Below are 53,853 nucleotides of genomic sequence, written 5' to 3'. Positions count from 1 at the left end.
GGGTCGCGGGGTCGGTCGCGTGCACGGCGACGAGCGCATTCGTGACGTGCCGAGGAGACGTGCCGGAGCGATCGAGAAGATGCCGACGCACGAGGAGGCGCCGGCGCTGCGCGCTGGAGACGTGCACTGGTCTCATCCGACGTCCTCACCCTGTGGCAGTGATCGAGATGTCCGCGTCACGCCGGGCCGGCTCGGTGGACCCAGGGGCTCGGAGCGATCGCGGGAGGGTCAGTCGCAGCCGATGATCCAGGTCGTGCCGAACATGTCGGTAAGCATGCCGTACAGGGGAGCGAACGGGCTCGGTCCCAAGTCGGTCAGCACGGTTCCCCCGTCGGCGAGGCGCCGCCACTGCTCGCTGATCTCGGCCTGATCGTCGCCGTGCAGGGTGAGGTAGAAGGGGTTCCGGCCGGCGTCGTACGGCTTCGCCGTCTGGACGTCGTAGGCCATGATGCTGAAGCCGTTGGGCGCGGTGAGCCGACCGAACGAGACAGCGTCGGCCTGAGCGGGGTCGTCGACCTGATGCGTGTCCGCATACGTGGCGAGTGCGACGTCGCCTCCGAAGACCGATCGGTAGAAGGCGAGCGCCTCCCGGGCCTGACCGCGGAAGTTCAGGTGCGGGGTGACGGAAACGGTCATGGTGGGGCTCCTGGGGGATGTCGGGGTGGGAATCACCGACGTCCGCGCAGCGCGGGGACGACGACGTGGTCGATGAGGTCGGCGACGAATTCGCGGGTGACCGGTGTGCGCTGGACGGCGGTGCGGTGCACGCACAGCGTGGGGATGACCATCGCCAGCGTGTCGATGTCGCCAGGGGGGAACTCCCCGCGGTCGATGGCACGGCGCAGGAGCGATCGACTCACCTCGACCCAGGGATCAGCGCTGGCCGACGCGGTCAGGCTCGCCAGAGCAGGGTCCGTGCGGCCGGCGTCCGCGAGGGTGCTCATCACATCGATGCGGAGCTGCTGTTCCGCCTCGGACATCGTCACGGTCGTGGCCAGGAGGTCGTCGCGGAGGCTCCCGAGATCCGGCAGGTCGGTGCTCCCGGCATCAGCCGCGGTGAGGTGAGCGACAGCCGCTGCAGCGAGGGCCGTCTTCGTCGGCCAGCGACGGTAGACGGTCGCGCGAGCCGCACCAGCACGAGCCGCAACGGCATCCACTGTCGCCGCCTCGTACCCGACCTCGGCCATGACGGCGAGTGCCGCGTCCAGGATCACGCCGTCCCGAGAGCGGTCGAGCTTTCGACCGGGTTGGCGACGCGGGGAGGAGGTCATGAGTGAAAACGATACCGCGACGTATCGATATACACAAGACTCGAAAATGATTCGATGAAGCTCCGCTGGTTCGTCCCTGAGGGGGACGGGTGAGCGGGACGCTTGCGAGCCGGGGAAGGCATCAGTGTCACACCGTCGTCGCCTCCCGAGCGAGCAGCTGCTGGATGACCGGTCCGACCGTGGCGACGATCCGGTCGAGATCTGCGGCGAGCAGGGCCGGCACGCCGACGACGCGGCGGCCGACGACGACGCCGATCAGCATCGAGGCGGCGAGGCCGGCGCGGAGCGTCGCGTCCTCGCCCCGGCCGGCCGTGCCGTGGGTGAGCCGGGACTGGATGAAGTCCCGCAGGGTCTCGCTCGCCTGCGCGTTCGTGACGGCGCCGCGGAGCATCGCCATCAGCGGCTCCGACTCCGCGTCGTCGCCCTCGAAGGCTTCGAGGTAGGCGCGGACGACCCGCTCGCCGAGGTGCTCGTCGGCGCCGTCGAAGGCGGTGTCGAAGCGGTGCAGCGCGGAGGCGGGGACCGCCATCACCGCGGCGAACAGCTCGTCCTTCGAGCCGAAGAACTGCATGACCTGGGACGGGTCGACTCCGGCATCCGTCGCGATCCGGCGGATGGTCGTTCCGGCGTAGCCGTCGGCGGCGAAGCTCGCCCGAGCCGCCGTCAGCACGGCGCCCCTCGTGGTGGCGGAGCCGGGGCGTCGACCGGGGCGTGCCGACCGCGGAGTCTCGTTCATGCTCCGACGCTACCTCGCCGTGCCCAGAGTCTCAACGCTTGTTGAGTTCGTGACCGATCGGACGTACGCTCGGCCCGACGCGAGCCCACGGAGGACTCACCGCACGATCGCCAGAACCTGGAGCACGCCATGACCGAGAAGATCTACACCGCCTCCCACCCGCTGCCCGCCGTGCGCAGCGGAGTGCTCACCGCGTTCGAGCCCGGTGCCCGCGTCCTGGAGGCAGGCTTCCGCCTCGCCCCGCCGTTCCGGGAGCTGCCGGTCGACGTCGTGCTCGAGAAGGACGTCGCTGTGACGCTGCGCGATGGAGTGACGATCCACGTCGACGTGTTCCGCCCGGTCGGCTCGGAGCCGGTCCCGGTGATCGTCGCGTGGAGTCCCTACGGGAAGGGTCAGGGCAGCTCGCCCAGCGTGATGGGAGTCTTCGGGCTGGTCGGCCTCGACGACGGCGTCGTCTCCGGGCTGGAGAAGTTCGAGGGCCCGGACCCGGCGTACTGGTGCGCCCGCGGCTATGCGATCTGCAACCCGGACGTGCGCGGCGTGGTCGACTCCGAGGGCGACAGCGTGCTCTGGGATCGACAGGAGGCCCGCGACTGCCACGACCTGATCGAGTGGCTCGCCGAGCAGGAGTGGTGCACGGGCAAGGTCGGCATGTCCGGCACGTCCTACCTCGCGGTCTCGCAGTGGTTCACCGCGGCCGAGCAGCCGCCGCACCTGGCGGCGATCAACCCGTGGGAGGGCGTCAGCGACGTCTACCGCGACCTCGTCTTCCGCGGCGGAATGCCCGACACCGGCTTCGCGCGGCAGCTGCAGGACGGCAGCTTCTTCGGCAGGAACCGCAAGGAGGACGTCCTGGCCGAGGCGGAGGCGCACCCCCTCGTCGACGAGCTGTGGGAGCAGAAGATCCCCGCATTCGAGAGGGTCACCGTCCCCGCCTACGTCGTCGCCAGCTACTCCAACACCCTGCACACCGCCGGCACCTTCCGCGCCTGGCGCCGGATCGCGTCCGAGGAGAAGTGGCTGCGCATCCACAACACGCAGGAGTGGCCCGACTACTACGACGAGGCCAACGTCGTGGATCTGCGCCGCTTCTTCGACCACTACCTCCGCGGCGAGGACTCGGGCTGGGAGCACACGCCCCGGGTCCGCTACTCCCTCCTCGACCTCGAGGGCGGCGACCGTGTCGGCCTCGAGGCGGAGTCGTTCCCGCCCGCGGACGTCGTGCCGACGCGGTACTACCTCGACGGCGCAGCCCGCGTGCTGACGGCGACCGCGCCACCTGCTCCGGTCGAGGCCGCGTACACGGTCGACGCGAACCCCAGCGCCGTATCGTTCCTGACCCGGTTCGACGAGGAGACGGTGCTCGTCGGCTACCCGAAGGCGCACCTGTTCGTCGAGGCGCGCGGTTCCGACGACCTCGACCTCTTCGTCCTCGTGCAGAAGCTCGACGCGCACGGCACCCCGCTGCAGGCGTTCACCGTGGCGAACCGCACCGCCCGGGCGCACGACCTCACCGACCACGGTGCCACGATCCTCCGCTACAAGGGCTCCGACGGACGCCTGCGCGTCTCGGCCCGCCACCTGGACCCGGCGCTCACGACCGACGACGTCCCCGCGCACGCCTTCGACCGCGTCGAGAAGCTCGCCGACGGCGAGATCGCCGAGGTCGAGATCGATCTGCTGCCGCTCGGCCTGCTCTTCCACCCGGGGGAGCAGCTGCGCTTCGTCATCAGCTCGCGCAACCTGATGGGCACCCTCATGCCCGGCATCCGCGAGTACGTCGGTGCAAACGCCGGGCAGCACATCGTCCACACCGGCGGCGAGCACGCCTCCTCCCTCCAGCTGCCCGTCCAGAGCCGCTGACCGTCCTCGAATCGAAGGAGCACCCCTCATGACCGTCACTCTCGTCGATGTCCGCCTCGCCGCTCTCGACCCCTCGCTTCCCGGGGGAGCGGTGGACGTCGAGTTCGACGGCATGGGGATCGTCTGGCGGGCGCTGATGGTCGCTAGTCGCGGACGAGGACGAGGACCCCGCCTCCGCCGAAGGCGAGGACGCTCACGAGCAGGCCGACCGTCTCGGGGAAGTCGTAGTGGTGAATCGTCTGCGGGCCGATGTCGTCGTGGTCGGCGTCGTACGTGCAGTCCACCCCCAAGGGTAGGAGCGTCGGATCGCCGGTGATGCGGACGGACTCGTCGGACAGATCGCCCGCCTCAGGGAACGTTCCTCGCGAGCACTGAACGCTGAAGGGATCGATCCCATCGAAGGTCCATCCGAGGGCGATCGAGGCCAGACCGAGCGGGATCGACAGGAGCACGAGCGCCCAGCCGGGCAGTCGTCTCCTCAGTGGACGCATGTCCACAGGCTACGGGCGCGTCCCGGAGAAGGATGGTCGTCTGGACGCCGCGATCATCCGACGTCGAACTCGCCTACGAGGGTGGTGCCGTCCGAGTCGTAGACGGGAATGGCGTGGGTGATGCCTGCGTTCTGCTTCTGCCATTCGAGGGCGTCCTCGGGTGTGGTGAAGGAGCGTTGAGCGGTGGTGCCGTCGGCGTCTTCGAGGTCGCCGCGATGCACGTAGCCCTGCGCGCCGTTGTTCGCGACGACGGCGATGAGGTCCGGATCACCGTTCTCGTTGGTGACTCCGTAGCTCTGGCCGGCGGCGTTCTCCGCCCACGCGGTCGTCTCGGACGTGGCGTACGCGACGATCGCCCGCCATCCACTGCCTGCGGAGGCAGTGACGGTGAGCGCTCCATCGGGGGCGTCGGTGAGGGGAGTGAAGAAGGAGTCGAAGCCCGGCACCTGCTCTGGTCGAAGGAAGTCGTTGGCGGAGCAGGTGAGACTCGATCCTCCGGTGAGCGTGAAGGTGCCCGGGGTGAGGCAGTTCAGCGAGACGGTCAGCCCTGTCGCGCCGTCGGGAGCGGGTCCGAGCTGGAGGGTCGCGGTGCCGGTGTAGGTGCCGACTGCGGACGCGCTCACCGGTGTGACGACCGCGGCGCCTGGCAGAGGGAGCAGGCCCGTGGCGGCCGCTGTGGCGGTGCCGGCGAATATCGCGACCGCGCCGATTCCGCCTCCCAGCAGCCATCGGTGTCGGCGGGAGCGGGAGGGGGTCTCGACGTGCTGGATCAGCGCGCGCCGGAAGGCGGTGGTGAATTTGTCGCTCATCTGCGGGGCGGTCATGACGGATCTCCTAGCGTCGACTGGATGTAGAGGCTGAGGGTCGGGTGCCCGAGCTTGTCGCGCAGCGCCGCGCGGGCCCGATGCAGCCTGGTCCGGGTGGCGCCGGCGCTGAGCCCGAGGAGGGGCGCGGCGTCGGTGGGGCTGTAGCCCTCGATCATCACGAGCGTCACGAGGTGCAGGTCCGCCGGCGAGAGGCGTCCGAGCGCTTCAGCGAGGCGCTGGTCTTCGATGACGTCGCGCAGTGCCACGTCTTCCGCGGAGGACGGGTGTTCGCCGTGGGGGAGCGCGGCCAGGAGGGTTCGGTACCGGCCGCGGCCGCGGCTGAGGTTGCGGGCGGCGTTGGTGACGGTCACGAGTAGCCAGGGGAGGACTGAGCCGTTGACGAGCGCGACGCTGCGGCGGCGGTGCCACAGTTCGAGGAACGCGATCGCTGTTGCGTCCTCGGCATCGGTCGTATCGACAAGGAGTCGGTACGCGTGCCGGAATACCCGAGCGCGGTGCTCGTCGAAGATCGACGCGAACGCCGCACCGTCACCGGAGGACGCACGCGCCCAGGCGGCGGCTTCGTCCGTCCTGATGATCCCCACATCTACTAGTGTCCGCAGGTCCTCGCAGCGTTACACCGATCCCGACCGGAGGCGCGTCCCGTATGGGGATCGATCAGTGAGACGAGCGTGGGTTGTGTTGTCCCTGCCGCTCTCAGAGGCTGACGGTGAGGTCATAGGGGTCGGCGCGCCAGCCGCATCCCGGGCCATTTGGTTCGTCGACGAGGTTCCAGTCGATGTCGTGGTCCTGTTCGTCGAGGGCGCGGCCTGCGTTGTCGAGGAGTGTGAGGTGCACTGTGTCGGGGTGGTGGTCACCGAAAACATATATCCACAGACCGGAGGTGTTGTGGACGACCCAGTAGGAGCGTCCGGTTGCGGGGGCTGCATCGACGGAGGGATAGGCGCAGATCTCATCCGCACACAGCCGGATGTCGGCGACATCAACGGATCGCGCACCTGCCGCCGTCACGCGAAGCTCGTTGGTGTAGCCGATTTCATGGCAGCCGTACCCGCAAGACGTCAGCGAGAGGGCGGCGACGACGCCGACCGCGCCGGATGCTACTGCGAGGAGATGGCGGTCGAGCCTCGTTCGACTGGTCACGGTCAGCTCGCACAAGATGTGCGCCGAAGGCGCTGCTTCGCGGCCCTCTCGGTGAGAACGGATAGGTAGTCGCGCACGGGCCTGTCAAGGAGTTCGCGCAGCTCCTCGCGAACGACATGGTCGACATCGGGGACAGTAGTCATGCCGCTAGCGTGCAGGACAAAGGCTAACGACTCCGCGAAATACGTTCTCTATTCGCTTCCCTGGACGGCGGGACCTGCGGCTCGCCAACACGCTGGCGGAATGTTTTGTGTGGGATCGCCAACCGGTTCGGCCGTTGGCCCTCGTCCGAGCGTCGGCCTGTCGTGAGCCATGAGTGGCCGGGAACCGAGTGCGCCGCGAGGGTGCTAGCTGCTGGTCGCTCGAAGCGTCTTCACGAGCTCCTGCAGTTCGGTCGCGTGGTCTTGCTTCCACTCGCGGATCGCAGAGGTCGCGAGCGGGTCCGTGTCCTCGGACACGGTGTCGTACTGCACCACGGCCACGTCGAGAACAGTGGCGAACACGTCATCGTTCGGCTCCATGGAAGTGCCGGCGACACCGACAGTCGCAGTGTGATCGATGCCTACTCCGGAGAGGGCGATCGTCCACATCTGGATCGGACCGTCGGGTGTCGGAGTCGCGTCACCGATTCTCGCGTGCGTGACCTCGATGACGACTCCGCCTACTGAGCGCTGCATGGCCCGATCGTACTCAGCTGCTCTCTGCGCAGCCGAGTGTTCCGTATGGGGATCCGCTAGCGGCCGTGGTCGGCCGTAGTAGTGCCCGCGGTCGGGAGCCGGCGCTGTGAACCCGAGGTGAATGGGGACGGGCTGGCAGTGAGTTCTCGACTAATCGTCGTGACAGTGGGTGGCGTCGTCGCTCCCTCCTTCACGAGAGCACCTCTATTTCTCAGTCCTAGCGGTAGCTCTGCTCTGATCGGGTGATCGGCCAGGAGTCGCCCTCGGGGCTCAGGTGCTGGTTCGCTACGACCTCGAGGGCCCGGACGAGGGCGTTCTGATCACCCTTCGGACCGACACGGATCTCGCTGATCAGATCGAAGGGCAGTGGGTTGAGCGGCTGTCCGTTCGGGCCCCGTGGCGAGAGAAGCAACTCGATGTAGGGGGAGAGGCCCACCTCCCCTTCCCGGAACTGCACTCGGGCCGCCTCGCGGCCTCCATCGTGCGAGTGCACGAGGCCAACGAACCTGTACTCCTTCTCGTCGGACCAGTGGGCGCTCTTATGGCTTGCCGTCAGGATCGCCACCTCGTAGGGGCCTGCGGGGTCGGTGCTGTCGGGTGCCAGGAGCGTGCTGAGCCGTTCTTCGAGGTCGATCTCCTCGTAGCTTGTCTGTGCGAAGCGGGCACCGACGTCGCGGTTCAGCTCCTCGACCGTCGCGACCAGCCGCTCGGTATTGAAGACGATCTCGATTCGAGAGTTGTATGGGCGCCACATCCCGAGGTGGTCCTGTGCGGCGCTGAGTGAACTGACGAACAGGTCATCCCTGTCTCGCACCTTGTATGTCTGCACGTACAGCTGCTCGTCGATCGCATGTACCTTCTCCAGCACGCCGACGGCCGTCTGATTCTCGTTCGGGTCGTTCAGCTGCGTGATATGAGTGGCCCAGAGCGCTGACGACTTCATGATCCCGATCGGCCCGGCGATGCTCGTGTAGTGCGAGACGTGCTCAGGCAGAGGCAGATCGTGGGTCACATCCCGATAGTAGGTCGACCGGCGCGACCTCCTGTTCCGACCGTCCGATAGCGGATGGTTGAGAGAGGGTCAGCGCCGACTCTTCGCGTTCCGTCCTCGGCTGAACTCGCGTCCGACGACGACGAGGACGAGGACAGCAAGAGTGGCTCCGCTGAGTGCGGCCAGGTTCATCGATCCGAAGCCGACGACGGCCGGCCAGACGGGTTGCGGGCCGTCGAGGCTGCTCCATTCCTGGCCGAAGCTTCGTCCTACCGACACGTAGGCGATCACCAGGAGTAGTGCGGCGATGCTCAGCCCGAGAAGGCTCGCAGCAATGACGATGGCGCGCTTCATCAGGTCCCCCTTGGTTGACTGCACCATGAGGCTACGCGACGGCAAGAAGCCGCGGTCTGACCTCAAGGCAGGACGACGGGTTCAACCCGAAGTCCGTCCCATAAGCGGATGGTCATCCGGACGCGTGGTCAGTCGTTCGCGGACGTGGCGAGTGCTGCGGCGACGTCGGCCTACGGACTGTCGAGTTCGGCAAGTCGACGGGCATAGCGGGCCAGCTCGTTCCGCATCTGCTCGATCGACCTCGGCATGAAGCGCCTCACCTGCATGTCGAGAATCGCATCGGCCACCACGTCGCTGACCTCGAATGCCGCGGCGACGGCCGCCCTCTCGTCGTCGCGACCTCCCGAGACGTTCGCGCACACCCGAAACAGCTTCTCGGGGTTCTCGACAGCTCTGATGCAGGCGTTGAGGATCTCGATACTCGTCACAAGGCTCTGACGTTCGGTGTCGTCGTCCATGCGGTCACCGTACCGGCCCGATGCGATGTGGACCCAAGTACTCACCGCATCATCTACTCATGTGAGTTCGGACAGCATGCGTCCCGTCAGCGGATCGATCAGTGAGACGAGTGTGGGTCGGGTTGCCCTCGCCGCTTCGCCGGCGCGACGGCGAGTGCGAGCCCGCCGAGTGTCAGGCCCAGAGCCGCAAGCGTGCGTGGCCAGCGCCCGGAGTAAGTCGTGACGGTCCCTTCACCATCGGCGCGCGCCCACGCGCACGCGCGACCGAGCGGCCACAGCGCCGCGGAACCCACCACGATGCCGGAACGTTCCGAGACCTCCGCGTCCGGCGAGAAAGGCCCATCCACCATGCACTTGTAGGTCGCTCCCTGGTACTGGCTCACCCAGATCTGTCCTGCGCCGAAGAGCAGCCCCACCACGAGAAGAAACGACCCCCACACGATCCGCTGCGCACGCAGATGAACAGGGGAACTCATCGCGTGATCCCAATCGGTAGTTCGACGTAGATCGGGTCACTGCTCTGTGTGCGCAGGGCAAGCACGGCAGGGCCGGTAGGGAGATCGGCGGGGAGGTCGAAGGACGCGTCGACCGTCGACCGTTCGCCCTGAGGGATCGGTCGACCGAGCAGTATCTCCTCGCCGCTCGCGGAGGGGGTGATGGTGACAGTGACATCTGAAGCGGCGCGGCTCGTGCCTCCGGTGTCCTCGCAGGTCTCCCAGATGAAGTCGGCGCTGAGGTGGACGACTCCGCCGGGGTGGAGGGACGACTCCTGGAGTTCGATCACCTTGACGGCACAGGATCCGGCCGAGCTCGACGTGATGCCGGTGCAGCCGCCGGCGCTGAGCGCGATGGCGGCAACGACGAGAATGGATGTCATTCGTCTTCGCCGTCCCTGCATCATGCGGGTCAGTGAACCACTGCTCGCCGCCGCCTGCATCGTGAGTACCGCGAACGTCATCAGATCGTTGATACTCGCGGCCGATGACGTGCAATTCGCGCTCGGGCAAGCTGATCGGAGTGTCGACCGATCGTCGTCCCGTATGGGGATGGTGCTCCGGGTGCTTCGCGGCTTGATTGCCGGAACCGATAGAGGCGGGGTCGTCGCAGTGCAGGTCTGCGCGCTGTGCAGCCCTGTAGTCCTTTCCGCTTCGACCTAGGCTGATCGGTGTTGGGTGCCGCGCAGAGGAGGAACGATGAAGGCCGCTGTGCTGCGTTGTGCTGGCCTGCTCCTGGTCACGAGTGCGATGGCAGGGTGCGCTCCCGTCTTCGTGTCGGAGTTCAATGAACCGGCCTGCCTGGACTGGAGGTCGTACGACTCTCTGGAGGAGGCCGCTGGCTCACACGACTTCATAGTGCGAGCCGAGCTCGAGCCGACTGAGACGACAGTGACGATGTACGGCGAAGAGGCGTCGCTTCACCGCGCGACCGTCACCGAGGTCTTCGGCGGTGAGGCGGAGGTGGGTGACGTCCTCGACGTCGTGTCGACGCCAGCGAGCTGCACCAGCGGAGCGCCCTACCCGAACGGAGATCCAATGCTGCGCGACGAGGCGACCCTTGTTCTGATCCCCGGAGATCCGGCGTGGGGAAGCGCAGAGTTCATGAAGACGATCACGCCCTACGACGGTGTCTGGGACGAACGACCCGCAAACTGATCGGCGTCAATCGGACCCGTCTCCTTCGTCCCGTATGGGGATCGGTGACCGGACGCGTCGAGTCGGTCACGCTCGGTCTGTGATTTCGGTCCCTTACAGGCCGTGCGCGACTGGCGCGGCTCGAGGGTGAGTGGAGGCCTCTCGCTCCGCAATGCTGACTTCAAGAGGGAAAGCTGGCCGCGGCTTACCTCGCGACGAGGCGAATGTACATGTCTCCGGTGACGAAAACGGTGTCGCTGGCTACCTTGCCGCCTTCGCACGTGGCTCCCACGTCGTACTCCCGGAATCCGAAGACTCGAAACGGCCATGGGAACGTGCCGTCCCGGCGGGTGAACATACCCGACTCCTCTCCCGTCAAGGAATCGAGGAGGCATCGACCCATCGGATCACCGGCCTCATTCACGACGACGCCCGAAACGGAGAACTGAGGCGGCGGCGATGACCGGGGGAACCATGTCGCAGCAGCGCAGACGAGTGCGGTCACCGCGACCCCCGTCACCAACAGCCAACGATCCCTCATCCCCTGACGATACGAGCAGACCGTCATCTGCGGGCGTGCGGGGAAGATGACGGTCGAGCAACCCCGTCCCAAGAGGGGATCGGTCAGCGGTGCGCTATCAGTGACGTCGGCCAGACATCGCCGATCCGTCGGCATCAGGCGCCTGCTCCGCGGCGTCGCCTTCTGCGGACGGGTAGCCGAAGAAGTACCCGCGCAGATGCTCGAAACCGCTCGCGGGTCGCCCCTGTCGCTTCCGGCGAGACGCGAACCCGAATATCTCGTTGAGTCGGTGACCGAGGCTTACTGCGAAGCAGAGGAGCAGCAGCACCCACCACGTCGCCTTGAAGATCGGCTCGTCGTAGCCGAGCGCGATGGGGATGAGGCCGATCACGGCGGCGACGCTGCCCAGCACGTACAGCACGATGAGCGCGAGCCAGAGGTTCTGACGCTTCGTCCGTTGCATGGGGTGCCCCTCAGTCAGTCCTCTCGCGCGAGCGAGGCCGGCGGTGGTCGTGTCGGTCATGTGCGCTCCCTCTGCCTCAGGCGCCGGCGCCGCCGTCGACGGGCACGATGGCGCCCGTCACGGCTGAGGCGCGGTCGCTGAGGAGGAAACCGGCGACTTCGGCGACTTCGAGGGCGGTCGCCATGCGGCCGAGGGGGCTGGCTGCGTTGTTCGCGTCGATGATGCCCGGCGTCTTCGTCTCCCACTCGTCCATCATCTCCGTTGCGGTTCCGCCTGGCGTGATGCCGTTGACGCGAATGCCTTGCCCGGCCCAGGTCACCGCCGCGGTCTCGGTGATGCTGTTCAGTGCTCGCTTCATCGCCCCGTAGGCGGGCAGGGGTGGAACGGCGCGGCGGCTGCCGATGCTGGAGGTATTGACGATCGCACCGCCTCCGGACTTCCTCATGAGGGCTGCTTCGGCGAGCATCGCGACCCAGTGAGCACGGAAGTTCACCGCGAACTGCTCGTCGATGTCGTCGTCGGAAGTGGTGTCGAGGGGACCGGCGTTCTGCTGGTTCACGCCGCCGTTGTTGAAGGCGCCGTCGAGGCGTCCGTGGAGCTCCTCGACGTGGTCCACGGCGGCACGGATACTCGCCCGGTCAGCGAGGTCCATGGCAACGGCATCAGCCGTGCCGCCCTGACCGCGGATCTCGTCGACGATCGAGCCGAGCGCTTTCATGTTGCGGGCCGCCAGCACGACAGCGGCACCTTCGCCGGCGAAGAGGCGAGCCGCTGCGGCGCCGATGCCACGGCTGGCTCCGGTGATGAAGACGACTTTGCCGGTCAGCAGGCCGACCGGTGTGGATTCGTTGGTGTGTGTCATACGACCACCGTCGCCGCCCGCAAGATCCGCATCCAGGCACGAACGGTACGAGGATCCATCGCCGGCTCGGGCGCACACTGGGGAGCATGGACAAGGGTGAGCTCGCAGCGTTCCTCCGAAGTCGCCGCGAGCGTCTTCGGCCGGAGGACGTCGGACTGCCGTCGGGACCACGCCGCAGAACACCGGGACTGCGCCGGGAGGAGATCGCCGTTCTCGCGCACATCTCCACCGAGTACTACGCCCGACTCGAACAGGGCCGCGCTCCTCGACCCTCGGACGTCGTCCTCGGTGGTATCGCAGGTGCTCTCCGTCTCACGTCCGAGGAGTCCGACCACCTGCACCGGCTCGCCGGCACCGCTCCGACCCCGTCGGGCTTGCACCGTCGCGACGTTCGACCGAGCGTTCTCGCGCTCCTCGAACGACTCCCGCACACCGCCGGCATCGTCCTGTCCGCCACCTTCGAGGTGCTCGCGTGGAACGAGCTCGCAGCAGCCCTCATGGAGGACTTCTCGCTGCTGCCGCCGCGCGACCGCAACCTCGCGAGGAAGACCTTCCTCGCCGCAGAGCAGCCACCGGAAGCGATCTACGGAATCTCGGACGAGATCGCATTCCAAGAGGGCGTCGTCACGCAGCTCCGCAACGCTCACGCCACGTACCCCTCGGACCCCGTCGTCGCGGAACTGATCGACGACCTCCGGACCGGCAGCGCCGAGTTCGCACGGCTCTGGAAACGGCACGACGTCCAGACGCCGCCACCCCTGCGGAAGACGTTCCGCCGCACACCGGTGGGGGCGATCACCGTCGACTGCGACTCCCTCGCCATCACCGAACGCGACCAGCACCTCGTGCTCTACACCGCACAGGCAGGCTCACGCGACGCCGAGAACCTCGCCTTGCTGGAGGTCATCGGCTCCGAGCCACTCACCGCCCGGCGAGACCTCTGACCAGCGAGCTCCGGGCCGCGCGTCTGTCGAGTCGAGCGGTGGGCGAAGCGAGTCCGATGAGAACTTGTCACCCCGGTCCAAGCCGGCGCGCTTGTCCCGTGAGGGGATTCCTCATCGGGACGGCGAGGAGTCCTGCGCGAGCCGCTCGAGCACCTGCATCAGGGTCGCGCGATCGATGCCGTCAGTGCGATCGACGAGGTGCCTGCGGACAGCGGCGGCGTGGATCGGCCGGGCAGCGCGGACGACATCCCGCCCCTCATCGGTGATCTGCACGTGAACGCCGGCGTCCACGCTCCGACGACCGAGCAGACCGCGCTGCTCCATGCGGGTCAGTTGGTGCGAGAGCCGGCTGCGGTGCCACTGCATCGAGGTGGCGAGGTCGCTCTGGCGGAGCTCCCCGCCGCCGAGCTCGACCAGGCGCGTCAGGATGCCGAAGTCCGGGTCGGAGAGACCCGTGCCGGTCTTGATCTCCTCGGCGACGCGCTGCCGGACCTGGTCCGCTGCGATCTTCCACGCATGCCAGAGAAGTTGGTCCTGCTCGCTCAGCGGTGCGGTCATCCGCCCAGCCTACGGTGCAGGTGTTGACACGACAACGGCCGGATCGCAGAGTGTTGACATGACAACACTTAGAAATTCTGCGACGAAGCTCGCCCTCGTCACCGGTGGCAACAAGGGCATCGGCCTGGCCATCGCGCGCGGCCTCGCACGGCAGGGGTTCACCGTCCTGCTCGGAGCGAGGAGCGTCGACGCCGGCCGGGACGCGGCGGGGACCCTCGACGGCGACGTCCGGCCCGTCCTTCTCGACGTCACCCGGCAGGACCATGTCGATGCCCTCGCGGCGCGCGTCGCGGAGGAGTTCGGGCATCTCGACGTGCTGGTGAACAATGCCGGCGTCAACACGCTCACCTTCCACCCGATGGATCACCTGCCGACGCCGACCGAGGAGACGGTCGACGACATCAGGAGCGTGTACGAGGTCAACGTCTTCGCCGTCGTGCGGATGATGACGGCGTTCCTGCCGCTCCTCACCCGAGTGAAGGATGCGCGGGTGGTGAACGTCACGAGCAAGCGCGGCTCGCTCGGCGAGGAGGGCGCCTGGGTGGGGCAGCCCTCCATGGCCTACTCCAGCTCGAAGACCGCCCTCAACGCGCTGACCGTGCACTACGCCCGCGAGTTCGCCGCCACGACGCTGAAGATCAACGGCGCGGCCCCGGGACACGTCGCCACTGACTTCAACGACTTCCGCGGCAGCAGGACGCCGGACGAAGGCGCGGCGGTCGCCGTCCGCCTGGCCACCCTGCCCGCCGACGGCCCGACCGGCGCGGTCTTCGAGGACGACCACCGGCTCGCCTGGTGAGCGACCGGCAGGCCATGGCTCAGTGCGTCGCCGTTCGGTTCTCTCGGCGCGATGCTTTCGAGCGGGCCGTCCAGTGGTGCGGGAGATCTTCGGACGGGGGACTGTCGGCGACCACGGCCAGTCCCTGGAGGTAGAGGTGGCCGGTCCGGACCAGGGTGACGGTTCGGGGTCTGTAGCCCCGCGGTGCGGGGTCCCATACGGCGTTCGCATCGACCTCCCAGAGGTAGAACCAGTTGCGTGTGAGCTCATTCGGTACGCCGACCCACATCGCGTGCTTCTTCCTGCGTTCGATGGAGAGAAGGACGCCCGGCTCGAGGAAGGTCGCCAGCATGCCCGACGTGGTGTCCAGATCGATTGCAGACCTGCCGGCGGGTGGTCGCGGCGGCCATTCGGGCAGTGTTTGGAAGAAGCGGTGCTCCCAGGAGTCGTAGGGTCGCGCGCGGGTGATGTCGGTCAGGCGGATCGTGGCGTAGCCGTCGAAGAAGCCCCCTGTCGTCGTTGTTGCGATGAGCGTCCATTTGCGACCGACTCCTACGACGAACCCTTCGATCGTTTCGGCCCGCTTCCAGCCTCGCTGGATCCTGACGGCCGAGTCTTCCGCGCGCGCGGTGAGCAGTACTTTCCGGATCTTCTTCTGCTTCGACACCGGCCTGTTCTCGCGGAGACGAAGACACTCGGTGCGTCCCGTAGGGGGATCGTTGGCCGGTCGCTAATTTCGCGGCCGCGCCTCGTTCGCCAGCCAACCACCGAGCATGATCGCGGCGAACAGCAGCAGCAAGCCTACAAACCTGACCCAGTCACGCGCCGGCTCTCCGAGCGCAAACCCGATCAGCGGGCACGCGACCGCGGCGCAGCTCAATGCCAAGACGGTCCACCAAGACCGCCACGTCCGCCGCTTATCCGACGGCTGGTACTTGTTCGCGTCGTCTTGACCGGTCCCGAGCTCAGGTGCCATGACCGCAGCTTGGCATACCCAGCGCCTGGGCCTCCGTTGCTCAGCGGTAAGGTGCGGTCGTCTCGTATAGGGCTGGTCCAGCGGGCGTCCGGTAGGGGATCGTTCATCGGGTCGCAAAGTCGTCGGGCTGCTGCTCTCGGCCAGGGGCTGTGGTCAAGTGCGAGAGCGTTCCCGTCGTCAGCTCGCGCGGACCGACAGGTTCTTGCCTAGCTGGGTCCAGCCCTCGCCGGTTGCTTCATCCGGCACGGCGTCATCGGGGTGGATCTGCACCGTCCAGTCGTTCTGCTTCGACAGCTTCTCGCCGCAGCCGCTCGCCGGCTCGTCACCCTCATTGACGATGACGCAATGCCCCGCTCCCTCGCGAGGTAAGGCGAGGTAGAAGTCGTAGCCCTCGACCGAACCAGCGAACCGGATCGAGTCGGGATCGAGCTTGTCTCCGACGCTGCCAAGCGAGGGGAGCACGTCCTGCTCCTGCTGCGCCCTGTCGTAGTCCGAGTACACGGTCGGGTCGTCGTAGACGCTGGTGTCCTGCTGCGCGCACCCGGCGAGAAGAGGAAAGGCCATGAGCGCGACCGCGACCGCACTGATCCTGAATCTGTAGGTCGGTCGTTCGTGGCCCATCGCGTCCCCCGTTGCGTTTCGCTCACCCTACTTCGCCTGCTCATCGCCGGAGCGAAAAGCGCGAGCTCCCTCATTCCGAATGGGGATCGTGCACCGAACGGATTCGTTAGTGGTCCTCGCTCGCCGGTCCTTCTGTGTCTGCGAGGAAGGCGACGGCGAGTCGAGCGACCTTCTGGCGGTATCGGGTACCGGCTCCGATGCCTCGCGCGCCGAGCTGGTCATCGACCTCGACAAGCAACTGTGCAGCTGCCGGTCCGTCGTGCCCGATCCGGTCGTGCACCCAGGAGGAGAAGGCGCGGAGATCCCAGTCGCCGGTGAGGAAACGACGGCACGCGACGCGCAGCGCGAGAAGCGGGATCTCCTCACCGTCCCGATCCAATGGCCGCGCGCCCGCTTCGATGAGTGCCGCCGAGCTGAGGTCGAAGACATCGGCGGGAGTGGCGCTGGAGTAGAGGGACGCGAGAGCGACAAGGGACTCGCTGTCGCTCCCTGCTGCCACGAGATCCGCTGCCAGAGCGATCACGTCTCGGGGCTGGACCAGCCCGAAGAGGAGAGCGGCTGTCGTTTCGCGCAGGGTCGGGATCGAAGGGTCATCGCGGTCTTCTGCACCGTCTCGCATCCGACCTCCTCCGACCAGTCGCTCGTTGCCGCCCCGCGCTGTTGTCGCGGCGGCGGCGTCAGCGCGACTCAACACGTCGATCGGAACCGGTCGGTGACAGGTCGGCCCGTGGCTGAACCCGTGCTCGAGCTCGTAGACGCACTCCGAGCAGACGTGACCGCCGGCCGGTCCGGCATCCGCGAGGTGCTCCACCCAGGGGTGAGAGCACGCGCTACAGGCCTCAGCGAGTAGGGAGCGGAACCGAGCGCGGCGCGAACGGCGAGCGTCAGCTCGCGGGCGCCAACGCGAGAGGCCGAACATTCCGTGAGCGTAGCGAGCGCATGGCCAAGCCGTCGCGCGCTCCGCCTCACTCTCATCGCTTCTGGCGTCCCGTAGGGGGATCGTTCACCGGCACGGTTCCGCCAAGGATCCGTAGTGCTGAACGCGACAGCGGGGAGAGTGGGACCGCAAGGCACAGATCCGATCGACGTGGGCACAGAGGCGAGGTTGTTCAGCGCTGAGCTTCACTATCTCGCCATCGGGTCAGAAGTTCGTCCATCTGCGATCGCCTGCCCCTACTGTGTAGCGATGAGGCACCGTCCCGTCAGCGCAGTAGTTGGTCTTGTTCTCGTGGCGTCTCTCGCAGGCTGCGCCCCGATATCTGGGGAGGACCCTCGCATCACTCAGTGGCGTGCAGAGCGCCAAGCGGATGTGGAAACGGACCGTGACGTTGTTGCGATTCTCTCGCTGAACGCTAACGCCGACGATGATGGTGGCCACGTCGAAGCGACTCTCGCGCGACCCGCCCTGCCGACAGCGATCACCTTTGAATGTCTCGGCGACGGAGTGATCGATCTCGAGATCGGATCGCTGTCCACGGCAGGAGGCCCGACGACGAGGACGACGACGACCCTCGAGGCGATCGACTGTGCCGATGGCCCGCACGAGATCGACCCGGCGTCGCTCGGCGAGAAGCCGATTTCGACTGTCGAGGCCACCGCGTCAAACGCGGACGGCGACACGGCCTGGTTCCTGACGATCCACGGAGACATCAACGCTTCCTGAGGTCGGCGTGACTTCTACACCGGCCACGCCGGCGGCTCGTCCCGTATGGGGATCGCCTACGGTCGGTTGAGTTCGGCTAGTCGACGGTTGTAGTCGGCCAGTTCGTTCCGCATCTGCTCGATCGACCTCGGCGTGAAGCGCCTCACTTGCAAGTCAAGAATCGCATTGGCCACCACGTCGCTGACCTCGAATGCCGCGGCGACGGCTGCCCTCTCGTCGTCGCGACCTCCCGAGACGTTCGCGCACACCTGAAACAGCTTCTCGGGGTTCTCGATCGCTCTGATGTAGCCGTTGAGGATCTCGGTGAGTGCCACCAGGTTGTGACGTTCTTCGTCGTCGTTCAGGCGGTCACCGTACCGGCCATGGCCGCCGCTGCGGGCGTCCGATGAGGGGTCGTCGTCCGGCCGCCGAAGACGGCGTCTCGGCATATGTCGTTTTTCGTAGTCACCTGCACAACTTTCGCGATGCGACGGCAGTCGTGCAGACGACCGTGAACATCGAGATGCCCACGGTCGTCTGCACTATCGATTCACGAGGGGCGAGCCTGTCCCGCGCGGAGTCGTTGTTCGGCCGGCTACCGCGCCCGCCTCACATTTCACGCCGTCCTCGTCCCGGGCCGCGGCGCGGTCGCAACCGTCTGAGCCGTGTCGGGGCAGAGGAGTTCTCGGAGCCTGTTGCGTGCGCGTTGGTGTCGGCCGTGTGCAGTCGAGGTGCTGACCCCGAGAATCGCGGCGGCTTGGGGGAGGGCGAAGCCGTCCCAGAGGATCAGACGCACGAGCTCGCTCTGGTCGGGTGGCAGCTGGTCGAGTGCGTCCTGCACGTCGAGGGTTGCGGTATCGGTCGATTCGATGGGCTGGGTTTCGAGGTGCTGACGCAGCTTGAGGGTCAGGTCAGCGTGTCGGAGCGTTCCTCGGGCTGCGTTCGCGAGGAGTCGGCGGGCGACCCCGAACAGCCACATCCGCGCCTGCTCCGGATCGGAGGGCAGCTGGTCGATGCGCCGCCAGGCGACGACGAACGTCTCGCTGAGCAGATCGGCGGCGTCGGCCGCGACGCTGACGCGCCGGCCGAAGTAGCTGAGGAGGTCGGCTGCGTTGGCGTCGTGCAGGCCCTCGAGAGTCGTCTCCCGGTGATCGCGGCGCCTCCTGCCCATCACTCGGCACCGCTGGCGCCGCACTGGCCAGCCATCTCGAGAGACACCCCGCCGGCCAGGTGGCCCGCCTCCTCGAACACGCGGGACACCTCGTCGCTCATGAGCGTGCTCGCGACGATCCCACGATCTGCGTCGGGAACGTCTCCCGGGTTCCCGCCCTCGGCTGTGATGCGATCCTTCAACGCCTGCCGTTCGGCCTGTTCCTCGACCAGTCCGGCTTCGATGTCCTGGGCGGTGATCGCCGCCACGAGGGGAGACCAGTCGTAGTCGGCCAGGAACTCGCGCGCCTGCTCGGTGCGCTCGTTCACGTCAGCGTCCGAGAGTTGTCCGCCGTACTCGGGGACGACCCGCGCGACGACGGCGCAGAGACCGACGTTGCTTCCTGCGTTGAGTTCGAAGGTGCGTTGCACGGCAGCATCCGGAGCCCAGCCGACCCAGCTCAGCAGAGCCGGCCCGGCGACCGCGGCCGTCGTGCCGACGCCCACGAGCCCGATGCTGAGGATTGCAATCCCAAGACCGGACCGCAGCCGGAAACGGCGCGGACGGCGCTCGTCCGCGACGGCTCGCGCGATCGCACGCGCCTGCGCTGCGTTCCCCGGATCCGATCCCAACGCCGGCGGTGCAGCTCGACGCACCAGCTCATCGATGTCATCCATGTCGTTCCCCCTCAGTGATTGCCCTTCACTGTGGACATGTCCGGACAGCGCTCCGTCGTAATGCGAAGCCTCAGATAGTTTCGCGAACCAAGCGCAGACGATCAGCGAGCCATGATTCTCACGCGCAGCACTCGGCATTACATTCCGGGCATGACCCATCGCACGCTCGGCAACGCGTACACAGCCGTCCTCCTGACTGTGGGTGCGGCAATGATCCTCATCGGATCGCTCACCTCGGGGTCAGTGGGAGCCGCTGCCGCCGTCGCCTTCGGGGCAGCGGCGGTGGCGGCGGGGCTCGTACTCCTCGGCATCCGCTTGACCACACCCGGCCGCTAGCTACGCGAGGAGGCGAATCGTGCAGTCCGTGTCCGGAGTTTGCTCCGATCAACGAGACCTTCTCGGCTCGTTCAGCTGGTGATCAGGCCTTCGAGTCGCCCCGCGGCGGTGTTGATGGTCGAAACCGCCGCGAGGGTGAAGAGGCACGCGATGCCCGAGAACCAGGTGCGGCCGGGTGCTCCGGCGCTGCGCCGGTTGAACGCGAGCCACCAGGCTCCTACCACCGAGACGCATGCGGCGATGACCGAGCCCAGCGCCATCCGCACGTGCTCCTCCGGGCCGGGCGAGGACCACGAGGTCGTCGCGAGCACGATGAGCACCGGCACCACGATCCTGCCGAGAGCACCCAGCAGCACCGAGTGGAGGTAGCTGCGCGGAGCGGTACCGCGCGTCGACGTGTTGGTGGTCTGCGTTCTTGGAGTGGTCATGTCACTTCTCCCATCGTCGCGGGCTTGATCCGCGTTACTTACGGTCGCGATCGACACGCGCGACGATCGCTCGTAGCGCCTCGATCTCGATGCGGAGGGCGGCGGCACCCTGAGGGGTGAGTGCCACCCAGTTCTTCGCCCGGCGCCCGTCGTACCCCCGCCGCGTGGTGATGTAGCCGGCGCCGAGCAGGACTTCGAGGTGCCGCCCGAGGTTCCCGTCGGTCAGATCGAGGGTGGTGCGCAGGAAGCGGAAATCGGCTTCGCCGGCCTCGTGAAGGATGGTCAGAATCGCGAGACGTGTCCGCTGGTGAACCGCATCGTCCAGGGATGCGAACTCGTCGTCCGCCGACCCCTCAGCGCCTGGTATCGCGGACACGTGCTGTCTCCTGCCGAAAGACGAGGACACCCATCACGGTGAGGGCGAGGCCGATGGCCGCGAGTACGACGTCATCGACGGACAGAGGAGTGAAGCGGTAGGAGTCGACCGGGATCAAGCCGAATCCGTAGGCAGCGTTCTGCATGAAGCTGTAGCTGAGGAGAGGGGACGCTATCGCTATCGCGAGGCCGGCGATCCACTGAAGACGGTTCTCGAGTCGCCAACCGACCACGAACAGGAGCACTCCGACGAGGAAGGCTGGACCGGCGAACATCGTGATCAAGAGAGTCAGAACCGAGACCGCGGCGATGATCGCGGTGACAAGCCCGATCCGCTCCCGCCCCATCCCCACACCCGCACGACCGGCAGCCGCTTTCAACGCGGCCCAGAGAACGATGCTCGTGACGGCAGGAACCAGGAAGCTCACGAAGAACAGCCTCGGCCCGACGAGGGGCACCAGTCCGGCCGCGATGACCCCGACGCCGGAGATGATGAGCGGCAGCGAAGATACCCGTCGGGCAGCCCGGACTCGTTCTTCCAGGGGGGTGCGCGTCAATGACATGCTGCTCCGATCACTCTGCGATGTAGAGCAATCTACTCTGCGATGCAGAGTTCTCGCTACGCCGTCCCGTATGGCGATCGTTCATCGCGTCAGGTCCGTTGAGCGGCTGCCGGGTACGTGGACGCGAGGTGGTCAGCGGAGGCGGAGGGCCCTGGGGGCTCGGAAGAGAGCGATGAGTGAGAGGGCGAGCGCGAGCGCGTGACTGATGGCGAGCGGTCCGCTGATCAGGAAGACGATCCCGGCGCTCGGCACGTTCCATCCTCCGAGGAAGACGATTAGAGCGATTGTGAGGTAGCAGGCGTACAGCGTCGTGCAGGCGACCGAGGCCCTCCACCACGTCGTCCACCGAGCGAAGAGGGGCGGCAGTGCGAGAAGAGCCCAGAGCAGGATCCGCACCAGATCCGGGCCGGAGTCGCTGAAGGAGTCGACGGAGGAGTCTCGGGCGAGGAGGTCGATCACGGCGATCACTGCGAGCGGGCTTGCAAGGACGGCGGCGACGAGCTGCAGGAGCTTCGAGGGCATGAGTGGACTGGGTCGGCTTGGGTGTCGAGCGTTCGTGTCCTGCTGTTCCAGCGCGGTCCGAGCGATCATGACGGGATCGCCGAAGGAGCTGTCGATTCCGGGATGGTCGGCTGTGTCGGCTGTGTCGGCAGCGTGCTCGGAGGCCTCTTGGAGGAGGCTGCGGCGTGATCGCCGCGGCAGCACGGCCAGCTCGCGCCGCAACTGGGCCTGGTACGGGCGGCGGGTCTGAGGGGCCTGTGTGGTGGTCATCAGTGCGTCTCCAAGAGGGTGTCGACGGTGGTCCGGAACGGCGCCCAGGCCGAGCGGAACTCCTCGAGCCGGGCGCGACCCGCGGGAGCGAGGGAGTAGTAGCGCCTCTGTCGTCCCTGACTCGACTCGGTCAGCTCGGTCGACACGAAGCCCGTATCGCGGAGTCGTGAGAGAAGGGGATAGAGGGTGCCTTCGCCGGCGAGCATCCCTTGCTCGCTGAGCGTGTGCGCGAGATCCCGCCCGTACTTCGGCTCGCCGGAGATCGCCGCGAGGACGCAGAACTCCAGAACCCCCTTTCGGAGGTTCGTGAGGATCTTCTCGGTGTCGGTCGCCATGGACACACTATGCCTTGTGTCGCAAGGCCTGGCAATACCCAGTTCCTCTCAGTCCGCACATCCGGCTCATCGCACCCGTCCCGCAAGGAGATCCCCTACCGGACTCCGGCGCGGTCAGGTTGCGGGCCGAATCCAACCAGCCCCACCCAGCATTCGTCTCATCGGTGAGAATTGGCAGCTGGTCGGAATCAGGCGATCGTCATGAGCCCGGTGATGAGCAGCGTTGCTCCTCCGAGTCCTGCGATCGACAGGGTGACGGAACGGACCGCACGAGGGGGAACCCGAGTTGAGAAGAAAGAGGCGATGACGGTTCCGAGAACGAGCCCGGTCAGTGCCCATCCCAGTCCTGCGGCGTCGCTCGAGATCGGCCGTAGAAGCGCAAGAGTGACGACGTTGAGAGGGAGTGCGAAAGCCTGCAACGTCGCAGTGGCAACGATCGGAGGCCATCGACGTTGAGCAGCGAAGAGCGCAACGGGCGGCCCGCTGGCGGCTGCGAGGACGTTGAACACGCCGCTCGTTGCCCCGGCGATGACAGCTCCCCGCGTCCCCTCGAGCCAGGGGAGTGCGCGCCCCGCAACTATCAGGGCCGTCGCGAGGAGGATGACAGCCCCGGCCAAGGCGGAGAGAAAAGGTGTTCGGACAGTGTTCGCGAGAGTGATCGCCGGTACGACCAGCACCGCCGCGGGCAGCAGGAGGCGGAACGCGTCTCCGAGGCGCACCTGCCGAAACGACCGGAGCAGGATGACGATGTTGAGCAGGATCGACATCGCGAGAACGGTTCGCACGCCTTGATCGTGACCGACCGTGAGGACGAGGAAAGGGGTGCAGACCAGAGCAAAGCCGACACCGGAGAGCACCTGACAGGCGGCACCCGCCGCGACGACGAGCAGTACCAGCACATTCAGCAGCTCCACCGCGCACACCTCCCCAGCGGGACGTTCCTGCTGCTCGATCGCCACACACTACCGAGAGCGGCCAGTTCGGCCACGACAGGCCTCGACCAGTTCCGGACGGGGATCGTTGGCGAGACATCCAGTGGATCCGTCATCGGACGAGGGCGGCGATGACTCCGAATTCGATCAGGGCGTCGGGGACGCTCAGTTAGAGTGCGCGTCGAGTGACGTGAGGTACTCGGCGTTGCCTCGCATCGCCGGCTTGTACCGGTCGAGCTCGGTCGCGTCGACGTGGTCGGCCAGGAGGGTGAGCAGGCTGGCGAGCGCGGTGTTCACCTGGCCGGCGGCGTGGAGTGTCAGGGACTCGAACACTCCGAGGGAGACGGACTCCGGGAACTCGTCTCGCGCGCGTGCGAACAATGCTCGAGATTCCTCGATTTTGCCGAGATTGCGGAGGGTGCTGCCGTACTGGAGGTAGCAGCGGCGGCGGATGTCTCCGCTCAGCCCCAGTTCCATCGCCCGCTCATAGAAACCGAGAGCGGTCGCTTCCTCTCCCGCCGTGTCGTACGCGCCGCCGACCTCGTAGACGACTCGGGGATTCTCGGGGTGCTCGTCGTAGAGGGGGAGAAGAGCGTCGATCGTGGGACGCATGTCCTCCCGGTTCCGGGCGGCGAAGATCCTGTCCAGTCGCGCATCGAGAGTGTCTGTCATGGCCGGTCTCCCTAGGAAATCTCGCGTGAGCTGATTCGGACCGAGACAGTCTGACATTGGCCGCGTCAGGCTCACGCTGGTGTCCGATAGCCGGGCGCTCACTGCATCACTCCGGAAAGCGAGATGCACCCCGCATCGGCGCGGGCGGAAGCGTCCCGTAGGACCCGCCCGATGAATCGCCCGGTGACGGGGCGGTTTTCGGGACACTTCGACGGCGGATCAGAAGTCAAGGGCGCGCACCCGAGCTGAGGTGCTCGTCACCCCCGAGTCACAGATGCGTTCCGATCCCGACCTAGCGGGGGAGCGGATCGTCTGAACGCAGGACGCCGCCGTCAGCCGACCAGCTGTACCGTCCGCTCGAACGCGTGGTTCAGCTCGTCGTATCGAAATAGCGGATCGCCGGCCGCTGGTAGCAGTCCTCCGAATGTGCCCTGGCGGGCAGCGACCTGCTCGGTGGCCGATGGGTGCCCCGCGAGTACGCCAGCAGCGTCTCCGCGGGATCGGACGATCGGTCCCTGCCCCCGACGTCGATCGCCGTAGACCGGCTGCTGACGTCGTGCCCGCTGCGGCGTCCGCTCACGCCCGCGCCTCAGCGCCGCAGCGCCTGCACGGAGGCGAGCACGTCCCGGCCGAGCGCCGAGGTGTGCGGCCAGGAGTCCGAGATCCGACGGGCGAGAGGGCGAGCGGCGCGGCCTCGGACTCGCGGTCACCCCGGAGTCGTCCTCATCGCCGTCGTCGCATCCCTCGGAGGCTCAGCAGCCTGAGCCGTCCGCACCGAGCGCCGCCGCCGCGCCGAGCGCGATCAGCGACTGGTCGGTCGCGACGGCGACCCGCGGGAAGCCGAGCGCGCGCAGCTGCCGAGCGCGGTCCGGGTCGCCCGCGTAGGCACCGGCGCCCCTGCCCGCGTTCCTGGCGGCCGCGGCGATCCTCGGCAGCGGGTCCCCGGGTCCGTCCGCGGCGAGCAGGTCGGGCAGCTCCCGGCCGAGTCCGATCGCGAGGTCGAACGGGCCGACGAAGACGCCGGCGACCCCCGGCACCGCGAGGATCTCCTCGACCGCGTCGAGGCCGGACTGCGTCTCGATCATCAGCCAGAGCGCCGGCCGCGCCTCGGCGGCCGACGGGGGCGCGGCGCCCCAGAGGTCGGTCATCGGACCCCAGCTGCGCCGTCCGAGCGGCGGGTAGTGCGCGGCGCGGACCGCCGAGGCCGCGTCCTCGACCGACTCGATCATCGGGACGACGACGATGTCCGCTCCGGCATCGAGCGCCCGCCCGATCAGCGGGTCCGAGAGCCCGGCGACACGGACGGCGACGGGCGGACGCTCGCTCACGGTCGCCAGCGCGCGCATGGTCGCGAGGACCGCGGCGTCGTCGAAGGCGCCGTGCTGCGCGTCCAGGCAGAGCCAGGCGGGCCCGCCGCGCGCGATCTGCGCCACCGTCAGCGGCTCGCCGAGCCGGCACCACACCCCGTCCGCACGACCGCCTCCGAGTACCCGCTCAGCATCCACGGATCCGATCCTCGCGCATCGGGGGCGGCCACGAGCGAGGGCCTGTCGGTGCCGATGTCGGTGGGGTCGACCTACACTCGGACGTATTCGAACACATGTTCGATCCCGTGAGGAGGGCCGAGAATGAGCGTGACTGTGGTGGACCGCATCGCGACCCCGGCCCGGGACGCCGTGGCCGTCTCCCTCCTCGTCCCCGCCGACGCGGTGGCGGCGGGCTTCCCGTCGCCGGCGCAGGACTACTTCGACGGCTCCCTCGACCTCAACGACCACCTGATCCGGGACAAGACCTCGACGTTCATCGTCCGCGTCTCGGGCGAGAGCATGACCGGCGCCGGCATCAGCGACGGCGACGAGCTCGTGGTCGACCGCTCACTCACGCCGACGCACGGGAGCGTCGTGATCGCGATCCTCGACGGCGAGCTGACCGTGAAGCGGCTCGAGCTGAGCCCCGGGGGAGTGGTGCTGCGCGCGGAGAACCCGGACTACCCGCCGATCCTCGTCGCGGAGCTGAGCGACCTCCAGATCTGGGGCGTCGTCACCGTCTGCCTGCACCGGCTGCACCGTGCGCTCTGAGCGGCGGATCGGCCTGGTCGACGTGAACAGCTTCTACGTCTCCTGCGAGCGGCTGTTCGACCCGAAGCTGCAGGGGCGGCCGGTCGTCGTCCTCTCGAACAACGACGGCTGCGTGGTCGCCCGCTCGGACGAGGTGAAGAAGCTCGGCATCGAGAACGGGACGCCCTGGTTCAAGGTCCTGCCCCTGATCCGCTCGGGACGCCTCCCGGAGGTGATCGCCCGCTCCAGCAACTACGAGCTGTACGGCGAGCTGTCCGCGCGGGTGATGGAGCTGCTGGGCCGCTACTCGGCCTGGCAGGAGGTGTACTCGATCGACGAGAGCTTCCTCGGCGTCGACGGCGACGTGGCGGAGCGGGCGAGGATCGGCCGGGCGATGCGCGCCGCCGTCGCGAAGAACGTCGGCCTGCCCGTGTGCGTCGGGTTCGGGCCGAGCAAGACGCTCGCGAAGTTCGTCAACAAGGGCGGTGCGAAGAAGCACCCGCGCCTGGGAGGCGTCTGCGACACCGACTGGTACACCCCCGAGCAGCTCGACGCGCTGATGGCGTCGCAGCACGTCACCGAGCTGTGGGGAGTCGCGGGCCGTACCGGGAAGCGCCTCGCCGAGCTGTCCATCCACACGATCCGCGACCTGCGCGATGCGGACCCGGCGCTGATCCGGAAGAAGTTCTCCGTGGTGCTGCAGCGCTCCGTCTACGAGCTGCGCGGGGTCGACTGCATCCCGCTCGAGGCGGCCCGGACGGTGCGCGACCAGTTGATCTTCTCCCGCTCGTTCGCCACTCCGGTGACGACGATCGCGGACATGGAGCAGGTGCTCTCCGTCTACGCGCAGCGCGCGGCCCACCGGCTGCGCGCGCAGGGGTCGGTGACGAAGACGATGAGCGTCTTCGCGTCGACGTCGCCGTTCTCGGACGCGCCGTACGAGTCCGCGGGCGGCCTCGCCGGCTTCCCCGTGCCGACCGACGACCCGGTGGCGATCGTCAAGGCGGCGATCGGCACGCTGCGGCCGCGACTGCGCGAGGGCGCGCGTTACGTGCGGGCCGGCGTGATCCTGACGAACCTGTCGCCGCGCGACTCGCACGCCCTCCTCGAGGTGTTCGACACCGCGTTCGACAGCAAGGGCCTCGGCGCGACGATCGACGCCGTCACCAAGCGCCACGGCCGCTCCGCCGTCGGCCTCGGGCTCGCCGGGATCCGCAAGGGGCCGGTCTGGACGATGAAGCGCGGCGCGCTGTCGCTGCGCGCGACGACGCACTGGGGGGAGCTGGCGACGGCGCACGCGCGCTGATCCGCTTCGTCCGGCTCGAGCGGATGTCCGTGAAGGCGCGCGGGCAGGTGAGCGACGGCGGACGGCGACCTCCTCCCCGCCTGGCAGACCGTCGTCGAGGTCGCCTGCACCGGCATCGCGGAGAACCTCAGCGTCGGCGCGCTGCGGCGCCGGCCCGGGCGCGGGCCGACTCCGATGCAGGCCATGGCGGGCTCATCGGGAGTGCATAGCGTCGTCGCCGATCCTGATCTCCCGGCGGGGACCCCGCGAAGGGTGACGCTCAGGGAAGGTCGATGCGATGAGCACGGTGCTGCGAACAGTTCGACCGGCGCCCGCAGCGTCGGACGGCCCGGGGGTGGACGTCTCTTCGGGTGAGCGCCGCCGCCGCGCCCTCCGGCGGCGGAGGCGCTCGGCCGATGCGCTGGTGACCGCGTGCGTCGTCTCGGTCGCCGTCGCGATCGCGCTGTTCCTCGCCTCCGGTGGTCCGGAGGCCGTGACCGACCTCCCGACGGCGCTGTCGGCGGCGGGGATCGTCGCCGGGCTGGTGGGGACCGATCTGCTCCTGCTGATGCTGGTGCTCGCCGCGCGCATCCCGTGTATCGATCGCACCTTCGGTCAGGACGTCGCGACGGCGCTGCACCGGCGGCTCGGCAAGCCCGCCCTCCTGCTGATCCTCGGTCACGGCCTGCTCCTCACGGTCGGCTACGCCATGACGGACGGGCTCGACCTCGTGCAGGAGAGCCTCGCCCTCTACTCCGGCAGCGACATGCTGCTCGCCCTGCTCGCGACCGCGCTGCTGCTGCTCGTCGTGGTCACCTCGCTGGTCGCGGTCCGCCGCCGGTTCGCCTACGAGGCGTGGCACGCGATCCACCTCCTCAGCTACGCGGCCGTGCTCGTCGCGGTGCCGCATCAGCTCTCCGCCGGTCAGGTCCTCGCCGAGGGGTCCGCGCAGCGCGCCTACTGGATCGCCCTCTACGTCGCGGCGTTCGGCTCCGTCGCGTGGTTCCGGTTCGCCGTGCCCGTCGTGCGCACCGTCCGCCACCGCATCCGGATCGAGGCGGTCGAGACGATCGCACCCGGGGTGTTCTCGCTGCACCTGACCGGGCGACGGATGCGCTCCCTCGGCGCCGTCGGCGGTCAGTACGCGATCTGGCGGTTCTGGAGCGCCGGCACCTGGTGGCACGCCCACCCCGTCTCCTTCTCCGCCGTCCCCACCGACCGCACCGCCCGGATCACCGTCCGCGTGCTGGGCGCCGGCACCGCACGCCTCGCTCGACTGCGGCCGGGCACGGCCGTGTCGATCGAGGGCCCCTACGGGATCTTCACCGACACGGCGCGCACCGCTCCACTCCTCGCCGTCGTCGCCGCGGGCATCGGCATCACCCCCGCGCGCGCACTCCTCGAGCACAGTGCCCTGCAGCCGGGCGAGGCCACCGTCCTCCTGCGCGGGGCGGATCACGCGCAGGACCGCCTCTGGGACGAGACGGGCGAGCTCGTGCGCCGCGGAGGCGGCACTCTCTACTGGATGCAGGGGCATCGCCCGTCCGGCAGCGACACCTGGCTGTCCGCCGAGGCTCTCTCGCGAGGCGTCACGCTGACCTCGGTGTTCCCGCGGCTGCTCGACTCCGACCTCTACGTCTGCGGACCGGACGCCTGGAGCGAGCTCGTCCTCCGCGACGCCCGCAGCGCGGGCCTCCCCGAGCACCGGATCCACATCGAGAGGTTCAGCTGGTGAGGACACGCGCCGCCCTCGCGAGCGTCCTCGCGTCCACGGCCGTCCTCGTCATCGGCTGGGACCTCGGCGCCGCGGGGAGCACTCCCGCCGGACCGGCGCCGGAGGCCGCAGCGCCGGCCGTCTCGACTCCGACTCCGACAGCGACGGCCTCGAGCGGCTCGAGCGGCTCCGGCACGTTCGAGGTTCCGACGCCGAGCTCCACCCCGTCGACGCCCTCGGCGCCCGCCGGCACCACCGGCACCGGCGGCACCGACAGCACCGGCGGAACGGACGGCACCTACACGGGGACCGCCGTCGCGACCCGCTACGGCGACGTGCAGGTCGCGATCACCGTCGCCGGTGGCGCGATCACGGACGTGACCGCTCTGCAGCTGACGGACAAGGAGAACCGCTCCGTCTCGATCTCGAACCGTGCCGCACCGATCCTGCGCAGCGAGGTCCTCGCCGCCCAGAGCGCCGACGTCGCCTCGGTCAGCGGCGCGACCTACACCAGCGACGCCTACCTCGACTCGCTGCAGTCCGCGATCGACCAGGCCGGCCTGTGATCTCGACCTTCCCCACGATGGGAACGGTCGCGAGCCTCCGGGCCGAGGCCGACGCGCCGCTGGCGGCGATCCGGGCGGTCTTCCGGTCCGCGGACGAGCGGTTCAGCCTGTACCGGCCGGAGTCGGAGGCGAGCAGGATCGCCGACGGCCGCCTCCGCCTCGCCGACGCGAGCGCGGAGATGCGCGACGCCTACGCCGAGGCCCTCGAGTGGCGGACCGCCACCGACGGCGCCTTCACCCCGCACCGCCCGGACGGCGTGCTCGACCTCGCCGGCACGGTCAAGGCCCGCGCGATCGCGGCGGCGGGGAGGCTGCTGGAGCGCGGCGGCGACGCGCCGTGGCTCCTGACCGTCGGGGGCGACGTCCTCGGATCCCGCGCCGTCGACGCCCACGCCGACTCCCACGCCCACGACGCACCGGTCCGGATCGGGATCGTCGATCCCGACGACCGCCGATCGCTCCTGTGCGCCGTCCCGCTCACCGGCGACCGGCGCGCCGTCGCGACGTCGGGCACCGCGGAGCGCGGAGAGCACGTCTGGCGGCGCCCGCACGACGCGGACGGGGTGCGCTTCCGCCAGGTCACCGTCCTCGCGGGCGACATCCTCACCGCCGACGTCCTCGCCACCGCGGTCCTCGCCGGCGGCGAGCCGACCCTCGACCGCGTCCTCTCCCGCTGGGACGTCGACGTCCTCGCCTGCGGCACCGGGGGAGACCTGCTGGTCTCCGAACGGCTCCGCGCGGCGATCAGCGCCCGCCCGACGATGCAGGCGAGCGTCATAGACGGGTCATAGGAAGCGCAAAGGACGCGGCGGCTGAATGGGGACACCTCGCTCGCCGACCTCGGGTCGGCCCGTCTTCAGGAGTTCTCGTGCTCGCATTCGCCACCGTCGCCATCGACCTCGTCGCCATCGCTCTGCTGACGTTCGGGATCTACTTCCCCCGCCACCGGCGTCGGGACCTCGTCGCCGCGTTCCTCGGCGTGAACGTCGGCGTCCTCGCCGTCTCGCTGGTCCTGGCCTCCAGCACGGTCGGAGCCGGTCTCGGGCTGGGCCTCTTCGGGGTCCTCTCGATCATCCGTCTGCGCTCGGACGAGATCGAGCAGCACGAGGTCGCCTACTACTTCTCCGCTCTGGCCATCGGCCTCATCAGCGGCCTGGGCACTGCGCCGTCCGCGCTGACGGTCGGTCTGATCGCGCTGATCATCGCGGTCCTGTTCATCGCCGACCACCCGCGGCTGTTCCCGCGCATCCGTCAGCAGACGATCACTCTGGACAGCGCCTTCACCGACGAGGGCGCCCTGACCGCTCACCTGGCCGCGCTGCTCGGCGGCCGCATCCGGTCGGTGCAGGTCCGTCAGCTCGATCTCGTCAACGACACCACGCAGGTCGACGTCCGCTTCGACGTCGCGGAGCGCCGCGCCCGCGGCGGGCAGCACGACGAGCTCGCCCCGGCCACCTCCGCCGTCGGCGTCCCGGTCTCGCGATGACCGCCGTGACGACGTCGCGTCTGCAGTCTTTCGAAGCGATCAGCCTCCCCGAGCTCGTCGGTCAGGCGTCGCTGCAGACCCGCATCGACCGCAAGTACCTGATTCCCGCCGGCAGCTTGGACGCCGTGCTCGCCCGGCTGGACGACAGCACCCGCGTGCTCGAGATCGGCGGGCGCCGCGACTGCGACTACGAGTCGATCTACTTCGACACCCCGCAGCTGGACAGCTACCACCTCGCCGTGCGCGGCCGCCGGCGGCGCTTCAAGATCCGCACCCGCACCTATCTCGACTCCGCGACGAGCTACCTCGAGGTGAAGACGCGCGGATCCCGCAGCAGCACCGTCAAGGAGCGGATCGACCACCCGGCCGGACGGCGCGACGAGCTCACCGCGGAGGGTCTCGCCTACATCGACGAGACCCTCGCGGCGACGGGAATCGCCCTGGACTCCCGAGAACTCGGCCCGGTGCTGTCCACCGAGTACGCCCGGACGACGCTCTTCCTCCCCGGATCCGCCACCCGCGCCACGATCGACACCCGCCTCGTCTGGCGGCTGCGCAGCGCACCCGCCCGAGTGCTGGATCGACCGGCCGTGGTCGTCGTCGAGACCAAGTCGGCCTCCCGCCCGTCCGAGGTCGACCGGGCGCTCTGGGCCGAAGGCCACCGCCCCGTCTCGCTCTCGAAGTACGGGACCGGGATGGCCGCGTTCCGCTCCGAGCTCCCCGCCAACAAGTGGACCCGCACCCTCGACCGACATTTCGACCGGGCCCCCGCCCGAGTCGTCTCTCCCCGATAGGACCACCATGCACAACCGCTCCCGCCCGCTGTCCGTCCTCGCCGTCCTGGGTCTCACCGGTGCTCTCCTCACCGGCTGCAGCGCCGCCGCGGTCGCCGGCTCCGCCTTCGGCACCGCGACCGACTCGAGCTCCACCGCCCCCACCGGCACGAGCACCGACGACACGGAGGCGGGCACCACCGTCGAGGCCGTCGGCACCTCCCTCGACTCCACCGCCACGCAGATCCTCGCGGCGAACACCGCCGTGCACGCCACCGACCAGGCCGCCGACGCCGCCTCGACGAGCATCACCCTCTCCGGCGACAGCGCCGCGGCCGACGGGGACGCCGTGCGCGTCGACGGCTCGACCGTCACCATCACCGACGCCGGCACCTACGTCCTCAGCGGCACCCTCACCGACGGCCAGGTCGTGGTGGACACCACCGCCGAAGGAACCGTGCGACTCGTGCTCGACGGCGTCGACATCACGAGCTCCACCGGTTCCGCGATCACGGTCACCGCCGCCTCCGACGTCGTCGTCGAACTCGCCACCGGATCGACGAACACCCTCAGCGACACCGCCTCCTACGCCGAGGACGCCGAGTCGAACGCCGCGCTCTACAGCGCCGCCGACCTCACCGTCACGGGCGAGGGCTCGCTCGAGGTGCAGGGCAACGGCAACGACGGCATCACCGGCAAGGACGGCCTCGTCATCCTCTCCGGCACCATCACCGTCGATGCGGTCGACGACGGCATCCGCGGCAAGGACTACCTCGTCGTCCGGGGCGGCACCCTCGCCGTCACCGCCGGCGGCGACGGACTCACCTCCGACAACGAGGACGACGCCACCGCGGGCTTCGTCTCGATCGCCGGCGGCGACATCACCGTCGACGCGCAGGGCGACGCCGTCGTCGCCGTCACGGACATCGTCGTCACCGGGGGCACCCTGAACCTCACCGCGGGAGGCGGGAGCGGCGCGCAGCTCGCGACCGACGCCTCCGCCAAGGGTCTCAAGGCCGGGATCATCGTCGACCTCGAGGGCGGCGACGTGACCATCGACTCCGCCGACGACGCCGTGCACTCCGACACGTGGGTGCACACCACCGCCGGAACCCTGACGCTCGCCACCGGCGACGACGGCGTCCACGCCGATTCGGCCCTGCTCCTCGATGGAGCCGACATCGCCGTGACCGACTCGGTCGAGGGGATCGAGAGCGCCGACATCCGGATCACCGACGGCGACGTCTCCGTGGTCTCCAGCGACGACGGCCTGAACGCCTCCGGCGGAACCGGCACGGACTCCGACGGGGCCGCGACCGGCACGACGGGCGGCCCCGGCGGAGGCATGGGCGGCGAGGGCGACGACGGCTCCGTGATCACCCTCAGCGGCGGCACGGTCACCATCGATGCCGAGGGCGACGGCTTCGACTCGAACGGCAGTGCGACGATCAGCGGCGGCAGCCTCGTCGTGAACGGCCCCGAGCAGAGCGGCAACGGCGCACTCGACGTCAACGGCACCCTCGTCGTCACCGGCGGAGAGGTGCTCGCCACCGGCAGCGCCGGGATGATGGTCTCGCCCGACGCGTCCTCGACCCAGGGCTGGATCTCCTCCGCCCTCAGCAGCACCCTCCCCGCGGGCACCGATGTGACGATCACCGACGCGGACGGCACCACCGTCACGACGTTCACGACGTCGAAGACGATCGCGGGCGTCGTCTACGCCGGCCCGGAGATCACCTCCGGCGAGAGCTACACCCTCACCGCCGACGGCACGACCCTCGCCACCGTCACCGCGGGCACGGCCGCCGCCGGAGGTGGCGGCATGCGCGGCGGCCGCTGACCCTCGAGGATCGACACCACAGAAGGGCCGGCCGGACTTTCTTCGCGACGGGTGTCGATCCGGGATCGCGCCGTTCGACCTCGAGGTGAGAAGGTCGCACGACGCTCCTTCCATCACTGAGAGACGGGAATCCCCTGATGCCGAAGTACATGCTGATCTGGCGCGCGACCGACGAGTCGCTGGCCGCGATGATGAACACCGATTTCAGCCAGATGCTGGAGTCGATGGGCCGCTTCAACGACGAGCTGATCCGGGCCGGCGTGCTGCTGGCGGCGGAGGGGCTGGACGACCCGAGCCAGGGGGTCGTCGTCGACTTCAGCGGCGAGACTCCGGTCGTCACGGACGGGCCCTACGGGGAGACGAAGGAGCTGTTCAACGGCTACTACGTCCTCGACGTCGCCTCGATCCAGGAGGCGGTCGAGTGGGCCAAGCGTGCGCCGATGACCGGCGGCGGCAAGGCCGAGATCCGCCGGATCCCCTCGATCGACGAGTTCCCGCAGGACAACGAGTACGTGCAGCGGGAGCGCGCCTGGCGTGAGCAGACCGGCCAGCTCTGACGCGAGGGCCGCCGTCGAGACGGTCTGGCGGATGGAGTCCGCCCGCATCGTCGGCGCCCTCGCCCGCTACACCGGCGACGTCGATCTCGCCGAGGATCTCGCCCAGGAGGCGGTCGCGGAAGCGCTCGTCTCCTGGGCGGTCGGCGGCGTACCGGCGGAGCCCGTCGGCTGGCTGCTGACCACGGGCCGGCGCCGCGCGATCGACGCGTTCCGCCGGCGCGGGGCGCGCGACGCACGGTACGCGCTGCTCGCCCGCGACCTCGACGAGGCGGGCCCGGGTCCGGATGCGCTCTTCGATCCCGACGCCATCGAGGACGACGTGCTCGCGCTGATGTTCACGGCCTGCCATCCGCTGCTGGCGAAGGAGGCCCGGATCGCGCTGACGCTGCGGCTGGTCGGCGGGCTCACCACGACCGAGATCGCGCAGGCGTTCCTCGTTCCGGTGGCGACGATCCAGGCCCGGATCACGAGGGCGAAGAAGACCCTCTCCGCCGCCCGGATCCCGTTCGCCGTCCCCGACGCGGAGGAGCGCCCCGCCCGCCTGGGCTCGGTGCTGCAGGTGGTCTACCTGATCTTCACGGAGGGCTCGTCCGCCACCGCCGGGGACGACTGGATGCGCACCGACCTCGCCGACGAGGCCAGGCGCCTCGCGCGGGGACTGGTCGCCCTCGCACCCGAGCCGGAGGTGCTCGGGCTCCTCGCCCTGCTCGAGCTCACCGCCGCCCGGTTCCCCGCCCGGCTCGGAGCGGACGGGCGCGCGATCCTGCTCGAGGACCAGGACCGGCGGCTCTGGGACCGGAGCGCGATCCGGCGCGGGCGCGCCGCTCTCGCGCAGGCGGTCTCGCCGCGCGGTCTCGGTGCCTTCGGTCTCCAGGCCTCGATCGCGGAGTGCCACGCCGTCGCCCCGTCGGTCGCGGAGACCGACTGGCGGCGGATCGTGGTCCTCTACGAGGCGCTCGGCCGGCTGACGCCCTCGCCGATCATCGAGCTCAACCGGGCGGTCGCCGTCGCGATGGCGACCGGACCCCGGGACGCGCTCGCCCTCGTCGACGCCCTCGAGGCCGGCGGCGGCCTGGCCGGCAGCCACCTCCTCCCCGCGGTCCGCGGAGAGCTGTTCGCCCGGCTCGGCCGCACCGCCGACGCACGCGCCGAGTGGAGGCGAGCGCTCGCACTCTGCAGCAACGCGGCGGAGCGCACCGTCCTCGAGGAGAAGATCGCCCGCTGAGTCACCGCCCGGGTCGCTCCTCCCCTTCGAGGCGCCGGCGGTCAGGCCGCCGAGCCGGCGAGCTCCGCGCGGACGATCCCCGCACCGGCGGTCAGCGCGCTCAGCTTCCCGAGCGCGACCCCGCGAGGCAGGGGAGCCAGGCCGCAGTTCGAGCTCGGCAGGAGATCCGCCGCGTCGACGAACTGCAGTGCCTTGCGGAGGGTGTCGGCGACCTCCTCCGGGGTCTCGACGGTCTCGCTCGCGACGTCGATCGCGCCGAGCATGACCTTCTTGCCGCGGAGGAGCTCGATGAGCTCCATCGGGACGCGGGAGTGGTGGCACTCCAGCGAGACGATGTCGATCGTGGAGCGCTGCAGCAGCGGGAACGACGTCTCGTACTGGCGCCACTCCGGTCCGAGGGTCTGCTTCCAGTCGGTGTTGGCCTTGATCCCGTAGCCGTAGCAGATGTGCACGGCCGTCTGGGCGCGCAGCCCCTCGGCCGCCCGCTCCAGGACCGCGACCCCCCAGTCCCGCACGTCGTCGTGGAAGACGTTGAAGGCCGGCTCGTCGAACTGGACGATGTCGACGCCGGCGGCCTCGAGCTCCCGCGCCTCCTGGTTGAGGATCGCCGCGAACTCCCACGCCAGCTCCTCCCGGCTCCCGTAGTGGCGGTCGGCGAGGGTGTCGATCATGGTCATCGGACCGGGGAGGGCCCACTTGATCGGCTGCGACGTGTGCCGGCGGAGGAACGCCGCGTCGTCGACGAACACGGGCCGCTCGCGGCTCACGGCGCCGACGACGGTCGGCACGCTCGCGTCGTACCGGTCCCGGATCCGCACGGTCTCGCGGTTCACGTGGTCCACTCCGGCGAGGTGCTCGATGAAGGTCGTGACGAAGTGCTGCCGGGTCTGCTCGCCGTCGCTGATGATGTCGATGCCGCGCCGGTGCTGCTCGTGGGCGGCGATGCGCAGGGCGTCCTGCTTGCCCTCGACCAGCTCGTCGCCCTCGAGCTTCCAGGGGGACCAGAGGGTCTCCGGCTCGGCGAGCCAGGAGGGCTTGGGCAGGCTGCCGGCGATGGAGGTGGGCAGGAGAGTGTTCACGGGTGGCGATCCTTCTCTGATCAGCGGGCGGGGGTCCGGTGCTTCGACACCCAGGCGTCCAGCAGCTCCCGGTGCGGCTCGATGAAGTGCTCCGCCGTGTACGCGCCCTGCTCGACGGCGAGCCGATCGCGCTCGGCACGGTCGTAGTCGATCTGCGTCCGCGAGTAGTCCTGCTGCTGGAGGCTCGGCCGGAAGACGTCCGCCGCGGCGGAGTTCGTGTTGTAGATCTCCGGGCGGTAGATCTTCTGGAACGTCTCCATCGTGCTGATCGTGCCGGCCAGCTGGAGGTTCGAGTGGTCGTTGAGCAGGTCGCCGCGGAAGTAGTACGCGAGCGGCGCGACGGAGCCGGGGGCCAGGAAGTACCGGACCTGCAGTCCCATCCGGCCGAAGTACTCGTCGGTCAGGGACCGCTCGTCCTGCCGGTACTCGACGCCGAGGACCGGGTGGTGGTTCGAGGTCCGGTGGTAGGTCCTGCTCGTCGACACGCTGATGCAGATGACGGGCGGCGCGGAGAAGCGCTCCCGATAGGCGTCGGAGTCGAGGAAGCTCTGGAACAGGGCGCCGTGCAGATCGCCGAAGTCGTCCGGAACGGTGAACTCCGCCGCCCCCTTGTTCGCGGCCGGCAGCCGCACGCTGAAGTCGAAGTCGCGGACGTAGGAGGAGAAGTTGTTGCCGACGATCCCGCGGTGGCGCACGCCGGTCAGCTTGTCGCAGATCGTGACGTCGAGGACCTCGAGGAGAGGGAAGTCGCGGACCGCCTCCTCGGCGGGGAACCGCACCTCGACCGAGACGATCTCGAGCTCGACGGCGTAGCGGTCCCCGCCGGGGTTGTCCCAGTGGGCGAGGTCGTTGAACCGGCGGTCGATCATCGTCAGGGCGTTGCGGAGGTTCTGCCGGCGGTGCTCGCCCCGGGCGAGGTTGGCGAAGTTCGTGGTGGCCCGCGAGCTCGACGACGGCGAGTAGTGCTCGTCGAAGCAGGTCGTGGTGATCCTGAAGGTGACGTCGTTCGCCATGAGCGCCCAATCCGATGATCAGCAGGCCGCACCGGCCCTGGTGGAAGCGTGCGGGACCAGAGTGCCTGTCACCGGGAGGCATCGAAGAATCCGGCGCGACTATGCCGAGGTATAGTCCCGACCTATGGCACGTCGAACGGGCGGGATCTCGCTCCAGCAGCTGCACTACTTCGTCGAGGTCGCCTCCGAGGGGTCGATCTCCGCTGCGGCCGATCTGCTCTACGTCGCCCAACCGACCATGTCCGCGGCGATGAAGGACCTCGAGACCCGGGTGGGACGCGCCCTCCTCGTCCGCGTCGCGCGCGGGGTCACGCTCACCACCGAGGGGACCGAGTTCCTCGGCTACGCCCGGCAGGTCATCGAGCAGGTGGCGCTCCTCGAGCAGCGCTACCTGGGGCGGCCGCCGTCGCGCCGCCTGCTCGGGGTGTCCACCCAGCACTACTCGTTCGCCGTCGACGCCTTCGTGCGGATGGTCCGGGGCACGGAGGGGGAGAAGTACGAGTTCTCGCTGCGCGAGACCCGCACCCGGGACATCATCGAGGACGTCCGCACGCTCCGCAGCGAGCTGGGGATCCTCTACCGGAACGACTTCAACCGGGACGTCATCGACAAGATCCTCCGGGACGCGGGGCTCGCCTTCCATCCCCTCTTCCTCGCCCTGCCGCACATCTTCGTCTCGCGGAGGAATCCGCTGGCCTCGCGCGAGCGGGTCACCCTCGCCGATCTCGCCGATCTGCCGCGGCTCACCTTCGACCAGGGGGCGGACAACTCCTTCTACTTCGCCGAGGAGATCCTCTCCACGCTGTCGAGCGACCGGGAGATCCGGGTGTCCGATCGGGCGACGATCTTCAACCTCATGATCGGCCTCGACGGCTACACCATCTCGACCGGGATCATCAGCGACGACCTCGACCCCGCCATCGTCGCCGTCCCGCTCGACGTCGACGAGCGCATCGAGATCGGCTGGATCGGGCACTCCGCGATCCCCCTCACCGAGCAGGCCCGGCGCTACCTGACCGAGGTCCGCGCCGTCGTGACCGAGGGCGGCCTCGACCTGCTCGGCTGAGCGGGGTGGGGCGGCGACCCCGCCCCGCCCATGCTGGTCGAGGAGCCCCGCAGGGGCGTATCGAGACCCGCCCTCATCAGCAGGGCGGGTCTGCAGACTCGCGTTCCGACGGTGGTGGATCTCGATACGCCCGCTGCGCGGGCTACTCGATCAACATGGAAGGGATGCGTCCGCTGTGCGGGCTACTCGATCAGCATGCTCTTCCCTATACGGACCAGGTGATCTCTCCCAGGAGCGGCGAAGCCGCTTCGCGTCTCGGTGGTGAGGGAGAGGACGCGGCGGCGCGGCGTCATGGTGGTCACGAACGCGGGGCACCCGGCATCTCGCACTCCTCCGAACCGGTGACCGCCGGCCGGCCGAGGGACCGGAGGTCGAGGCCTCGGTCGCGGTCCGCGGCCGACCGTCGCTCCTTCTCGACCTCGAACACCGCGCTCCTCACCCTCCCTGGGTGAGGCCGGTGATCAGGTTGATGGCGACGGCGACGACGAAGGTGCCGAAGAAGTAGGACAGCAGGGCGTGGGCCAGGGCGATGCGGCGTGACGGGGTGGAGGACTGCGTGATGTTGCTCGCGCTGTAGGCCATGCCGATCGAGAAGGCGGTGTAGGCGAAGTCGCTGTAGGACGGGTCCTCGTCCTGGTCGAAGTCGAAGCGGTGGCGGTCGTCGAGGTAGTACATGCGCGCGTACTTGAAGGCGTAGACGGTGTTGATGAGCGCCCAGGCCGCGACGACCCCGACGACCGCGAGGATCGCGGCCGCGGATCCGACGGGGTCCTTCTGCTGGCTGCGGAGGAGCGCGACGACCACGAGGACGAGGCTGAGGAAGGTGGCGGCGATGATGAGCGAGTCGACCAGCTTCCGGGACCGGTCCTCGTGGCGGGCGAGGTCGCGGGTGCGCTCGGGGCCGGCCGGCCACGCCGTCGACCAGGCCCAGACGAGGAACACCCCCGCGGCGATCGCCCAGCCGAGCAGAGGCGACAGATCGGGGACACCGAGGAGCGCGGCGATCGCCGCGACGACTGCCCCGACGAGTGCGGCGACACCGGCCTTGACGGACAGGTGGGACATGACGGTTCCTTTCTGAACGGTGGTTCGTCGTCCGGTCGCGCAGCGCAGTGATGCCTTGCGCGAAGCTCACCCCCGCCGGGCTCGCGAGAGGGGGACGTAGAGGCCGGCGCGCTCGGCGCGGACGGCGGCGAGCGTGCGCGACGTGGCGTCCAGCTTGACCAGGATGTGCTCGAGGTGAGCGGCGACCGTGCGGGGAGCGACTCTCAGCGCCCGGGCGATCTCGAGATTGGAGCACCCCTCGATCACGTGGCCCAGCACCTCGAGCTCCCGCGGTGTCAGGCCCCGCAGGCGTGTCGCGGGGGAGAGCACGACGACTCCGCGGGTCACTGCGGCCAGTTCTCTCTCGCAGGCCAGCACCGTCACCCGCACGTAGCCGTCCGGCGACTTCCGGCGTCCGCGGGGCCAGAGGAACGAGGCGTAGTTCTGCCCCTCGGCGAGGGCCTCCCTCGCGGCGTCGATCAGAGCCGAATCGGCGGTGAGCAGCTCGTCCGCGGAGAGGCCCGGAAGGGAGGTGACGCCGTGGTCGGGGAGGAGGACCACGCCTGCTCCGGCTCCGCCGACGACCGAGGCCGACGCGGCGAGCGAGCGGACGGGGTCGATGCCCGAGGTGAGCGTCGGCAGGAGTCGAGCGAGGCGTCGGCGGACCGCCGGCGACGGCGGTTCCGCGCTCCGGAACAGCACCGTCATGAAGCCCACGTGCCGGCCCCCGTCCTCGAACAGGGCGACGGACAGGGTCTCGTGGAATCCCGCGGGGAGCAGACACTCCGCCCAGGTCTGCAGGTCCCTCGGCGAGTAGGGCACGTCCGACAGGCTGAGGGGAGGCCGCTCGCGATCGGCGCCGGTCCTCTCGATGTCGAGCGCCATCTGCGGGCCGCTGAGGTAGCGGACGCAGGACTCGTCGAGGTCGGTGCTCGCGACCGAGCGGTACCCCGAGCCGTTCGGCTCGGCCAGTGCCAGCCACGCGCCGTCGAAGGGGAGGTGCTGGTGCAGCTCGTCCAGCATCGCCTGCGCCCGCTCGCGGACCGGGCCGGGGCGCGCGGCCGTCTCGGCGAGGTGGAGCGCAGCAGTGCGTGACACGGGACTCGACCACCTCAGGACCGGGGGCAGGGGAAGCGAAGGGATTGTCCGAAGACCGGTGCTACTGGAGTACCACCAGGAGCCCCTTCACGGGGACCCCCTCGAAGGAAGACCGCATCGGCAGGTCTGCCGATGGTGCTCCCCCCTCCGCAGGGCGTGACATGGGCGTGTCGCGGTCGACCGGGCCGCGGAGCGTTCGAAAGCACGTCGCGCACGGGAGAGGAACGACCATGAGAGCAGTCGTCTACGAGGGGCCGCGCACAGTCGCGGTGAGAGACGTCCCGGATGCGCGGATCGAGCGCTCCACCGACGTGCTGGTACGCATCACGACCACGAACATCTGCGGGTCCGACCTGCACATGTACGAGGGGCGCACCAGCTTCGAGACCGGGCGGTGGTTCGGTCACGAGAACATGGGCGAGGTGATCGAGGTCGGCGACGGCGTCGACAAGGTCGCGGTGGGGGACCACGTCGTCCTGCCGTTCAACGTGGCGTGCGGGCACTGCAAGAACTGCGAGCGCGGGCTGACCAACTACTGCCTCACCGCTCAGCCCGTCCCCGAGTGGGCCGGTGCGGCCTACGGATTCGCCGACATGGGGCCGTGGGCCGGCGGCCAGGCCGAGCTGCTGCGGGTGCCCTGGGGCGATTTCAACTGCCTCCGCCTGGGAGAGGACGCGGAGGAGAAGTCCGCCGACTACGTGATGCTGGCCGACATCTTCCCGACCGGCTATCACGCGACGGAGATGGCGGGGGTGAAGCCGGGGGACCAGACCGTGATCTACGGTGCCGGCCCCGTCGGCCTGATGGCCGCGCTGTCCGCCACCATCAAGGGTGCGAGCAAGGTCATGGTCGTGGATCGGCACCCGGACCGACTTCGACTGGCGGAGTCCCTCGGCGCGATCGCGATCGACGACTCGAAGGTCGATCCCGTCGAGGCCGTGCTGGAGCACACGATGGGGCTCGGCGCCGACAACGGCTGCGAGTGCGTCGGCTATCAGGCGCACGACCCCGGCGGCGACGAGCAGCCGAACCTCACGCTGAACCGCCTGGTCCAGTCGGTGCGCTTCACCGGGCGGATCGGCACCGTCGGCGTCTTCGTGCCGCAGGATCCCGGCGGCCCCGACGAGCTCGCGAAGGAGGGGCGGATCGCCTTCGACATCGGCCTGCACTGGTTCAAGGGCCAGACCATGGGAACCGGACAGGCGCCCGTCAAGAAGTACAACCGCCGGCTCCGCGACCTGATCGCCGCGGGCAAGGCGACGCCGTCCTTCCTCGTCAGTCACGAGCTGCCGCTCGAGCAGGCACCGGACGCCTACGAGCACTTCGACAACCGCGACGACGGCTGGACCAAGGTCGTCCTCAAGCCCGGAAAGGCGGCGTGATCATGGCCGGCAAGGTGGCTGCCGCCGTCGGCATCGTGGGTGTCGCGGCCGGCCTCGTCGCCCGTTCCCTGGTGAAGAAGGAGCGCGAGTCGGACGGGGACGGAGCGCATCCCCAGGGGTGGAAGGCCGTCACCGTGCTGGGCGACGCCGAAGACTTCGCCGTCGGCGGGTATCCCGAGCCGCTGGAGCGTCTGGCGGAGTCGCTCGAGATCCGGATCGATCCGGCCCCCGGGGACAAGGGCTTCGAGGTGCACGCCCGGGTCCGCGAGGGTGCCGATGCCGGGGTGGGCGACGACCCGGGCAAGGCGCTGCGCGCGGCTCTGCGCGACGCCAAGCAGATCTTCGAGACGGGCGAGGTGCTGCGGGCGACCCCGAGACCGCACGGAGAACGACCGCGCACCCTGCTCGGTGGCGCGGTCGACACGGCAGAGGACGAGGCGAAGGGCGAGGGTGTGCTGTGAAGGCTCTGTGCTGGACCGGAGTGAACGAGCTCTCGGTCGAGACCGTCGAGGATCCCGGGATCCTCAACGCTCAGGACGCGATCGTCAAGGTGACCCTGAGCACGAGCTGCGGCTCGGATCTCCACCTGCTCGGCGGGTACGTCCCGACCATGCGAGCGGGCGACGTGCTCGGGCACGAGTTCATCGGCGAGATCGTCGAGGTCGGATCCGCCGTCACGAAGCACCGGGTCGGCGACCGTGTCGTGGTCTGCTCGTTCATCAGCTGCGGGAAGTGCTGGTACTGCCGCAACGAGCTCTACTCCCTGTGCGACAACGGCAACCCGAACGCGGGGATCCCCGAGATGCTCTGGGGGCAGGCGCCCGGCGGCTGCTACGGCTACTCCCACGCGCTGGGCGGGTGGGCCGGCAGCCACGCCGAGTACATCCGCGTGCCGTACGCCGACCAGGGCGCCTTCCCCGTCCCTGAAGGGGTGAGCGACGAGCGGGCGCTCTTCGCCTCCGACGCCGCTCCGACCGGATGGATGGGAGCGGACCTCGGCGGGGTCCGGCCCGGTGACACCGTCGCGGTCTGGGGCGCCGGCGGTGTCGGGCAGATGGCGGCGCGCGCGTCGCTGCTGCTCGGCGCCGAGCGCGTCATCGTGATCGACCGCTTCCAGGAGCGGCTGGCCCAGGTCGAGCAGGTCATCGGCGCGGAGACCATGAATTACGAGACCAGCGAGGTGACGGCCGAGCTCCGCGAGCTGACGGGCGGACGCGGCCCCGACGTGTGCATCGAGGCGGTCGGCATGGAGGCGCACCGCGACGGACCCGACTTCGCCTACGACCAGCTGAAGCAGCAGCTGCGGCTGCAGACGGACAGGCCCACTGCGGTGCGCGAGGCGATCTTCGCCGCGCGCAAGGGCGGCAGCGTCTTCGTGCTGGGCGTCTTCGGCGGCTTCGTCGACAAGTTCCCCCTGGGGGCGGTGATGAACAAGGGCCTCACGCTCCGGTCCGCTCAGCAGCACGGGCACCGGTACATCCCGATGCTCCTCGAGCGGATGGCGCGGGACGAGATCGTCACCGAGCACCTCGCCACGCACGTCCTGCCGCTCGAGGACGGCCCCGCCGGCTACGCCATGTTCAAGGAGAAGACCGACGGCTGCGTGCGGGCGGTCTTCCGACCCTGACCCTCGGAGAACCGCCCCCAGCTCCACCCGAGGAGCAGGGGCGGTTCCGTCACCGGGTGGACGTGATCCAGTGCCGGTTGCGCCGACCAGCAAGGAAGACCGATGATGACAACCCGAATGAGCAAGGGAGACCGATGATGGCAACCCAGGTGAGCAAGGCACTCCTCGTCCGTCTGGAGGCGATGCCCGGCAAGGCGGACGACCTGCGGGCGTTCCTGAACCAGGGGCTGACGATCGTGGAAGGGGAGCCGAAGACGGTCCGGTGGTTCGCGCTGCAGTTCGGACCCACGTCGTTCGGCATCTTCGACGCGTTCCCCGACGACTCCGGGCGGCAGGCGCACCTGTCGGGCGAGGTCGGCCGAGCGCTCGGCGAGAACACCGGGGTCCTGTTCGGGGAGCCCACCGTCGAAGAGGTCGATGTCGTCGCCGAGAAGCAGCCCGCGTAGGCGCGGCAGGACGACGCTCATGGAGCACCGCCCCTTCGGCCGCCCTCCGTCGGAGGTCTCCGTGATCGGGCAGGGCACTTGGTACATCGACGATGCCCACCGCCCGACCGCCGTGGCCGCGCTGCGTCACGGGATCGACAGCGGCATGACGCACATCGACACCGCCGAGATGTACGGTGACGCCGAGCCGGTGGTCGGTGCGGCGATCGACGGCCGGCGGGACGAGGTCTTCCTCGTCTCGAAGGTGCTCCCGAGCAACGCCTCGCGTGCCGGAGTGGTGGCGGCGTGCGAGCGCACGCTGACGCGGTTGGGCACCGACATGCTGGACTGCTACCTCCTGCACTGGCGCGGCTCGCACCCCCTGGAGGAGACGTTCGCCGGCTTCGAGCAGCTGCGCGAGCAGGGCAAGATCCGGTCGTGGGGCGTGAGCAACTTCGATGTCGACGATCTGGAGGAGGCCTGGCGGTCGGGCGGGGAAGGACACCTCGCCTGCAATCAGGTGCTGTACCACCTCGAGGAGCGCGCGATCGAGCACGCCGTGCTCCCGTGGTGCGAGCGGCGGGGCGTCGCCGTCGTCGCGTACAGTCCCTTCGGTCACGACCGCTTCCCCGATCCGCGGACGCCGGGGGGCCGCGTGCTGGAGCAGATCGCGGCGGAGCACGGTGCGAGCGTCCGGCAGGTCGCCCTTCGCTTCCTCGTGCGCCGGCCGGCCGTCTTCGCCATCCCCAAGGCCTCCACCGTCGCGCACGCCGCCGACAATGCAGGGGCGGGCGCGCTGAAGCTCAGCACCGCCGAACTCGACCGGATCGACGCCGCGTTCCCCCGCGGCCCGCGACCGCGCCGGCTGCCCATGCTGTGACGTCGGCCTCTGCTCGACGCGCGCTACGAGCGGAGGGTGTCGGAGGGGTTCTCGGAGAACGCTGCGCGATAGCCGGCGGCGAATCGGCTGAGGTGGATGAACCCCCATCGAGTGGCCACCTCGGTCACGCTGACGGCTCCCGGCACGGCGACGAGCAGTTCCTCGCGGACCCGCTCGAGCCGCTGCCGCCGGAGGTAGGCCATCGGTGTCGTGTCGAGAGTGCGGCGGAACGCCTCCTGAAGGGTGAGGCCGGCCGCCGCCCCGCCACCCGGTGAACCGCTGATACGGACACGGATCCTTCCGTCACGTCGCCGCTTCCACTGTCCTGTTCGTCTGCGGTCTCGGGCGGCGGGCGCGTCCATGCTTCCGGCGTGGGATGAGTGGTCGGTCACCGGTCGTCGAGGCGCGGAGAACGCGCGCCTCGAGGTTCGATTCCGGCGCTAGCGGTCATGTCCGGAAGAGGGCGTCGGAGGAGGTCCGGGGCGGGCGGGCCTGCTGAACAGATTGACGACGTTGCCGTCCGGGTCGCGGACGAGGGCGGAGCGGTTGCCCCACGGCATCGTGGTCGGCGCGAGCACCACGTCCTCGCTCCCGGGTCCGAGCTCGGTGAAGGCGCGGTCCACGTCGGCCACCTCGAACTCGAGCAGGACGGAGTGGTTCGACGCAGGGGCGACGGCGCCGTGGAGCATCCCGACCGTCGCGGTGTGGGCGATGGCGAGGGTCGCGCCCGCTCCGGTGAACTGCGCGAAGACCGGCGCCGGGCGCTCGGCTGGTCGGCCGATGACCTTCTCGTAGAAGGCGACGAGGCCTTCGAGGTCGTCGGTGACGATGCGGAGGGAGGTGAACGACATGGAGCTCCTTCAGTGGTGAGGGTGAGGCTGGTGAGGGTGAGGTCGTCCCACCAGGCTCGCCGGTCGTCGCGACACCGTCCTGTCGGTGTTTCCGGAGATCGTCGGCGTCTCCGGGAGATCCGCGCGCCGGATCAGCCGTCGATGACGGACCGCAGCCGTCCGTACTGGAGCGCGAGGTCCTCGGCTCGGAGGGTGCGCTGCGGGGTCCGCTCCTCGGTCACCTCGACCGACAGCATGCGGTCGCCGCGGAACGCGCGGACCCCCTCGCGCAGCCGGCACCAGGCGATCAGGTACCAGTGCTCCTCCTTCCCGATCGAGCCCAGCGGTTCGACCTCGCGCACGGACTCCGCACCGCTGCTGTCCCGGTAGCGGAGCCGGACGACCCGATCCGCTCGGAGGGCCGTCGCGAACTCCGCCGGAACAACCGGTTCCTCCTCGCTCTCGAGGAAGTGCACCCGCGAGGCGACCGCGCCGACACGGGCGGCCTCCCCGTCCGGCAGGACCGCGAGCGTCTTCCGGGCGGCGGTCCGGGCTGCGTGCCGGAAGGGACTGCGCTCCAGCGCGCTGAGGCCGATCAGCACGGCGAGGGCCTCGTCGAGGGTGAATCCCGCCGGGCCGAGGGTCGCGGACGCGTCGATGACGTAGCCGCCCGTCCGGCCCGGCTCCGCCCAGATCGGCAGTCCGGACTGCTGCAGCGCGGACAGGTCCCGCTCGATGGTCCGCACGGACACCTCGAACCGCTCGGCGAGGCGGCGTGCGCTCCGCGGCCGGGGCGAGACCGCTCGCAGCTCCTCGACGAGCCCGTAGAGACGATCGGTGCGGTTCACCTGACCATCATCCGCCCTGCCCCGCCGGTGTCGCACAGCGGAGTCGAGAGGGTCCGGGATGAGGGAGTCGACGCTCTCGACCGGGGAAGCCGGGCGCGGCGGCGCTCGCGTGCTGCAGAGGCCGGCGCTACGCCTCGGGCGGCTGGTCGACGCCGCGGTCGGCGCCGCGCTTCTCGCGGCGCAGCTGCGCGCCGCCGCCCGCGATCAGGGCGAGCGCGAGCGCGATGCTGCACAGGCGCAGCGGCCAGGGCAGATCCGGGAACAGGATCATCGGCAGGGCGGCGACGAACGTCGCCCCCACGAAGTACCAGACCGCGACGGGCGCAGCGGGATTCTCGTTCGAAGCCATCCCTCCACGGTAGCCGCGGGGCTCGGCGCGGGCCTCCCCCTCAGGTCGCAGACCTCTCGGAGGACGGGCGCGCCCTGCGGGACGCGACCCGACCCGGCGAACGGGCGGCGCGCGACCCGCTCAGCGCCCCGCCCGCTCGCCTCTCACGGTCGTCCCTCCAGGAGGCGGGTCGTCCACCGGGCCAGCGCGGTGACGGCGGCGCGGGACAGCTCGGCGCCGGGCATCATGCTGGTGAAGCCGTGGAACGCTCCGGGCCAGACGTGGAGCTCCGCCTGGACTCCGGCTTCCCAGAGGCGGCTCGCGTAGGCGACCGTCTCGTCCCGGAAAACCTCGGCGCTGCCGCAGTCGAGGTAGGCCTGGGGGAGTCCGGCCAGGTCGCCCGCTCGTGCGGGCGCGGCGTAGACCGAGACATCCTCGCCGCCGCGCCGGGCGCCGAGGTAGGCGTCCCAGCCGAACCGGGTCATGGCTCGGTCGGCGACGCCGATCCCGTCGATCTGCCTGGTCGAGACGGTCGAATCGCTGTCGTCGAGCATCGGGGAGATCAGGATCTGGGCCAGGATCGACGGTCCCCGGCGGTCGCGCGCGAGCAGGGCGGTGCCCGCGGCGAGTCCGCCACCGGCGCTCTGGCCGACCAGGACGATGCGGTCGGGGTCGACGCCCAGTGCGTCGGCGTGCTCGGCGGTCCAGACGAGACCGGCGTAGCAGTCCTCCACGGGGTAGGGATCGGGGTGCTCGGGGGCGAGGCGGTAGTCGACGGTGACGAGGACGACGTCGTGGGTGAGCAGCCAGTCGTCGTAGGAGTCGAGGTTCCCGAGGTAGTGGCCGAACATCATGCCGCCGCCGTGAATGGTGAAGAAGCAGGGGGCGGTGCCGGTGCGACCGGCGCGCTGGAGGATGCCGAGGTCGATCGGATCACCGTCGTGCCCGGGGACGGTGACGGTGCGCCGTTCGAGGCCGCGGGCGCGCAGTGCGTCGTCGAGCTCCTGCTCCGTCGTCTCCAGCTCGCGCATGCGCGGGAGCATCGCCGTGGTCAGGGTGAAGGGTCCGCGCTCCTGCAGCCGGTCGAGGAAGGTCGCGAGCTCGGGGTCGAAGGGCGGCGGCGTGAGGGTGTCGGACATCGGTGGTCTCCTGGGTCGAGGTGGTGCGGGAACGGAGGGCGCCGGCGGCGACGAGCACCGCGGCGGCGAGAGAGAGGGCCAGGGCGGCGACGGTGATCGCGTCCTGGAAGCGGAGGAGGTCGGGCGGCGCGCTGACGGATCACGAAGCCGGTCCCCGCGAGGACGGCGGCCGCCGGTCGCGGCCGAGGAGGCGCCGGTCACCGGCTGGAGGCCCGCGGTCGACGCGTGCAGGTCGCGGCCGAGGGTGGGCAGGGCGACGGTGAGGATCGAGCTGTCGAGCATCCCGAGCAGGGGCGCGGCCGACCGGCCGGTGAGGGCGATCCGCTCCTCGCGCAGGCGGCGTGGGGCCGTGCCTCGCGTGGCGGATCGGGGGCGTCGGGCACCATGGGCGCACTCCTTCACGGGGAAGAAGTGGCGGATCACTCGATGCCGCGTGTGCGCACAGGCCGCGGACGAGCGCGGACTGCTTTTTACCTCAGATGAGGAGAGAGTACACCCCGGCGGAGGCCCGGCGATCGGGATCCGGCGTCGAGCAGGGCGGCGCCCGCGTCGAGTGAGCGGTCAGGCCCCGGGGTCGGAGGAGCGGTTCAGCTGCGCGGCGATCGGCACGGTGCCGGCGACGACGACGTCGCCGGTGTGTGCGGTGGTGACGGTCTCGATCAGCACGATCTCGACCTCCTCCTCGGCCACGGGATTGTGCCGCACGCCCCGCGGGACGACGCTGCCGACGGGTCGAGAGCCCGCCACAGAGCGCCTTGAGTCAGAGCGCCTCGAGCACCTCGACCGCCCGCTGGACCCCGTGCTCGCTCCGCATGAGGCGGCCCACCTCGGCAGCGCGCTCCCGGCGCGACAGGGCGTCGGTCATCGCGGGCACGAGGGTTCCGGCCGAGAGGCGGCGCAGCGGGATCGGGGCGGCGGCGAGACCCTGCCGGTGCAGCTGCGCGGCCCAGAACGGCTGGTCGGCGGTGACGGGCACGACGACGGCGGGCACGCCGGCCCGGGCGACGGCGTGCGAGGTGCCGGCCCCGCCGTGGTGCACGGCGAGCGCGGCGCCCGGCAGGACCGCGTCGAACGGCACTGACCGCACCGCCAGCACGTCGGGGCCGCGGCACTCGGCCGGCAGCGCGAGTCCGCCCCAGCCGGTGACGAGCAGCACCCGCAGGCCGTGGGCGCGGGCGGCCGTGACGATCGCGTCCCCGCGAAGCGAGGCGTCTCCGGTCGCCATCGAGCCGAACGACGCGACGAGGAAGGGTCCGCCGGCCAGGAACTCGGAGACCACCGGGTCGGGAGACGCGGCCGACTCCGCGAACCACGCCCCCGTCTGATGCACCCGCTCCGGCCAGTCGTCGGGACGCGGCAGCAGCGCGGGGCTCACCGCCATGAGCGTCGCGCGCGACGGCGACCGCCGGTCCGGACGACGACCGCCCGGCAGCTCGGCGGCGGCGCGGGCCACGTCGGCCTCGAAGAGCCGGGCGGCGCTGCGCGGCACGGCGTAGGTGTGCCGGTTGTAGGCCCCCAGGTCGCGGGTGGCCGTGGGACCGCCGGCGGCGGGGAACCGCTCGCTCGGCGTGGCCACCGGAGCGAACTCCACCAGCACCCGGGGCACTCCGAGCGCGTCCGCCGCCATCGGCGCGCTGAGGATCAGCGGGTGGTGGACCACCACGTCGGGCTCGAAGGCGATCGTCTCCCGCACCGCGGTGGCGAGCATCCGCTGCATCGCGGGCCGCACCTCCCGGCGCAGGTGGTTCGCGAGCGCCCACGGGGTGCGGCCGGCGGGGGAGAGCACCCGCCGAGCGTCCAGCCCGAGGGCCACGGTGTCCACGCCCTCGGGGGCGTCAGCGTCGTCGGGCAGGGCCAGCAGGACCTCGTGACCGCGGGCGACGGCGTGCCGGGCGAGGGCCGCGAACGGCTCCACATCGCCCCGGGTGCCGGCGGTGGCGAGCATCATACGCATCCCCCCAGTGTGGCCCGCAAGTCATCACCCCGCGTCGAGGGGGCCGGTAGCCTCGGGCGGGTGACTGATCGCAGTGAGCGGACGGCGAGCACCGCACCGCTCGCGATCGGCGCGGTCGTGCGCCGCCTCGTGCACATCTCGCGCCCGGTGCTCTGGATCAACACCATCGGCTCCGGCCTCGTCGCCGTGTGGCTCACCGGCGCGCTGTTCGACCTGCGGGCCCTGCCGATCATCCTGTGGCTCACCCTGCCGTTCAATCTGCTGATCTACGGCGTCAACGACGTCTACGACCAGGACACGGACGCGTCCAATCCCCGCAAGGGCTCGATCGAGGGCGCCAGGATCCGGCAGTCCGAGGTGCGGTTGATCGCCTGGGCCGTCGCGGTGACCAACGTCCCGTTCCTCGTCTACTTCCTCCTCGCGCTGCCGCCGCTCGCGAACGCCGCGATCCTGCTCTACGCCGGCGTCTTCGTCTTCTACTCCGCGCCGCCGCTGCGCTTCAAGGCGCGGCCCTTCCTCGATTCGCTGAGCAACGCGGCCTACGCGCTGCCGCTGGTCATCGTGCCCGCCGCCTTCGAGGTGTCGCCGGTCTGGCCGGCCGCCCTCGGGCTGATGGCCTGGAGTGTGGCCAAGCACGCCTTCGACGCGGTGCAGGACATCGTGGAGGACCGCGACGCGGGCATCACCACCACCGCGGTGCGGCTCGGGGCGCGCGGGACGGCCCTGTGGAGCGGGGCCTGGTGGATCGTCTCCACGGTGCTGTTCGCCCTGGTGAGCGTGCCGGTCGCCGCGGTCAACCTCCTGATCGCCGGCGTCCTCGTCGTGCGCCTGCTGCGCGACCCGACGCCGGAGACCGGTCACCGGCTCTACCGCCTGTCGGTCGCCTTCCCGTACATCGCGGGCTCCTTCACCGGGGTCCTGCTGCTGGTCTCGATCGTGCTGGGAGGCTCCGCATGAGCCGCATCGTCGTCGTCGGCGGCGGGATCGGCGGGCTCACCGCGGCCGCGCTGCTCGCGCACGCCGGCCACCGGGTCACCCTCCTCGAGGCCTCCGCCGAGCTCGGCGGCAAGAGCCGCCGCCTGCAGCTGGGCGAGGACCGCATCGACACCGGGCCGTCCCTGGTGACGTTCCCGGCGGTGTGGGGCGAGCTGCTGCGGCGCCTCGGCGACGGCGAGCGCGCCCCCGAGCGCGTCCGGGACGCCGGCCGGCTCGACCTGGTGCGGATGCCCGAGGTGGGCCGCTACTACTACGACGGCGAGGAGACCTCGCTGCCGGTCGCGCCGGACCACCCCTGGTACCCGGCTTGGCGGCGGTTCTCGGAACTGCACGCGCCCCTCGCCGACGACGTGACCGAGCTGCTGCTCGCCGACCCGCTCGACCGGGCCGCCCTCCCGGCGCTGCGTCGGCTGCTCGCCGTCTACGGCTCGCGCCTCACCACGCGCGCCTACCTCGACGGCCTGCCCTGGCTGCCGGACGGGCTGCGCGAGATCATCGCGATCCACACCCTGAACGCGGGCGTCTCGCCCGCGCGGACCCCCGCCCTCTACGCGAGCATGCCCGCGATCATGGCCGAGACCGGGGCCTGGGTGCCCCGCGGCGGCGTCTACGAGATCGTGCTGGCGCTGGGCCGGCTGGCCGAGGCGGCCGGCGTCGAGGTGCGCACCGGCGAGGCGGTCGTCCGCATCGAGCGCGGGTCGGTCACCACGGACGCCGGGCACTACTCCGCCGACCTCGTCGTCAGCGCCCTGGACGCCGACCGGCTCGAGGCGCTGACGGGTCCGTCGCGGCTGCCGGCACTGCCCCGCCTGCGCCCCCGCACCCTCTCCTGCTCGGCGATCGCGCTCTACGGCGTGCTGCGGGAGGAGCTGCCGGCGAGCATCGCGACGCACAGCGTGGTGCTGCCGACCCGGCCCGCCGCGCTGCACCGCAGCCTCGAGGCGGGCGACGAGCCGGCGGACACCATGGTGTTCGTCAACCAGTACCGCGCGGGCGAGGTGTACCCGAATCCGCACAGCACCCTCGGCGTCCTGCTCACCGCGCCCGCCGACGGCGGCCGGTACACCGCCGAGCACCCCTTCGTGCGGCGTGAGGTCGAGCGCGTCTCGCGGGCGATGGGGCTCGACGGGCTCCTCACCGACCTCCTCGACGAGCAGACGGTGCTCGATCCGCAGTACTACGGCGAGGGCGGCGAACCGCACGGCGCGCTCTACGGCGCGGCGCGGCCCTCCTGGCAGAGCGGGCCCTTCCACCGGCCCGCCTACCACGACCGCCTGCGGCCGTGGCTGTGGCGGGTCGGAGCGTCGGTGCACCCCGGCGGCGGGATCCCCGCGGTGGTGGGCGGCGCGATGATCGCGGTGACCCGGCTGCTGAAGTCGAACCCGGCCTAGCCGGGGGAGCGGTGCACCGCACCGCAGCAGGCGGAGGCGGAGCCCTCTGCATGCTGGTCGAGTAGCGCCAGAGGCGCGTATCGAGACCCGCTGTCGCCTGATGTGTCGGTGATGGTGGATCTCGATACGCCCGCTGCGCGGGCTACTCGATCAGCATGACTGAGCTGCAGGCGGCATGCGGCTCCGCGCCTCGCAGGCTGCGGCGCGTCAGGCGGGCGTGAGCCGGAGGGGCGGGCGGGGCTGGATCGGCGTCGTCCCCGGTGCCGTCGGGGAGATCCACTGCACGACAGGGCTGGTCGTGGTCGAGCCCGGGCCGAACGTGAAGGCGAAGTCGGCCGCACCGGCGACGGTCGGACCGGTGAGGTACGCGAACGCGGCGCTGTCCTCGTCGACGACGCTCCAGCCCGAGGGCAGGGCGATCGTCGACGCGTCGAAGAACTCGGCGGGGATCAGCAGGAGACCGGGGTAGCCGATCGCGTAGCAGTCGGCGGGCACCAGCAGCCGGAGCGTCGACGTCCCGCCGAAGACGGCGGGGTTCGTCAGCCACTCGAGCACGGGGAAGCCCCGCGGCCCGACCTCGATGGTCGACGAGACGGAGCCGGTGACCTCGCTCTCGGTCCAGGTGGCCGTAGTCGTCCAGTTGCCGGACAGCTCACCCCACTCGACGTTGAAGCCCTTGGTCCCCGCGCTCACGCCGTCGGGGGCGAGGATCGTGATCGTCCGGCCGTTGTCGTTGATCACCGTCCACCCCGCCGGCGCGACGACCGTCGTCGCGGGGGAGAAGGCGTACTCCTCGAGGACGGTCAGGGTGAGAGTGCCGGTCCCGCGGACGACCGGAGTGCCGCGCGAGGGCGACTCCAGGGTGAGGAACAGGAGGGACGACTCCGTCTGGACGCCCCTCGGGCCGTCCCAGGACAGGCGGGCCGTGAGCCCGGCGGTGCTCGCCGCGGCCATCGGCGCGGCCGTCGCGACCGCGACGACCGGGGTCGACCAGGCCGCCCCGAGCACGGTGCGCCTCGCGACGTCGGAGGGGCGGGGGTCGCGGACGCCGTGTGTGCTCATCGGGGCGAGTGTCGCAGTGGGGGAGTGTCCGCGGCAAGATCCTCTAGCTGTAGTTCCCCGTGAGGTTGTGGACGCGTTCTGCGGGGGTTGATCCGCCGATTCCGGTGTGGGGTCGGTGGTGATTGTAGTGATGGAGCCAAGCG

General features: G+C 69.9%; 69 protein-coding genes (1 of these 69 only partly in view). 23 read left to right on the top strand and 46 right to left on the bottom strand.

Annotated features, from left to right (window positions below):
* The 4 genes from EDF45_RS07910 to EDF45_RS07895 all read right to left on the bottom strand — a co-directional run.
* Positions 1-136, bottom strand: partial view of a winged helix DNA-binding domain-containing protein gene (locus tag EDF45_RS07910; protein WP_123735694.1) — the start only. 1,064 nt of this gene lie to the left of the window's left edge; 136 of the gene's 1,200 nt are visible here — the first part of the coding sequence; the start codon lies at positions 134-136; its stop codon lies beyond the left edge, outside the window.
* 92 nt (positions 137-228) lie between these two features.
* Positions 229-636: a VOC family protein gene (locus tag EDF45_RS07905; RefSeq protein ID WP_123735693.1), complete on the bottom strand. Its 408-nt coding sequence runs from the start codon at positions 634-636 to the stop codon at positions 229-231.
* 32 nt (positions 637-668) lie between these two features.
* Complete coding sequence (locus EDF45_RS07900; RefSeq protein ID WP_123735692.1) at positions 669-1,271, bottom strand: TetR/AcrR family transcriptional regulator; 603 nt, start codon at positions 1,269-1,271, stop codon at positions 669-671.
* A 127-nt stretch (positions 1,272-1,398) separates the two neighbouring features.
* Positions 1,399-2,007: a TetR/AcrR family transcriptional regulator gene (locus tag EDF45_RS07895; RefSeq protein WP_123735691.1), complete on the bottom strand. Its 609-nt coding sequence runs from the start codon at positions 2,005-2,007 to the stop codon at positions 1,399-1,401.
* 129 nt (positions 2,008-2,136) lie between these two features.
* Between EDF45_RS07895 and EDF45_RS07890 the strand changes: the two genes are divergently transcribed.
* Positions 2,137-3,870: a CocE/NonD family hydrolase gene (locus EDF45_RS07890; RefSeq protein WP_123735690.1), complete on the top strand. Its 1,734-nt coding sequence runs from the start codon at positions 2,137-2,139 to the stop codon at positions 3,868-3,870.
* Positions 3,871-4,013: 143 nt separating this feature from the next.
* Here the strand turns inward: EDF45_RS07890 and EDF45_RS21195 are convergent, their stop codons facing one another.
* The 11 genes from EDF45_RS21195 to EDF45_RS07845 all read right to left on the bottom strand — a co-directional run bounded on the left by EDF45_RS21195 (position 4,014) and on the right by EDF45_RS07845 (position 9,769).
* Entirely contained in the window at positions 4,014-4,154 is a 141-nt protein-coding gene (locus tag EDF45_RS21195; RefSeq protein ID WP_185020128.1) for a hypothetical protein, read from the bottom strand.
* A gap of 260 nt (positions 4,155-4,414) precedes the next feature.
* The gene (locus tag EDF45_RS07880; protein WP_123735688.1) at positions 4,415-5,185 is read right to left on the bottom strand and encodes a peptidase M56 family protein; all 771 of its coding nucleotides are present in this window, start codon (positions 5,183-5,185) and stop codon (positions 4,415-4,417) included.
* Positions 5,182-5,772 carry an RNA polymerase sigma factor gene (locus tag EDF45_RS07875; protein WP_260312008.1) on the bottom strand — a complete coding sequence of 197 codons (591 nt, stop codon included), beginning with the start codon at positions 5,770-5,772 and terminating at the stop codon, positions 5,182-5,184. The genes EDF45_RS07880 and EDF45_RS07875 overlap by 4 nt, the downstream gene beginning before the upstream one ends.
* Before the next feature lie 112 nt (positions 5,773-5,884).
* A complete protein-coding gene (locus EDF45_RS07870) occupies positions 5,885-6,331 on the bottom strand; it encodes a hypothetical protein (RefSeq protein ID WP_148060245.1) in 447 nt (148 codons plus the stop codon).
* Between the two features lie 2 nt (positions 6,332-6,333).
* Positions 6,334-6,474: a three-helix bundle dimerization domain-containing protein gene (locus tag EDF45_RS21955; RefSeq protein WP_374204783.1), complete on the bottom strand. Its 141-nt coding sequence runs from the start codon at positions 6,472-6,474 to the stop codon at positions 6,334-6,336.
* 204 nt (positions 6,475-6,678) lie between these two features.
* Positions 6,679-7,008, bottom strand: coding sequence for a hypothetical protein (locus EDF45_RS07865; RefSeq protein WP_123735685.1), 330 nt, complete (start codon positions 7,006-7,008; stop codon positions 6,679-6,681).
* 217 nt (positions 7,009-7,225) lie between these two features.
* Positions 7,226-8,020 (bottom strand): hypothetical protein, encoded by a 795-nt coding sequence (locus EDF45_RS07860; RefSeq protein WP_123735684.1) that lies wholly within the window; start codon positions 8,018-8,020, stop codon positions 7,226-7,228.
* A gap of 69 nt (positions 8,021-8,089) precedes the next feature.
* Complete coding sequence (locus tag EDF45_RS07855) at positions 8,090-8,353, bottom strand: hypothetical protein (RefSeq protein WP_148060244.1); 264 nt, start codon at positions 8,351-8,353, stop codon at positions 8,090-8,092.
* Positions 8,354-8,523: 170 nt separating this feature from the next.
* A complete protein-coding gene (locus tag EDF45_RS07850) occupies positions 8,524-8,811 on the bottom strand; it encodes a hypothetical protein (protein ID WP_148060243.1) in 288 nt (95 codons plus the stop codon).
* A gap of 98 nt (positions 8,812-8,909) precedes the next feature.
* A complete protein-coding gene (locus tag EDF45_RS21015; protein ID WP_123735681.1) occupies positions 8,910-9,287 on the bottom strand; it encodes a hypothetical protein in 378 nt (125 codons plus the stop codon).
* The gene (locus EDF45_RS07845) at positions 9,284-9,769 is read right to left on the bottom strand and encodes a hypothetical protein (protein WP_123735680.1); all 486 of its coding nucleotides are present in this window, start codon (positions 9,767-9,769) and stop codon (positions 9,284-9,286) included. Before EDF45_RS07845 ends, EDF45_RS21015 begins: the two co-directional genes overlap by 4 nt.
* Positions 9,770-10,004: 235 nt before the next feature.
* Here EDF45_RS07845 and EDF45_RS07840 point away from each other — a divergent pair, with 235 nt between their 5' ends.
* Complete coding sequence (locus EDF45_RS07840) at positions 10,005-10,463, top strand: hypothetical protein (RefSeq protein ID WP_123735679.1); 459 nt, start codon at positions 10,005-10,007, stop codon at positions 10,461-10,463.
* A gap of 617 nt (positions 10,464-11,080) precedes the next feature.
* Here the strand turns inward: EDF45_RS07840 and EDF45_RS07835 are convergent.
* Both EDF45_RS07835 and EDF45_RS07830 read right to left on the bottom strand, forming a co-directional pair.
* Positions 11,081-11,485 carry a hypothetical protein gene (locus EDF45_RS07835; RefSeq protein ID WP_123735678.1) on the bottom strand — a complete coding sequence of 135 codons (405 nt, stop codon included), beginning with the start codon at positions 11,483-11,485 and terminating at the stop codon, positions 11,081-11,083.
* A gap of 16 nt (positions 11,486-11,501) precedes the next feature.
* The gene (locus tag EDF45_RS07830; protein WP_123735677.1) at positions 11,502-12,287 is read right to left on the bottom strand and encodes an SDR family NAD(P)-dependent oxidoreductase; all 786 of its coding nucleotides are present in this window, start codon (positions 12,285-12,287) and stop codon (positions 11,502-11,504) included.
* Here EDF45_RS07830 and EDF45_RS07825 point away from each other — a divergent pair.
* Positions 12,281-13,231, top strand: coding sequence for a helix-turn-helix transcriptional regulator (locus EDF45_RS07825; protein ID WP_260312005.1), 951 nt, complete (start codon positions 12,281-12,283; stop codon positions 13,229-13,231). The genes EDF45_RS07830 and EDF45_RS07825 overlap by 7 nt on opposite strands.
* Positions 13,232-13,342: 111 nt before the next feature.
* Here EDF45_RS07825 and EDF45_RS07820 read toward each other — a convergent pair whose 3' ends face one another.
* Positions 13,343-13,789 (bottom strand): MarR family winged helix-turn-helix transcriptional regulator, encoded by a 447-nt coding sequence (locus EDF45_RS07820; protein ID WP_123735675.1) that lies wholly within the window; start codon positions 13,787-13,789, stop codon positions 13,343-13,345.
* 58 nt (positions 13,790-13,847) lie between these two features.
* On the opposite strand from EDF45_RS07820, the gene EDF45_RS07815 reads away from it, so the two are divergent.
* Positions 13,848-14,588: an SDR family NAD(P)-dependent oxidoreductase gene (locus tag EDF45_RS07815; protein WP_123735674.1), complete on the top strand. Its 741-nt coding sequence runs from the start codon at positions 13,848-13,850 to the stop codon at positions 14,586-14,588.
* A 19-nt stretch (positions 14,589-14,607) separates the two neighbouring features.
* Here EDF45_RS07815 and EDF45_RS07810 read toward each other — a convergent pair whose 3' ends face one another.
* The 4 genes from EDF45_RS07810 to EDF45_RS07795 form a co-directional block, all read right to left on the bottom strand.
* Positions 14,608-15,234 carry a hypothetical protein gene (locus EDF45_RS07810; RefSeq protein WP_123735673.1) on the bottom strand — a complete coding sequence of 209 codons (627 nt, stop codon included), beginning with the start codon at positions 15,232-15,234 and terminating at the stop codon, positions 14,608-14,610.
* Between the two features lie 63 nt (positions 15,235-15,297).
* A complete protein-coding gene (locus EDF45_RS07805; RefSeq protein ID WP_123735672.1) occupies positions 15,298-15,543 on the bottom strand; it encodes a hypothetical protein in 246 nt (81 codons plus the stop codon).
* A 177-nt stretch (positions 15,544-15,720) separates the two neighbouring features.
* Entirely contained in the window at positions 15,721-16,164 is a 444-nt protein-coding gene (locus EDF45_RS07800; RefSeq protein ID WP_123735671.1) for a hypothetical protein, read from the bottom strand.
* A gap of 106 nt (positions 16,165-16,270) precedes the next feature.
* A complete protein-coding gene (locus EDF45_RS07795; RefSeq protein WP_123735670.1) occupies positions 16,271-16,783 on the bottom strand; it encodes a hypothetical protein in 513 nt (170 codons plus the stop codon).
* Between the two features lie 690 nt (positions 16,784-17,473).
* Here EDF45_RS07795 and EDF45_RS21010 point away from each other — a divergent pair.
* The gene (locus tag EDF45_RS21010) at positions 17,474-17,827 is read left to right on the top strand and encodes a hypothetical protein (protein ID WP_104345938.1); all 354 of its coding nucleotides are present in this window, start codon (positions 17,474-17,476) and stop codon (positions 17,825-17,827) included.
* A 56-nt stretch (positions 17,828-17,883) separates the two neighbouring features.
* On the opposite strand, the gene EDF45_RS07785 is transcribed toward EDF45_RS21010, so the two are convergent.
* From EDF45_RS07785 to EDF45_RS07730, 11 genes are all read right to left on the bottom strand, one after another.
* The gene (locus tag EDF45_RS07785; protein WP_123735669.1) at positions 17,884-18,255 is read right to left on the bottom strand and encodes a hypothetical protein; all 372 of its coding nucleotides are present in this window, start codon (positions 18,253-18,255) and stop codon (positions 17,884-17,886) included.
* A gap of 167 nt (positions 18,256-18,422) precedes the next feature.
* Complete coding sequence (locus tag EDF45_RS07780; RefSeq protein WP_148060242.1) at positions 18,423-18,977, bottom strand: RNA polymerase sigma factor; 555 nt, start codon at positions 18,975-18,977, stop codon at positions 18,423-18,425.
* Positions 18,977-19,633 carry a hypothetical protein gene (locus tag EDF45_RS07775; protein WP_123735667.1) on the bottom strand — a complete coding sequence of 219 codons (657 nt, stop codon included), beginning with the start codon at positions 19,631-19,633 and terminating at the stop codon, positions 18,977-18,979. The genes EDF45_RS07780 and EDF45_RS07775 overlap by 1 nt, the downstream gene beginning before the upstream one ends.
* A gap of 407 nt (positions 19,634-20,040) precedes the next feature.
* Complete coding sequence (locus tag EDF45_RS07765; protein ID WP_123741014.1) at positions 20,041-20,397, bottom strand: hypothetical protein; 357 nt, start codon at positions 20,395-20,397, stop codon at positions 20,041-20,043.
* A 34-nt stretch (positions 20,398-20,431) separates the two neighbouring features.
* Complete coding sequence (locus tag EDF45_RS07760) at positions 20,432-20,773, bottom strand: transcriptional regulator (protein ID WP_260311999.1); 342 nt, start codon at positions 20,771-20,773, stop codon at positions 20,432-20,434.
* Entirely contained in the window at positions 20,751-21,329 is a 579-nt protein-coding gene (locus tag EDF45_RS07755; protein WP_148070815.1) for a hypothetical protein, read from the bottom strand. Before EDF45_RS07755 ends, EDF45_RS07760 begins: the two co-directional genes overlap by 23 nt.
* A gap of 138 nt (positions 21,330-21,467) precedes the next feature.
* Positions 21,468-21,857: a hypothetical protein gene (locus EDF45_RS21005; protein WP_148060241.1), complete on the bottom strand. Its 390-nt coding sequence runs from the start codon at positions 21,855-21,857 to the stop codon at positions 21,468-21,470.
* Between the two features lie 248 nt (positions 21,858-22,105).
* Complete coding sequence (locus tag EDF45_RS07745) at positions 22,106-22,441, bottom strand: PadR family transcriptional regulator (RefSeq protein WP_104338373.1); 336 nt, start codon at positions 22,439-22,441, stop codon at positions 22,106-22,108.
* A gap of 188 nt (positions 22,442-22,629) precedes the next feature.
* Positions 22,630-23,400 (bottom strand): sulfite exporter TauE/SafE family protein, encoded by a 771-nt coding sequence (locus tag EDF45_RS07740; protein WP_123735662.1) that lies wholly within the window; start codon positions 23,398-23,400, stop codon positions 22,630-22,632.
* A 138-nt stretch (positions 23,401-23,538) separates the two neighbouring features.
* A complete protein-coding gene (locus tag EDF45_RS07735; protein WP_123735661.1) occupies positions 23,539-24,045 on the bottom strand; it encodes a tetratricopeptide repeat protein in 507 nt (168 codons plus the stop codon).
* Between the two features lie 752 nt (positions 24,046-24,797).
* Positions 24,798-25,550, bottom strand: coding sequence for an HpcH/HpaI aldolase/citrate lyase family protein (locus EDF45_RS07730; RefSeq protein ID WP_185020127.1), 753 nt, complete (start codon positions 25,548-25,550; stop codon positions 24,798-24,800).
* A gap of 123 nt (positions 25,551-25,673) precedes the next feature.
* Between EDF45_RS07730 and EDF45_RS07725 the strand changes: the two genes are divergently transcribed.
* The 10 genes from EDF45_RS07725 (at position 25,674) to EDF45_RS07680 (ending at position 35,548) form a co-directional block, all read left to right on the top strand.
* The gene (locus tag EDF45_RS07725) at positions 25,674-26,123 is read left to right on the top strand and encodes a LexA family transcriptional regulator (RefSeq protein WP_123446383.1); all 450 of its coding nucleotides are present in this window, start codon (positions 25,674-25,676) and stop codon (positions 26,121-26,123) included.
* Complete coding sequence (locus EDF45_RS07720; RefSeq protein ID WP_123735660.1) at positions 26,113-27,408, top strand: Y-family DNA polymerase; 1,296 nt, start codon at positions 26,113-26,115, stop codon at positions 27,406-27,408. Before EDF45_RS07725 ends, EDF45_RS07720 begins: the two co-directional genes overlap by 11 nt.
* A gap of 334 nt (positions 27,409-27,742) precedes the next feature.
* Positions 27,743-29,122 carry a ferric reductase-like transmembrane domain-containing protein gene (locus EDF45_RS07715; RefSeq protein ID WP_260312363.1) on the top strand — a complete coding sequence of 460 codons (1,380 nt, stop codon included), beginning with the start codon at positions 27,743-27,745 and terminating at the stop codon, positions 29,120-29,122.
* Positions 29,119-29,667, top strand: coding sequence for an FMN-binding protein (locus EDF45_RS07710; protein WP_123735658.1), 549 nt, complete (start codon positions 29,119-29,121; stop codon positions 29,665-29,667). Before EDF45_RS07715 ends, EDF45_RS07710 begins: the two co-directional genes overlap by 4 nt.
* A complete protein-coding gene (locus EDF45_RS07705) occupies positions 29,664-30,458 on the top strand; it encodes an FAD:protein FMN transferase (protein WP_260311991.1) in 795 nt (264 codons plus the stop codon). Before EDF45_RS07710 ends, EDF45_RS07705 begins: the two co-directional genes overlap by 4 nt.
* Before the next feature lie 77 nt (positions 30,459-30,535).
* Entirely contained in the window at positions 30,536-31,153 is a 618-nt protein-coding gene (locus tag EDF45_RS07700; RefSeq protein ID WP_123735657.1) for a DUF4956 domain-containing protein, read from the top strand.
* A complete protein-coding gene (locus EDF45_RS07695) occupies positions 31,150-31,947 on the top strand; it encodes a polyphosphate polymerase domain-containing protein (protein ID WP_123735656.1) in 798 nt (265 codons plus the stop codon). The genes EDF45_RS07700 and EDF45_RS07695 overlap by 4 nt, the downstream gene beginning before the upstream one ends.
* A 7-nt stretch (positions 31,948-31,954) precedes the next feature.
* Positions 31,955-33,766 (top strand): carbohydrate-binding domain-containing protein, encoded by a 1,812-nt coding sequence (locus tag EDF45_RS07690; protein ID WP_123735655.1) that lies wholly within the window; start codon positions 31,955-31,957, stop codon positions 33,764-33,766.
* Between the two features lie 137 nt (positions 33,767-33,903).
* Entirely contained in the window at positions 33,904-34,323 is a 420-nt protein-coding gene (locus tag EDF45_RS07685; protein WP_123704001.1) for a YciI family protein, read from the top strand.
* A gap of 31 nt (positions 34,324-34,354) precedes the next feature.
* Positions 34,355-35,548 (top strand): RNA polymerase sigma factor, encoded by a 1,194-nt coding sequence (locus EDF45_RS07680; RefSeq protein WP_123735654.1) that lies wholly within the window; start codon positions 34,355-34,357, stop codon positions 35,546-35,548.
* Positions 35,549-35,589: 41 nt separating this feature from the next.
* On the opposite strand, the gene EDF45_RS07675 is transcribed toward EDF45_RS07680, so the two are convergent.
* Positions 35,590-36,627: a methionine synthase gene (locus EDF45_RS07675; protein WP_123735653.1), complete on the bottom strand. Its 1,038-nt coding sequence runs from the start codon at positions 36,625-36,627 to the stop codon at positions 35,590-35,592.
* A gap of 20 nt (positions 36,628-36,647) precedes the next feature.
* On the bottom strand, positions 36,648-37,640 hold the full coding sequence (locus tag EDF45_RS07670; protein WP_123735652.1) for a putative oxygenase MesX: 993 nt from the start codon (positions 37,638-37,640) through the stop codon (positions 36,648-36,650).
* Between the two features lie 124 nt (positions 37,641-37,764).
* Here EDF45_RS07670 and EDF45_RS07665 point away from each other — a divergent pair, with 124 nt between their 5' ends.
* The gene (locus EDF45_RS07665) at positions 37,765-38,706 is read left to right on the top strand and encodes a LysR family transcriptional regulator (RefSeq protein WP_123703993.1); all 942 of its coding nucleotides are present in this window, start codon (positions 37,765-37,767) and stop codon (positions 38,704-38,706) included.
* Positions 38,707-39,141: 435 nt separating this feature from the next.
* On the opposite strand, the gene EDF45_RS07660 is transcribed toward EDF45_RS07665, so the two are convergent.
* Both EDF45_RS07660 and EDF45_RS21725 read right to left on the bottom strand, forming a co-directional pair.
* Positions 39,142-39,771, bottom strand: a complete 630-nt coding sequence (locus tag EDF45_RS07660; RefSeq protein ID WP_123735651.1) for a DUF1345 domain-containing protein — start codon at positions 39,769-39,771, stop codon at positions 39,142-39,144.
* 66 nt (positions 39,772-39,837) lie between these two features.
* On the bottom strand, positions 39,838-40,848 hold the full coding sequence (locus EDF45_RS21725; RefSeq protein WP_123735650.1) for a LuxR C-terminal-related transcriptional regulator: 1,011 nt from the start codon (positions 40,846-40,848) through the stop codon (positions 39,838-39,840).
* Between the two features lie 230 nt (positions 40,849-41,078).
* Here EDF45_RS21725 and EDF45_RS07650 point away from each other — a divergent pair, with 230 nt between their 5' ends.
* The 5 genes from EDF45_RS07650 to EDF45_RS07630 all read left to right on the top strand — a co-directional run bounded on the left by EDF45_RS07650 (position 41,079) and on the right by EDF45_RS07630 (position 45,162).
* On the top strand, positions 41,079-42,230 hold the full coding sequence (locus tag EDF45_RS07650) for a glutathione-independent formaldehyde dehydrogenase (RefSeq protein ID WP_123735649.1): 1,152 nt from the start codon (positions 41,079-41,081) through the stop codon (positions 42,228-42,230).
* 2 nt (positions 42,231-42,232) lie between these two features.
* On the top strand, positions 42,233-42,691 hold the full coding sequence (locus EDF45_RS07645) for a hypothetical protein (RefSeq protein ID WP_123741013.1): 459 nt from the start codon (positions 42,233-42,235) through the stop codon (positions 42,689-42,691).
* Positions 42,688-43,857: a zinc-dependent alcohol dehydrogenase gene (locus EDF45_RS07640; protein ID WP_123735647.1), complete on the top strand. Its 1,170-nt coding sequence runs from the start codon at positions 42,688-42,690 to the stop codon at positions 43,855-43,857. The genes EDF45_RS07645 and EDF45_RS07640 overlap by 4 nt, the downstream gene beginning before the upstream one ends.
* A gap of 137 nt (positions 43,858-43,994) precedes the next feature.
* The gene (locus EDF45_RS07635) at positions 43,995-44,303 is read left to right on the top strand and encodes a putative quinol monooxygenase (protein WP_123735646.1); all 309 of its coding nucleotides are present in this window, start codon (positions 43,995-43,997) and stop codon (positions 44,301-44,303) included.
* Positions 44,304-44,322: 19 nt separating this feature from the next.
* On the top strand, positions 44,323-45,162 hold the full coding sequence (locus tag EDF45_RS07630; RefSeq protein ID WP_123735645.1) for an aldo/keto reductase: 840 nt from the start codon (positions 44,323-44,325) through the stop codon (positions 45,160-45,162).
* Between the two features lie 23 nt (positions 45,163-45,185).
* Here the strand turns inward: EDF45_RS07630 and EDF45_RS07625 are convergent, their stop codons facing one another.
* From EDF45_RS07625 to EDF45_RS07595, 7 genes are all read right to left on the bottom strand, one after another.
* Positions 45,186-45,524, bottom strand: coding sequence for a helix-turn-helix domain-containing protein (locus tag EDF45_RS07625; RefSeq protein ID WP_123735644.1), 339 nt, complete (start codon positions 45,522-45,524; stop codon positions 45,186-45,188).
* A gap of 78 nt (positions 45,525-45,602) precedes the next feature.
* The gene (locus EDF45_RS07620; RefSeq protein WP_123735643.1) at positions 45,603-46,013 is read right to left on the bottom strand and encodes a VOC family protein; all 411 of its coding nucleotides are present in this window, start codon (positions 46,011-46,013) and stop codon (positions 45,603-45,605) included.
* 131 nt (positions 46,014-46,144) lie between these two features.
* On the bottom strand, positions 46,145-46,840 hold the full coding sequence (locus EDF45_RS07615; protein WP_123735642.1) for a YafY family protein: 696 nt from the start codon (positions 46,838-46,840) through the stop codon (positions 46,145-46,147).
* Between the two features lie 127 nt (positions 46,841-46,967).
* On the bottom strand, positions 46,968-47,189 hold the full coding sequence (locus EDF45_RS07610; protein WP_123735641.1) for a hypothetical protein: 222 nt from the start codon (positions 47,187-47,189) through the stop codon (positions 46,968-46,970).
* Positions 47,190-47,332: 143 nt separating this feature from the next.
* Positions 47,333-48,307, bottom strand: coding sequence for an alpha/beta hydrolase (locus EDF45_RS07605; RefSeq protein WP_123735640.1), 975 nt, complete (start codon positions 48,305-48,307; stop codon positions 47,333-47,335).
* Positions 48,308-48,868: 561 nt separating this feature from the next.
* A complete protein-coding gene (locus EDF45_RS07600) occupies positions 48,869-49,054 on the bottom strand; it encodes a hypothetical protein (protein WP_123735639.1) in 186 nt (61 codons plus the stop codon).
* A 13-nt stretch (positions 49,055-49,067) separates the two neighbouring features.
* The gene (locus EDF45_RS07595) at positions 49,068-50,252 is read right to left on the bottom strand and encodes a glycosyltransferase (RefSeq protein WP_260312362.1); all 1,185 of its coding nucleotides are present in this window, start codon (positions 50,250-50,252) and stop codon (positions 49,068-49,070) included.
* 69 nt (positions 50,253-50,321) lie between these two features.
* On the opposite strand from EDF45_RS07595, the gene EDF45_RS07590 reads away from it, so the two are divergent.
* Positions 50,322-51,218 (top strand): UbiA family prenyltransferase, encoded by an 897-nt coding sequence (locus EDF45_RS07590; RefSeq protein WP_123735637.1) that lies wholly within the window; start codon positions 50,322-50,324, stop codon positions 51,216-51,218.
* Positions 51,215-52,648: an NAD(P)/FAD-dependent oxidoreductase gene (locus EDF45_RS07585; protein ID WP_123735636.1), complete on the top strand. Its 1,434-nt coding sequence runs from the start codon at positions 51,215-51,217 to the stop codon at positions 52,646-52,648. Before EDF45_RS07590 ends, EDF45_RS07585 begins: the two co-directional genes overlap by 4 nt.
* Positions 52,649-52,855: 207 nt before the next feature.
* On the opposite strand, the gene EDF45_RS07580 is transcribed toward EDF45_RS07585, so the two are convergent.
* Both EDF45_RS07580 and EDF45_RS07575 read right to left on the bottom strand, forming a co-directional pair.
* On the bottom strand, positions 52,856-53,710 hold the full coding sequence (locus EDF45_RS07580) for a hypothetical protein (protein WP_123735635.1): 855 nt from the start codon (positions 53,708-53,710) through the stop codon (positions 52,856-52,858).
* A gap of 43 nt (positions 53,711-53,753) precedes the next feature.
* A partial coding sequence (locus EDF45_RS07575) for an integrase core domain-containing protein (protein WP_148060239.1) occupies positions 53,754-53,853 on the bottom strand: 100 nt, incomplete at its 5' end.

It is taken from the genome of Rathayibacter sp. PhB186 (assembly GCF_003751825.1).
Lineage (GTDB): Bacteria > Actinomycetota > Actinomycetes > Actinomycetales > Microbacteriaceae > Rathayibacter > Rathayibacter festucae.
Note: the sequence above shows the minus strand (reverse complement) of the source record. Positions and strands in the feature narration are given on the sequence as shown.

Coding starts and splice junctions, on each gene's coding strand:
- EDF45_RS07905 (WP_123735693.1), bottom strand. CDS start 636: ATGACCGTTTCCGTCACCCCGCACCTGAACTTCCGCGGTCAGGCCCGG.
- EDF45_RS07900 (WP_123735692.1), bottom strand. CDS start 1,271: ATGACCTCCTCCCCGCGTCGCCAACCCGGTCGAAAGCTCGACCGCTCT.
- EDF45_RS07895 (WP_123735691.1), bottom strand. CDS start 2,007: ATGAACGAGACTCCGCGGTCGGCACGCCCCGGTCGACGCCCCGGCTCC.
- EDF45_RS07890 (WP_123735690.1), top strand. CDS start 2,137: ATGACCGAGAAGATCTACACCGCCTCCCACCCGCTGCCCGCCGTGCGC.
- EDF45_RS07880 (WP_123735688.1), bottom strand. CDS start 5,185: ATGACCGCCCCGCAGATGAGCGACAAATTCACCACCGCCTTCCGGCGC.
- EDF45_RS21955 (WP_374204783.1), bottom strand. CDS start 6,474: ATGACTACTGTCCCCGATGTCGACCATGTCGTTCGCGAGGAGCTGCGC.
- EDF45_RS07865 (WP_123735685.1), bottom strand. CDS start 7,008: ATGCAGCGCTCAGTAGGCGGAGTCGTCATCGAGGTCACGCACGCGAGA.
- EDF45_RS07855 (WP_148060244.1), bottom strand. CDS start 8,353: ATGAAGCGCGCCATCGTCATTGCTGCGAGCCTTCTCGGGCTGAGCATC.
- EDF45_RS07850 (WP_148060243.1), bottom strand. CDS start 8,811: ATGGACGACGACACCGAACGTCAGAGCCTTGTGACGAGTATCGAGATC.
- EDF45_RS21015 (WP_123735681.1), bottom strand. CDS start 9,287: ATGAGTTCCCCTGTTCATCTGCGTGCGCAGCGGATCGTGTGGGGGTCG.
- EDF45_RS07845 (WP_123735680.1), bottom strand. CDS start 9,769: ATGACGTTCGCGGTACTCACGATGCAGGCGGCGGCGAGCAGTGGTTCA.
- EDF45_RS07840 (WP_123735679.1), top strand. CDS start 10,005: ATGAAGGCCGCTGTGCTGCGTTGTGCTGGCCTGCTCCTGGTCACGAGT.
- EDF45_RS07835 (WP_123735678.1), bottom strand. CDS start 11,485: ATGACCGACACGACCACCGCCGGCCTCGCTCGCGCGAGAGGACTGACT.
- EDF45_RS07830 (WP_123735677.1), bottom strand. CDS start 12,287: ATGACACACACCAACGAATCCACACCGGTCGGCCTGCTGACCGGCAAA.
- EDF45_RS07820 (WP_123735675.1), bottom strand. CDS start 13,789: ATGACCGCACCGCTGAGCGAGCAGGACCAACTTCTCTGGCATGCGTGG.
- EDF45_RS07815 (WP_123735674.1), top strand. CDS start 13,848: ATGACAACACTTAGAAATTCTGCGACGAAGCTCGCCCTCGTCACCGGT.
- EDF45_RS07805 (WP_123735672.1), bottom strand. CDS start 15,543: ATGGCACCTGAGCTCGGGACCGGTCAAGACGACGCGAACAAGTACCAG.
- EDF45_RS07800 (WP_123735671.1), bottom strand. CDS start 16,164: ATGGGCCACGAACGACCGACCTACAGATTCAGGATCAGTGCGGTCGCG.
- EDF45_RS07795 (WP_123735670.1), bottom strand. CDS start 16,783: ATGCGAGACGGTGCAGAAGACCGCGATGACCCTTCGATCCCGACCCTG.
- EDF45_RS07785 (WP_123735669.1), bottom strand. CDS start 18,255: ATGCCGAGACGCCGTCTTCGGCGGCCGGACGACGACCCCTCATCGGAC.
- EDF45_RS07780 (WP_148060242.1), bottom strand. CDS start 18,977: ATGGGCAGGAGGCGCCGCGATCACCGGGAGACGACTCTCGAGGGCCTG.
- EDF45_RS07775 (WP_123735667.1), bottom strand. CDS start 19,633: ATGGATGACATCGATGAGCTGGTGCGTCGAGCTGCACCGCCGGCGTTG.
- EDF45_RS07765 (WP_123741014.1), bottom strand. CDS start 20,397: ATGACCACTCCAAGAACGCAGACCACCAACACGTCGACGCGCGGTACC.
- EDF45_RS21005 (WP_148060241.1), bottom strand. CDS start 21,857: ATGCCCTCGAAGCTCCTGCAGCTCGTCGCCGCCGTCCTTGCAAGCCCG.
- EDF45_RS07745 (WP_104338373.1), bottom strand. CDS start 22,441: ATGGCGACCGACACCGAGAAGATCCTCACGAACCTCCGAAAGGGGGTT.
- EDF45_RS07735 (WP_123735661.1), bottom strand. CDS start 24,045: ATGACAGACACTCTCGATGCGCGACTGGACAGGATCTTCGCCGCCCGG.
- EDF45_RS07725 (WP_123446383.1), top strand. CDS start 25,674: ATGAGCGTGACTGTGGTGGACCGCATCGCGACCCCGGCCCGGGACGCC.
- EDF45_RS07695 (WP_123735656.1), top strand. CDS start 31,150: ATGACCGCCGTGACGACGTCGCGTCTGCAGTCTTTCGAAGCGATCAGC.
- EDF45_RS07690 (WP_123735655.1), top strand. CDS start 31,955: ATGCACAACCGCTCCCGCCCGCTGTCCGTCCTCGCCGTCCTGGGTCTC.
- EDF45_RS07685 (WP_123704001.1), top strand. CDS start 33,904: ATGCCGAAGTACATGCTGATCTGGCGCGCGACCGACGAGTCGCTGGCC.
- EDF45_RS07680 (WP_123735654.1), top strand. CDS start 34,355: ATGGAGTCCGCCCGCATCGTCGGCGCCCTCGCCCGCTACACCGGCGAC.
- EDF45_RS07670 (WP_123735652.1), bottom strand. CDS start 37,640: ATGGCGAACGACGTCACCTTCAGGATCACCACGACCTGCTTCGACGAG.
- EDF45_RS07665 (WP_123703993.1), top strand. CDS start 37,765: ATGGCACGTCGAACGGGCGGGATCTCGCTCCAGCAGCTGCACTACTTC.
- EDF45_RS07660 (WP_123735651.1), bottom strand. CDS start 39,771: ATGTCCCACCTGTCCGTCAAGGCCGGTGTCGCCGCACTCGTCGGGGCA.
- EDF45_RS07650 (WP_123735649.1), top strand. CDS start 41,079: ATGAGAGCAGTCGTCTACGAGGGGCCGCGCACAGTCGCGGTGAGAGAC.
- EDF45_RS07645 (WP_123741013.1), top strand. CDS start 42,233: ATGGCCGGCAAGGTGGCTGCCGCCGTCGGCATCGTGGGTGTCGCGGCC.
- EDF45_RS07635 (WP_123735646.1), top strand. CDS start 43,995: ATGGCAACCCAGGTGAGCAAGGCACTCCTCGTCCGTCTGGAGGCGATG.
- EDF45_RS07630 (WP_123735645.1), top strand. CDS start 44,323: ATGGAGCACCGCCCCTTCGGCCGCCCTCCGTCGGAGGTCTCCGTGATC.
- EDF45_RS07625 (WP_123735644.1), bottom strand. CDS start 45,524: ATGGACGCGCCCGCCGCCCGAGACCGCAGACGAACAGGACAGTGGAAG.
- EDF45_RS07620 (WP_123735643.1), bottom strand. CDS start 46,013: ATGTCGTTCACCTCCCTCCGCATCGTCACCGACGACCTCGAAGGCCTC.
- EDF45_RS07610 (WP_123735641.1), bottom strand. CDS start 47,189: ATGGCTTCGAACGAGAATCCCGCTGCGCCCGTCGCGGTCTGGTACTTC.
- EDF45_RS07605 (WP_123735640.1), bottom strand. CDS start 48,307: ATGTCCGACACCCTCACGCCGCCGCCCTTCGACCCCGAGCTCGCGACC.
- EDF45_RS07595 (WP_260312362.1), bottom strand. CDS start 50,252: ATGCTCGCCACCGCCGGCACCCGGGGCGATGTGGAGCCGTTCGCGGCC.
- EDF45_RS07585 (WP_123735636.1), top strand. CDS start 51,215: ATGAGCCGCATCGTCGTCGTCGGCGGCGGGATCGGCGGGCTCACCGCG.
- EDF45_RS07580 (WP_123735635.1), bottom strand. CDS start 53,710: ATGAGCACACACGGCGTCCGCGACCCCCGCCCCTCCGACGTCGCGAGG.